The sequence below is a fragment of the Methylotuvimicrobium sp. KM2 genome, from assembly GCF_038051925.1.
GTDB lineage: Bacteria > Pseudomonadota > Gammaproteobacteria > Methylococcales > Methylomonadaceae > Methylotuvimicrobium.
In genome coordinates, this window is the sequence record NZ_CP150634.1 from 4267028 (window position 1) to 4324698 (window position 57671).

The following is a 57671-nucleotide window of genomic DNA, read 5'->3' on the forward strand; positions in this document are numbered from 1 at the left end:
CCAATTGCGAAACTTTGACTTTAGCGCGCTGCCCCAATTCCGCCATCCATTCGCGTAACGATGCAATAGTAATTTCGCGTCCGATAATAATCGCCGCGGGCAAGGCTAAATAAGGCGAACCGTCTTGTTGCACAATCAAAACCAGTACGATCGCCACCATCAATTTATCCGCAACCGGATCCAAAAAAGCACCGAACGGAGTTTCCAAGCTCATCTTACGAGCCAAATAACCATCCAACCAATCAGTGATACCGGCCAAAATAAAAATGATTGTCGAAGCTAAGTTTGCATATTCCCAAGGCAGATAAAACACCACTGCAAGCAACGGAATTAAAAAAATTCTCAGCAAAGTCAGATAGGTCGGAAGATTAAATTTAATGGCCATTTGGGTTATGAAATTGTTCGTAAATTCGTTGCGCCAAGTCCTTACTAATGCCTGCCACACTCGCCAAAGCATCCGCGCTAGCACCGGCAACGCCTTGCAAACCGCCGAATTGTTTTAATAATAATTGTCGGCGTTTCGGCCCCAACCCTGGAATATCCTCCAAAACGGATTGTTTTTTGGTCTTACCTCGCCGCTGCCGGTGCCCGGTAATCGCAAATCGGTGTGCTTCGTCGCGAATATGTTGAATCAACAACAACCCCGAAGCACCGGGAGTGACATCCAAAGGCTGTGACTGATCGGTCAACAGTAGTTTTTCCATACCGGCTTTCCTATCCGGACCTTTGGAAACGCCGACTATCATAACATTGTTTATCTCTAAATCCGCCAATGCCTTTTTCGCTTCGGCAACTTGCCCTTTTCCACCATCGATAAACAAAATATCGGGAGCCTCGTGTTCGCCTTGCTTGAGCCGTTTATAACGCCGGCTAACCGCCTGATGAATTGCCGCATAATCGTCACCGGGCGTCACACCCTCGATGTTGAAACGCCGATAAGCCGATTTTACCGGCCCTTCCCTGTCGAACACAACACATGAGGCTACAGTTTGATCGCCTTGGGTATGACTAATATCGAAGCATTCGAGACGCTTCGGCAATTCCCGGCAACCCAACTCTTCCTGAAGACTCAAAAAACGCGCATAAATACCTTGCCGGTCGGCCAATTTACTTTGCAGCGAATGCTCGGCATTGGCCAATGTCATTTGCAGCCACTTTTGGCGTTCACCGCGTACCTTGGACGTAATTGTAACGGCATGTTTGGCATAAGCTGCCAAAACTTCAGCCAGCAAGCCGACTTCTTCCGGCTCGTGACTGACGATCAATTCATAGGGCACCGTCTTGTCGAGATAATATTGTGCGATAAACGCCTGCAAAATTTTGCCGGGCTCATCTTGATCGGACAATTTCGGAAAAAACAATTTATTGCCGAGATTCTGCCCCTTGCGAATAAAAAACACCTGAACGCATGCGACACCGGCTCGCGTAGCACAGGCAACGATATCGACATCGCCCCGCTCGCCATGCACAAAATGTTTTTCCAGAATCAATCGCAAACGCGCAATTTGATCCCGAAAACCCGCCGCTTTTTCGAAATCCAAGGCCGCCGAAGCATTTTCCATTTTTTCGATCAAACGACCAATCAATAAATCGCCGTTGCCTTCCAAAAACAAAATACTATTTTCGACATCGACCGCATAATTGCTTGTATCGATCAAATCGACACACGGCGCGGTGCAGCGTTTGATTTGATGCTGTAAACAGGGGCGCGTTCGATTGCGATAATAAGAATCTTCGCATTGCCGAACCGGAAATATTTTTTGCAATAATTTCAGTGTTTCCTTGACCGCGCCTGCGCTCGGATAAGGACCGAAATATTGCCCCTTCTTCTTTTTCGCGCCTCGATGAAAAGTAATACGCGGAAAATCCTGCTCGGTGGAAATAAAGATATAAGGATAGGATTTATCGTCCCGCAAACAAATGTTGTAGCGGGGCATGAAACGCTTGACCAGTTGGCTTTCGAGCAACAAGGCTTCGCCTTCGGAATTCGTCACCATCACTTCGATCGACGCCAACTGCGCGATCATCGCCTGCTGTTTCGGCGATGCGGTTTGCGTCCGAAAGTAACTCGATACGCGGTTCTTGAGGTTTTTAGCCTTTCCGATATAAATGATTTCGCCTTTTTCATTCAGCATTTTATAAATCCCCGGCCGACCGGTCAGGGTTTTCAAAAAGGCGGCTACATCAAATTCGGCAACAGGCACAACAACACTCAATGATCGAACAGCCCGGCAATTCGGCGAAAAACATCGTGAAACATTTCCTCGGTCAAACGCTTGGTTTGCACGTTATAACGGCTGGAATGATAAGAATCAACCAGATATCGCGAATTAGGCAAACGATGCAAGCGATTATGGCCGAACGGTGCATCTTTTAATTTTAAACCACAGGCTTTCAAGACGGCCTGATGCGCGATACTGCCCAGCGCCAGAATGACCGTTCCTTCAGGCATTTGCGCTATTTCGGCGTTTAAATATCGATTGCAGGTATTGATTTCCAAACCGGTCGGTTTATTTTGCGGCGGCAGGCATTTAACGGCATTGGTGATGCGGCAAGCGGTTAAAACCAAGCCATCCTTTTGGCCTTCAGAAATGGGACGATTACTGTAACCGAATTGATATAACGCTTGGTACAACAAGATTCCGGCATAATCGCCGGTAAACGGGCGCCCCGTAGCATTCGCGCCATGCATGCCCGGCGCCAACCCGACCACCAACAATTTCGGTTGTTCGTCGCCGAAAGGGGCGACCGGTCGGGCATGATAATCGGGATACTTGCGTTTCACCTCGCACAAAAAATCGTCCAAGCGTCCGCAGTCCCTGCACTCTTGATTAAAAATTTCGTTAGCAGACATCGGTTTGATTTAATAAAAAGCGGGCATTTCACCGAACGCTCATGAGGGTTTGACAATCGCCTCGGCAAATGAAAGTTCTCTGGTGGCGGAGGGCGCGATGTAACTATTCAGTCCCCCGGAAATTAGCGTTCCCACGCTCTGCGCTCATCGTTATACATAAGTCAAAAATTACTGTTTTGTAATCTTAGCTAATGAGGCTTCGATACCATTTTTTGTCGCCCAACGTTCCCGACTTCGAAATCGCGATCTGGGGATCGCTCCCACAGAGCATCCGCCCCCTTGTGGGAGCGACGCCTTCGCCGCGATTTCGAAGCCACTGATGTTCAATATCCGCAGATTTATCAAACAGCACCGTTTCCAGGTATACGACGAACTCTGTTTAGCAAGTTTACCGATACTTGTGTATAACGGCGAGCTCTCTGCGTGGGAATGATAGGGGGGTGTGAAAATTACCCGGCGATAGGTCGAGCCGGAACCCAGACATTCTATTTTTCGATTGAAAAATTCATGGTACTACAGAGCGACGCACTATTTTAAACATCGCCGATTGTCTTATTCCCCGGCAACCGACATGCGCTCGATCAAGACCGAACCGGTGCGGACGTTGCCTCGATAATCGACATCATTACCGACCGCGACGAGATTTTTAAACATATCTTTCAAATTTCCGGCAATCGTAATTTCCTCGACCGGGTATTGAATTTCGCCGTTCTCTACCCAGAATCCGGCCGCGCCGCGTGAATAATCGCCAGTCACCATTTTAACGCCCTGCCCCATCAACTCGGTTACAAGCAATCCGGTCCCGAGTTTTTTCAGCATGCCGGCAAAATCATCGTTTCCGCTATCGACGATCAGATTATGAACGCCCCCTGCATTTCCCGTACTTGCAAGACCGAGTTTCTTCGCCGAATAAGTACTCAACACATAGTCCTTTAAAATTCCTTCCGCAACGACGTCCCGAGCCCTAGTTTTGACGCCTTCGGCATCGAAAGCAGTGCTGCCGAGAGCGCCAACCATATAAGGTTGCTCGTGAATATGCACGAATTCCGGAAATATCCGTGTATCCAATGCATTGAGTAAAAACGACGATTTACGGTATAAGTTACCGCCGCTAATTGCGCCGATTAGCGATCCGAACAAACTGGAAGCCACTTCAGCCGAATACAAAACCGGACATTGCCGCGTGCTCAAACTACGCCCTTGCAAACGTCTAACCGTTCTTTCGGCTGCTTTTCTGCCGATGGAGTCGACCGCCTCGAGCAAATCAGGGTTCCTGGCAACGCTATACCAATAATCGCGCTGCATACTGTTGCCTCGCTGTCCTAACACTGCGCAACTAATCGAGTGACGGCTCGATTCGGCCCCCTTCAAGAAACCTAAACTATTGCCCAGCACCCGAATGCCTTGATGACTAGTGACCGTTGCGCCTTCCGAATTCGTAATTTCGGTTGAATAAGAACGCGCTGCATCTTCGCAGGCTATCGCCAACTCGATCGCTCGATCGGCAGCGAGAGCCCAAGGATGAAATAGATCCAAATCGGGAAATTCGGTTGCAAGCCACTCTTGTTCGGGCAATCCTGCATAAGGATCTTCGCTGCCATAGCGCGCAAAACTACATGCGGCGGCAACCGTTTCCTTGATCGAAGCATCGGATAAATCGGTAGTGCTAGCCGAACCTTTGCGCTGCCCGAAATAAACGGTCACGCCCAAACCTTGATCGCGATGATGCTCAATTGTCTCGACATCACCCAAACGCGCCGTCACCGACAAGCCGCTATCGACACTCAAACCCGCTTCCGCGGCGGTTGCGCCCTGCAGCTTCGCTTCATCTAAAATGCTTTGGACCAAATTTTCCAATCGACTGATTTCTTCCCGGTTTTGCAAAATAATTCTCTACTTAAAATTAAATCGATATAGTCAACGGTAAGCGGGGAACCGAACAACGACCTACTATCTGCTCACAGCTCATTGTTTACTGTTTACCGTTCACTGCTTACCGCTCACTGTTCACCAATCACTAACCATCAGATACTCGTACCGCCGACCGTCAACGCGTCGACTTTCAAGGTCGGTTGGCCGACGCCGACCGGCACGCTTTGCCCGTCCTTGCCGCAGGTTCCGACGCCGCTGTCGAGTTCCAAATCGGTGCCGACCATCGACACTCGAGTCAGAACATCCGGCCCGTTGCCGATTAACGTGGCGCCTTTTACAGGTCGCGTCAACTGGCCGTCCTCGATAAGATAAGCCTCGCTGGCTGAAAACACGAATTTTCCCGAAGTAATATCGACCTGTCCGCCGCCGAAATTTTTCGCATACAAACCTTTTTTGACCGAGCGGATAATTTCTTCAGGGTCGTGCGGCCCCGGCAACATATAGGTATTGGTCATGCGAGGCATCGGCAAATGCGCGTAAGATTCGCGTCGACCGTTACCGGTCGGGGATACGCCCATCAGCCGGGCATTTAACTTATCCTGCATGTAGCCTTTCAATATGCCGTTTTCAATCAAAACGGTTTTTTCGGTAGGCGTGCCTTCATCGTCGATACTCAATGAGCCGCGACGTCCCTCGAGCGTACCGTCATCGACCACGGTACACAAATCAGATGCAACCCTTTCTCCGACCCGCCCGCTAAAGGCCGATGTGCCTTTACGGTTAAAATCCCCTTCCAGGCCATGCCCAATCGCTTCATGCAATAGGATTCCGGGCCAACCCGCCCCCAAGACTACAGTCATGCTGCCTGCCGGCGCATCGACGGCATCCAGATTAACCAGCGCCTGTCGAACCGCTTCTCGACCATATTCCAATGCTTTATCTTGGTCAACGAACATGCCGTAATCGCAACGCCCGCCGCCGCCCATGCTGCCCTGTTCGCGGCGTCCGTTCTCCTCGACGATGACACTCACGTTCATACGGACCAACGGACGGATGTCGGCAGCCAATGTACCGTCTTGATTAGCGACTAAAACATTTTCATGAAGACCGACCAAGCTGATAACCACTTCTTCAATACGGCTATCGAGCTTGCGCGTCTCTCGGTCGACTTTATGCAACAGTTCGACTTTTTGCTGATCCGCTAGAGATTTGAGCGGGTTGACAGAATGGTAATATCGAGGCCACGCGGCTTGCTTGGAAATGGCTGTACGCGCATTTTGTCCTTGTCGGACAATGGCTTTGACATTACCGGCCGCTTCGAGCAAGACCGGCAATTCAATTTTATCGCTATAGGCGAATCCGGTTTTCTCGCCGACGACGGCACGCACGCCGGCGCCTTGTTCGATATTATGACTGCCTTCTTTGATGATGCCGCTTTCCATAACCCAGGATTCGTAATGACTGGATTGAAAATAGATATCGGCGGCGTCGACCGGAACACTGAGCAAACTGCTCATGACTCGCTCGATATCCTGTTCCTGCAAACCTGCCGGCGCAAGAATCGTTTGTTTCGCTATATTTAAAATTTCCATACTGTCTATTATTGCCGTTGATGTTTCGGTATGCCGTCTCGCAATTTCTCATGGAGCATCTGCAGCAACCGGTCTGGCCCGTCTTTTTTAATGTCCTCGAGCGGTTCTGGCGCACCTGGTATGGACGGATTTTTTTCATCTTGTTCAGTCACAATATCCGCAGTAATTTCCGTCGTGGACTGTCCTTCGGATAACTGCAACGAATAAATTCGCTCGATATAATCGTCGTCTCTAAATAACCACCCCAAAAAGTCTTTCGCCTCGTTGTCGTCGGGATCGAAGCGGACATAGTAATAACCCGCATCCCGATCCCTATCGGTAATTTCGATGCGTTGCTGATTTAGGACTAACTCCATTATGAACCAAGCTTTTTCAAAAGGTTTTTTGATGATCAGCTTTTTTCGTAGCGCCGATTGTTCAAGTTCAACTTTATCGCCTAAGCCTTGTTGAATCGATAACGTTGTCAACACAGGATCGACCGATATTTGTAAACTCTGCTCACCCGATGCGCCCTCGAATTCCGGCGGCCGCTCCAAATGACCGGTATCCCGATAACGGACTTCAGTTTCGGAACAGTTCGCCAGAACCGCCGGCCACAACAACACGCCGCAAAATTTAAGGATGGTTCTATACCTTTCGCACTTCAAATTTCGGCAGCGCCAGAGGAGGCGCCTGAGTGTCCGATAAAGGCTTTGCCAGCATGGAGCTGGCATAGAGCCTACATGGACGTATTCACGGCGTCCTTTAGCGGACACCCAGGCGCCGAATTTTGATCTACGACGGGTATATTCGATAGTTTCATGACTTTTTAAGCAATGTAACCTTAAAATTTGATTTTTCAAGAATATTCTCGCAAAGGATTTAGCCGTACATATACCTTTCGCACTTCAAATTTCGGTTTTTAAACCCCTCACCCCGCCCGCTCCCAATGTGGACGAGGAAGTATAATGCCGCAATTTCATGTGCGATGGGTATATATCTTTTGAACTTCGACAGAGGGTGCGCATCGCACACTATTGGACCGGTACTAATGATTCGCGGTCCGTGGAAAGGTGCGCGATGCGCACCCTATGGCTTGAACCTTGAACCTAAATTTAAATTTTTCGATGCTGTAAAGCGGGGAAAGACACTCGAACTTTTTCCAAGCGTTCGTGTTCGATATCGGCGCAAACGAAGCCACCGCCATTCTTATGACACCCTAAAACCGCTCCCCACGGATCGACTATCATCGAATGCCCGAAGGTTTTACGACCGTTAATATGAAAGCCGCCCTGATTCGGCGCAATGACATAACATAAGTTTTCGATTGCTCGAGCTCTCAATAAGACTTCCCAATGCGCGGCACCGGTTTGCGCGGTAAATGCCGAAGGCACCAATAAAATTTCGGCGCCTTTCGCCACCAAATTACGGTAAAGTTCGGGAAAACGCAGATCATAGCAAACCGACAGCCCCAATTTTCCGAAAGGTGTATCGACAACAACGGGATCATGTCCGGGTTCAATCGAATTCGATTCGCGATATTCTTCCTCGGTATCGGGTACGCTGACATCAAATAGATGCATTTTGTCGTAACGCGCAATGCGCTCGCCACGGTCGTTATAAACCAAACAAGCAGCTCTAACTTTGTTATCGTTATCGCCGGCCAAGGGGATCGTTCCACCGACAACCCAAACTTTGTATTTGAGTGCGGTCGACGTTAAAAAGTCTTGTATCGGACCATTCCCGTCGACTTCCTTGATCGTTAACTTATCGGTCTCGCTTTCCCCCATCAAGGCAAAGTTTTCCGGCAATACAACCAATTCCGCTCCGGCATTTACCGCTTCACCTATCAATTTTTCGGCTTCTAAAAGATTCGCCCCCACATTGGGACTCGATGCCATTTGTATGGCGGCACATTTACTCATTTACAGACTCTTGTTTTAATTTTTATTCAGTTTAAGTTTAATTAGAATCGCTCATGCATAACAGCAATACCCAGTTTAAGAAATCTCGCCATGTTTAGGGTGCGGGTGCCTGTCGAGGAACGCCGTAAACCCAGCACCTAAATTATCCTAGGTAGTTAGACATAGCCAATGAACTATAAAATTTAGGTGCTGGGTAAACCCATTCATGGTGGCTTGACGGCGGCTCCCTGCCGCCGATATCCCCGCCTAGCACTCCCCGCACCCTTTCTTTATCCTCAAATTGAGATGCTGGCAATGCCTTGATGTTTTCGTCACTACTGAACCTTATGAACATTAACCTAACGGTCATGAAGGCCAGTCGATCGAGCAACCGCACCCTCTTCGGCACCAGCATTTTTACAGCAGCGTTTTGCATATCGAAAAATTAGATAAGGAATGCAAATCTACGAACTTTCTCAGTAAATTCGGAAATTTAAAGGATTTGGTCATAAACATACCTTTTGCACTTAAAGCCTGGGTGACGCTTAAAAAGGTAGTGGATTCACGACGTCCTTTGACGAACAACCCGGTGCCGAATTTTGATCTACGATGGGTATAACTACCCTGTTTTTATACTCCTCGTATATCGCGAAATCCTTAATCGTTAGTTTCCGTCCAAGGAAAATCGGTAAGTCCTTGCCAGGTTTTGTTAAACAAACCGTCACCTTCATGCAAAGGAATCACCTGCGGCTCTTCCCAAGAACCTATGATTCGATATTGAGACCCGAAAAAAAAGCCTTCCTGGTAATCTTTCGTCACCGCCTTGGCAATCAAGCCTGCTATACGGCCGACAATTGTACCAGCAATGGGAACCGCATCGGAACTTTTAGGCACGACTCGAACTTGTTGATCCAGCGTTTTATCCTTCAAATTGGCGTTCCCGGAAAGCGTTATTTTTGCCGGCACGGCGTCGACTTCTAAGTTTGTAGTGCTGGCAATGCCATCGGCCAAATGAATACGCCCTTTGATACTATTGAAGGTTAACCCTTCCTCGTAAATATCGCGAAAATCCAATTGCAATCGCTTAACCCACTGAGAAAACGCTATGATACCCAATACTCGCCCCAATCCGGGTTCTATGCTGAGCAATCTCCCGTCGTTTAACTCGATATCCACTATACCTCGTAAGCGCTCCAATGAAAATTGATAAGGAGCCGCGTTCCAATTTAGATCGAGTTTTGCGGCAATACGGGTTTCTTTCATACTTTCATAAAGCCCTAACTCATTAAGCAACCGACCGAACTGCCGACCGTCGAAAGTACCTTCCAACTTGGTTGTGGAGCCAAATCCTTGATTGATCCAACGCCCGGTCAGATTCATTGTTTCATTTCTATCGGAAATGGTAAGTCGCTGAAAATGTAAGCCTTGAGGTATGCGTACGGTTCGCAACACCAATCGCCCCATATCGCTTGAGCGCCAAATCACTTTTTCGCTGTCTATATCGAATAACGGTACTTTTTCCATGATATTATCAGTACCACCTTCCAATTTAATGCGGCTCATCGCTGTTAAATCGATAAACTCCATGGTCATCCGTATGCTATCCTCGCCCGATCGATCAACCGGTATACGCACATTCCCCTTGGCCGCCGAACTATCGATTTTACCCACCCAGAAATTGCCGCGGCGCGCTAACATTAAATCCAGCCTACCCAAATCCATAAATTGATTAATTAGCTGACTGGTTTTTATTTTGATTTCGTATAAAGGCATCGACTCGTCTTTTGCAACACCGTCCCTATCGATAAAACTTAGCCATTCTTCGAGATTCATTTTATCGCGATTCGCTTCGAGCTTAATAACCGGAGCATCGGGATAATCCGCTACACCGACCCCGAACAGAAAATGTCCCGAATGCAATGCCTGCCCAGCTATCTCAATCTTAAATGCGGCATTCAGCTGATTATCGTAATTTAATCTAACCGGCAACAAACGCTCGTCGCTCAAGTCAAAAACCAGCGATAAGGGTCGCGACTCGTCTTTATCTTTTCCAAGTCCGTCGGGTAAAATTAGCGACAAGCCTCTCAAACCCGAATTGATCGTCATTTGAGTTGTGCGATTGTCATCGACCGGTAATGCCAACTCTAGTCGGTAATCGGTACTGCCTTCAACAAGCCTCCACCATGGCAACTTAAATTGATTTTGCAGATCCTCAACGGCGCTTTCTCCTGCGACTTTAATCGTGGTTTGTTTCGGTTCGCTTTCGATATCCACTCGAATAGGACTTCCCAACGCTTCTGCTTGTATATTGTCGGCGAAAAAACCCTGTTCATTAAATCTTAAAACCCCTTTGATGTTGCCGACCGGCAAATCGAATGAGTGGACAACGAGCGAGGCGTCATCGAACGTAGCTTCGCCATCGACCTGAACCGGTTTCGATCCCACTAATGGGATATCGAGATCGAGTTTAACCGACGTATTCCCGGAAGGCGTTATTGCGGTTCGCAACGCCCCGACCGGCGAACCGATCGGAGTTCGCTGCAGAAAATCCAACGCGCCGATAATGCTGCCCTCGGCCATGCCTCGAACCAGAAGATTAGGCTCATCATTCAGCATAGGAATGCTTAACTCGGTTTGCCTAATCGAGCAACCTGCCGTTTCGGCTTTTTGGATGTCGACCTTGAGCGATGACCCGTAAAACAGCGCCCGCGCATCGACTTTGGTTAAATTCGGCCATTCCGGATCATAACTCAACGTCATATCGGAAACATCGAACAAGACTTCGAAAACACCTTGACTTTCGGCAAAGGGGTAACTCTCTAACTCGCCGGAAAACAACAATCCACCGCGCGGAATGCTGCCCGATATAAAAGCGCGATCCAACCAAAAGAACGTATCGGGATCGATATTCCCCACCGGAAGGTAATTTTTAACTTGCCCGAGATCGGCAACCGAAAAAGTACTTTGTAAATCCAGTACGGGCGAGGCTTCGCTTTTGGGCAGTGTTAAAAACAAGCGGCTAATCGTTGACGCGACCGGCACATCCAGCCGTATTTGTTTACTGGAAACGACCCACATTTCGGGCGTTTGCCGCCAGTCGATTCGCCCTTGCAGACGCGCGATCGATAGCGCTTGACGAAACACCCCATCCAGCGTTACTTGCGATTGGCCGGTCGTCAATTGCACCATGCCTCGCTCGTCATTGCCGCGGATGCGTCCGGTTAAACCGAAAAATCCCGGCAAGGAATCGAAACCGGAAAATCCTAAACCGGTAAATAGGCCATCGGCGGCAAAGCGTTGACTGTCAAAATCGACAAAAAGCGTAAAATCTTCCACATTTCCGACCAACTTGAGCGCCGTCAAGCGTTCCGCGTGCTCATTCGGCAATAGACCGGGCCAGGCCGCCAGCTCGGAAATATTCGTCATATCCAGACGATGCGCCGACAACGCCAAATTCTTGAATGCATTCTCTGCATTTCGCTCAACAGCCAAACTGAACTGCGTGTCTGTCCAAGGCCGGCGATTATCTTCTACAACTAATCGTGCAACATCCAGAGCCAAACGTCGGCCCTCATCGCGCCACCTAAAGAGCGTTTCGAGTCTGTCCAGCGTTAAAGCACTCCTTGCCTTGAACTGCAATGCCACACGCGACAGATTGATCTCGGCGATCGCTTCGGATAGTTGGCTTTTTTGCCAATGCGTCCAAAGCTTCAGATCGCCAATACCGGATTCAATACTAATATCCGATAATGATTCGCCCGCCATAATCTCGGCCAAGTCAACCCCGGTTCCTTCAAAATACAATTTGCCGTCGATATTACCGGGTTCGAAAAAATTGCCATTCAATTCCATCGACACGCGCAATGCATGACCTAAGTTTTCGGGTAAGCCCGTTAGCAGATGAATTTGATGTCGGTCACCATCGTTTTTGATCACCAAATCGACTCGTTCAAATTGAATCGGTTTGCCGCCACGCATTTCATCTTGCCAAGCGATGCGGCTATGCAACAGCTCAAACTTCCCTCCTTGCAGCAACCACAAAGGATAATCGGTCTCTCCACCGGCTTGCAAACCGCCCAGTGTAAAACTACCATCCGGTTTTCGCTGTATCGACACATCGGCACCGATAATCGATATCCATGATGCCCGCCAAAGTTCTCGCGTCCAAAGAACACGCCATATACTGATATTTAAGCGAATCTCTTCAAAATTAACCGGGGACGAAGAGTGCGGGACATCCTCAGTCAACACTTTAATATCTTTTAGCATTAACGTCGGCGTGATGCCTCTCATACCGGTCTTTATTCGACCGATTTGAACCGGGGTATCGATCAGCACCCCAATTTCTCGCTCTAATTCGACCTTATAACTTTCCAACCCGCTCAGTAATAAACGAAGTGCCGTCAAGCCTAATGCCGTAGCAATCAGAGACCAAAAAAGCAGGATTCGCGTGGCCCGCGTAATGTGATGAATCACTTAGCTAAAAACTCGTTAATGCGATTTTATATCATTCGCACTTCAAATTTCGGCAACGCCTTAGAAGACGCCAGGGTGATCGGCCCTCACCTAACGCTAGGTGAGGGGCTGGGCTTTTGACGGGCACCCCGGTGCCGAATTTTGATCTACGATAGGTATAAAAACGGCTCAATTTAAAAAGATCGATGATTCGATTCATCAGGACAATCCTCCTATTCCCTATTCCCTATTCACTGCTAACTGCTCCAGCCTATCATAACAACACCACATCATACTGCTCCTGATTATATTCGCCCTCGGCCCTAAACTTAATCTGAATATTCAAAAACGCCTCGAGTTCCGCAAGCATATCGGCTTCCTCATCGAGCAACATTTCGACAACTTCATTCGATGCCAATACCATCAGTTTCCGAACTTTGTATTGCCTGACCTCGCGAATGATCTCGCGGAAAATTTCCAGACATACCGTTTCCGCGGTTTTCAACACACCACGCCCGCCGCAAGCCGAACAGGGTTCGCACAAAATATGCTCAAGACTTTCCCGTGTCCTTTTACGGGTCATTTCGACCAAGCCCAGCGTGGAAACCTCGGTAATCTTGGTCTTCGCATTATCCTTTTCCAAATGCCGCTCCAAGGCTTGCAAGACTTGTTTGCGATGCTCATGGCTCTGCATATCGATGAAGTCGATAATGATGATGCCGCCTAAGTTTCGCAATCGTAGTTGGCGAGATATCGTCTGAGCAGCCTCCAAATTAGTCTTAAAAATCGTCTCCTCAAGATTACGCCCTCCGACATAACTGCCGGTATTGACGTCGACCGTCGTCATAGCCTCGGTTTGATCGAACACCAAATGCCCCCCAGATTTCAGCATGACTTTACGATCCAACGCACGCTGAATTTCCTCTTCGACGCTATAAATATCGAAGACCGGGCACTCGCCGGTGTAATGTTCGATTACATGGACGATATCGGGCACGAATATTTTCGCGAATTCGACCAGCTTGAAATAAGTTTCCTTAGAATCGACGCGCACCCGCTCGATACCTTCTTTGTATAGATCCCTCAACGTTCTGACACTCAGCGGCAAGTCCTTATGAATGAACTGTTTGGGCTGGGCGCTATTAATGCTTTCCGAAATTGTCGTCCAAAGCTTGAGCAGGAAAGTCATATCGGAATACAAAACCGCTTCCTCGACGCATTCGGCTGCCGTACGGGCAATAAATCCGCCACATTGGTTTTTTTCGCGAAACGATTCTAGACAAGCACGGAGCCTAGCACGTTCGGCATCGCATTCGATCCGTTGTGACACACCGCAATTATTGGCATAGGGCATATAAACCTGAAAACGCGACGGAATCGAGATTTCGGTGGTTAATCGCGCGCCTTTAGTTCCGATTGGGTCCTTGGTCACTTGCACGACGATATGTTGCCCCTCGTGCAGATAGCTTTCGATATTCGCCGAACCTTTTTTTTCCAAGTCCTTGCTGCATAAATCGGATAGGTGCAAAAAGGCAGCCCTGGACAAGCCGATATCGACGAAGGCCGCTTGCATGCCGGGCAATACTCGGCATACTTCACCCTTATAGATATTACCGACCAAACCTCGCTGTCGGCTACGCTCGATGATCAGTTCCTGCAAGACTCCGTTTTCGATGACGGCAACGCGTGTTTCCGGCGGCGTGACATTAATTAAAATTTCTTCACTCATTTGAAAATCGTTATCCCTTGTTTCGCTAAAAGTTCAGCCGTCTCGAACAGCGGCAAGCCAACCACGCCGCTAAAACTGCCGGTAATCGATTTGACGAACACGCCGCCCAACCCCTGAATCGCATAAGCGCCTGCCTTGTCGGCCGGCTCGCCGCTATCCCAATAGCGGATGATTTCATCTTCTCTGATATCACGAAAATTGACCTCGGTAACATTGACGGCTTGCCAGTGCTCGAAACCTCTAAGCGATACGGAGCTAAAGACCTGATGCGTTCGTCCCGACAAAAAGCTGAGCATTGCCAGGCAATCGGCCTTATCCTTCGGCTTACCCATGATCCGTCCATCCAAGATCACCGCCGTATCAGCGGCCAGAATTGGCAGCTTCGCGTCGGCTCTTTCCAGCGCTACGGCCGATTTTTCGGCGGCAATACGTCGAACATAAGACAATGGCGCCTCACCTGAATAAGGCGCCTCGTCGATTTCGACCGGAAACACCTTAAAACTGACTCCGATTTGCGTTAACAGTTCCTGACGGCGAGGAGACGCCGAAGCCAATAGGATTTGCACACTCATTCGCGATGATAGGGATGGTTATTTAAAATACTCCAGGCGCGATAAATCTGTTCGGCAACAATCACACGCACCAATGGATGAGGAAAAGTCAGCTTGGACAAACTCCAGGATTCGCGCGCCAATTGTTTCGCATCATAGGACAATCCTTCAGGTCCGCCGACCAATAAGGCGACATTCCGCCCGCTTTCGAGCCATCTTTTCAAGGCAACCGACAATTCCGGCGTCGACCAAGGCTTCCCGGGGACGTCCAAGGTAACGACATGCGCGTCTTTAGCGATTGCCGCGACCATTTTATCGCCTTCGTCCTTGACGATACGGGCCGAATCGCTATTTTTACCCCGCTTGCCCGGCGGAATCTCCTTGAGTATCAATTCGCACTCTCTTGGCAGTCGCTTAGCGTATTCATCATAACCCGCTTGCACCCAAGCCGGCATTTTATTGCCTATAGTAATCAGTTGTATTTGCATGCGCGGAGCATACACAGAAGCCCTGTCCCGCGCAATAAACAAACGCCATCGTTTAATCGAAGAAAGCCTTTCTAGTGTTCGCACATCAAATTTCGGTTTTTTTATCCCCTCATCCTAGCCTTCTCCCGGAGGGAGAAGGTATTGAAGCGCCGAAATTTGATGTGCGATAGATATACAAGGCAATGTATGCGGTAATAGTTGCCCCCGCTACCGAAAGCACATTAAGCTATGGGTGACTCTCCACCGGTACGCACAGCGTACCCTACTGTCTTTTCGGCATTTGCATAGTATCAATTTCAACGATTAACGCGAACATAGACTTTTACAATAGGAACCGTTGCAGTAAATAATAGCCCTTCTAGATATCAGACATTTTAACGGTTGAACTATAATTTCAATTTTTACGACTGATCTGTACCATGGCTACCAGTTCCTTTTTCGAGCAGCTATTCAAATGGGTTTTCATTGTCAGCGCATTACTGACAGTCCTGCTTTATTTCAAAAAAGACCATTTACCGGAGCCGAATTTTTACAATCTCGGTTATCTCGACGAACCGGTTCAAGCCAAGTTAAAGGCCGAGCCGTTCAAGACCCAAGTCAACGATCAAGAATATACGATTACGCCTCTGTATGACTATGAGTTACACGGCGTCGTCGTCAGTTACAGTGACGCCGATGCCTTCACCAACATCTGGCACCACAAACGCTGGCATGATTTTATAAATCTTCGCGACTTATGCGTGATCTGGGGTAAAAATGTCGGTTCCGGCGTTTACCGGCAAATGAAGTTTCATAACGATAGCTGGACATGCTGGGCTTCCTGGCAAGACTACGAGACAGGGGCTTTATTCAAGATGAACGCACTGTCGAACAATCATTTACTGACCGACGACGACCGCATCAAAAAAGCGCTGATGTCCGCAGAACCGGGCGATCATATCCGTTTCAAGGGCGTATTGGCCGAATATGCCAACAAAAGCAATAATTTCTTTCGCGGCACCAGCATTACCCGAGACGACAACGGCAACGGCGCCTGCGAAACGGTTTACTTGGAGGAATTCGAAATCGTCAAAAAAGCCAATCGGGGCATTCGCAAACTTTACGGCATCACCAAATGGCTGGCCATCGTTTCTTTTTTCGGTTTTCTTATCTTCTTTGCGATTGCACCGGTTAGAATTCGGCATTGACAGGAGCAATTCATTGACAAACAGGCTTTGATGGCTTTATATCTTTCGCACTTCACATTTTGGCAATGCTCGAAGAGCCGCCGAATTTTGATCTCCAATGGGTATATTCACGGCGTCTTGCCGGGCGAGTGACCGCGCCCTCCGCCACCCAAGGATGGTCATTTGCCGGGGCGATGGCTAGACCTTCATGAACGTTACTGTGAAAGTTCGTGGATTTGAAATCTTAATCTAGTTTTTCGATATTAAGAAGCTCGACAGAGAAAATGTAGGCTCCGGAGAGGGAGCGGTTGCTCGACCGACAGGCGTCGGCGGCAAGGACAGCCGCCGTCGAGCCTTGTATGATTAATTTAAATGAATTTTAGCCAGGAAATACTTTAAGCTGTACCGAGTTCATTGGGAGGCCGCTTGAGCCTGAGGACTGGATTAAACCAGAGCCTGTCATGTAGATTGGCCCCCGCCCTATTCACCTATACCGCGGAGTATCTGAGGCTTAGAGCCTGCATTCACAAGGATGGTAGGTGCATACGCAGGGTCGGGAACCAATGACTAGTTTACTTTCCTTATCACAGAATAACAATTAAACATGGCAGATCAACAAATTAACAGCGCTTCACTTGACACACAAACCCGTATCTTCGCTGGCGTCGATGTAGGATCTAAAGAACTGGTTTTGGTGGTGCGCAAAAATGGCAAACCTTTCAATCCGCAGAAGTTCTCCAATACCCCAGCTGATCATGCCCGGATGGCCAAGAAATTGAACAAATTGTCCGGCATTATCGTGTGTATGGAAGCCACCGGCAGTTATCATTTCGATTTAGCCGTTGCGCTCCATGATGCCGGGGTCAAGGTAATGGTCATCAATCCCAAGGTCTCTCATAACTTTGCTAAAGTATTGATGAACAATAGTAAAACAGACGATGTGGACGCGAATACTCTGGCGGTGTATGCCGAACGGATGGATTTTGTGCCTTGGTCCCGTCCTTCGAATGAAAAGATCGCTTTACGTTGTTTCTCACGCCGTATTAATGCGCTAACCGATCAAAAAACAGCAGCAAAGAATCAGTTGCATGCCTTAAGCGCAACAGTTGAAACACCCAAAGCCGTGCTAAAAGATGCACAAGCAGCCATCGATCAATTAGATAAGCGTATCGATCAGTTAACGGCTGGCGCCTTGGCATTGATCGAAAAACATCCGGAACTCAGTCGAGCATTAGTTTTGTTCACGAGCATTAAGGGTATTGCCAATACCAGTGCGATTGCTCTCATGGGAGAACTACTGATTTTGCCTGCGGATATGTCGCACCGTGAGTGGGTCAAGTTTGCGGGGCTCGATCCAAGAGCTTTTGATTCCGGCACGAGTGTCCACAAAAAAACGCGTATATCCAAGGCCGGTAACAGCCAGATTCGCGCCGCCCTGTATATGCCTGTCTGGAGCGCTGTGCAGCATGATCGCCATATTAAGGCGTATTACCAACATCTCCTTGAGATGGGTAAATTACCGTTGCAAGCCTGTTGTGCGGTCATGCGTAAATTGTTACATGCGATTCACGGCATGCTCAAGCATGATAAACCATTCGATAACACGCGTTTTTATGCAATTCCGTCAATCGCTGAATAGCAGAAAAATGCCTATTTTTAACTTGATTTTAAACAGAGTATCTACATGGATATATTCACGGCGTCCTGTCGGGCGAGTGACCGCGCCCTCCGCCACCCAAGAACTATTTTTCCGGGGCGATGGCCGGGCTTTCATGAACGAGAGGTTAAAGATCTACCCAAATAACCCCAACCGGCAACCCTTTGCCGAATTAATGCTACCGATAACACTTAAACTAAACACCATAATGACCGACCGAAACCTAGCCGATTGGCATAACCGCGCCGCACTGTTCGAACAGGAAATCAACAAAGCCGTGATCGGACTCGAACGTCCGGTACGACTCGTCACGACCGCGATATTCGCGCGCGGCCATGCGATGCTCGAAGGCGATGTCGGGGTTGGTAAAACCACCTTGTTGAGAGCCGTTGCACGCGGCATCGGCGGCGCTTATGAGCGCATCGAAGGCACCATCGATCTGATGCCGAACGACCTGGTCTACCACACCTACATCAACGAAGCCGGCAAACCGCAGGTCGACCCCGGCCCGATATTGAAACATGGCGAGGAGCTGTCGACCTTCTTCTTCAACGAAGTCAACCGCGCCAGACCCCAGGTCCATTCATTACTGTTGCGCGTGATGGCCGAAAAATCGGTCACGGCTTTCAACCGCGAGCATTATTTCCCGCATTTGCAAGTCTTCGCCGACCGCAACAGAGTCGAAAAGGACGAAACCTTCGAAATACCCTCCGCGGCCCGCGACCGTTTCATGATGGAGCTAAAAATCGAAACGCCCGAAGAACCGGCCCTGCAGCGCGAATTGATGTTCAATCCGAGATTTTACGATGTCGACGCATTGATCGAGACGATTCAGCCGGGCATCCTACCCTACCGAGAATTGAACGAAATCAGCCGGCAGATTCAGCATCACATTCAAGCCAGCGAAACGTTGCAAAATTATGCCTTACAACTTTGGCAGGCGACCCGTTTCCCGAAAAACTTTTCGATTGCATTGGACAATGTCGACATGGACCGGCTAATCCTGGCGGGGGCCAGCGCCCGCGGTGCCGGAATGCTGATGCGCGCGGCGCGAGTGACGGCATGGCTAAACGGTCGTACGCACGTCTTGCCGGAAGATATCCGCGAAATTTTCCATGAAACGATCGCGCACCGTGTGTTTTTCAACCCGACTTACGAATTGAGACGTACACTGCTCGCCGAACAGCTCAGCCAAAAAATACTGCAGCAGGTAGCGGCGCCCTAAGAAAATTTGCTCCAGTCCATTTGTACGTGAAACTTAATCGGATGATGCTCTAAGAATTTTATTATTTATCTTTCCGCTCACTGCTCACTACTAACCGCTTACTACCACAAGCCAACGATGCTCGAAGAATTTCATTATCAACTGCCTTGGCGCACCGCGAGCGCGCACCCTGGTCGACATGCCGGCAAACACAGCGGCGGCGAACACGAGTTCCACGGGCATGCGCCCTTGATTGCCCGTCCCGAAGCGCACAATATCGATATTCACGCCAGCCTGCTCGACCCGTTCGGCCAATTCATGGTCAGGACTTTTCGCCAACGCGGCTTGATTTCGGTCAACATCATTGCGGACTTATCGGCCTCGATGGGCTTTCACGGAAAAATGAAAACCCTGGCACGGTTTACCGAATTGACGGCTTATTCGGCCTATCGTAGCGGCGATCATTTTGGCTTTTTCGGCTGCGGACTGGATTTATTGCCGGACTTTCATCTACCGCCGCGCTGGTACAAAGGCGGTGCCGCCGAACTCGTAGACCGGCTCGGGCAATTCGCCCCCGGCGACAGCCATTGCCGAAGCCTGCTCTCGATCGCCGAGCATTGCCCCCGGCACCGCTCGTTGATTTTTCTAGTCTCCGACTTTCATTTTCCGTTTCATGAAACCGCCGAAATTTTCGATTCGCTGTTGAAACACGACGTGATCCCGGTCGTATTATGGCATCCCCAAGAGTATCGCAATCTGCCGGAATGGGGCCTGGTGCGCCTGGAAGATCCGGAAACCGGTAAAGGCCGACAATTACTGATGCGTCCGGCCCTGAAACGCAAAATCATCGCGGCATTCGAGACCCGGCAAGAACAGCTCAAGCATTTGTTTACGCGCTACGGCCGCCAAGCGTTTTTTCTCGACGACACCTTTCAGGCCGATCAGCTCACCCATTATTTCTATGAACAATAAACACTTAGGAATATGCACAAAATAACTTCTACAATTAGCAGGCTTTGCGGAGGTTCGGTGACTCGCTTGACAGGACGCAGTGAATACGTCCGTGTAGGCTTGACGGCGGCTATCCCTGCCGCCGACACCTGCCAATCGAGCCACCGAACCCCCTTCCAACAGTTGTCTAAATTGTTTCATGCTCGTTCCTTAGCTCATTTTTACTTATGGCTATTGCTGTATTTATCGGGCGCCATGACCGCAAACGCGGCCAACATTGAAATCGAACTCGATTCGCCGCGCAATTACGGCTACAGCCTTGGCGACAAAATCACCCTGACGGCCCATATCGGGGTACCGTTATTCTATACACTGGAATCTGGCTTTCTGCCGGCCCCTGGCCCGGTCAACGAATGGCTTAGGCTTGATAGTATCGAATCAATACCAAACAAATCAGGAAAAGACTACTCGCTTGCGATCACCTATCAGGTTTTCAAGAGCGTACGCGCCACCGAGGAACTGACGATCCCGCCATTGCCGATTCGCTTCATGCACCGAGGCAATCCTGAAATTGAAACGCTTCCGCCTTGGACTTTCAGTTATCATCCGCTGATTCCAATAAACAAAGCGGACCGCGACATCGAGCCTAAACCGGAAGTGCCGCCGCGCCTGATCGATGCGACTTCGCACCACCGCGCCTTGACTTATTTGCTCGGGGTATCTTCGATTATATTGCTCTATATCGTGTGGTTTTACGGCAAAATCCCGTTTCTCGAACGTTACAGCGGCTCATTCGGCAAAGCCTGCCGGGAACTCAAAAAACTCAAAAAGTTGCCGCAATCGAAGGCCGTGACCTTACAGGCCCTGCAATGCTTTCATCATGCCTTGAACGAACTGGCAGGCGAAACACTCTTTGCCGGACAATTGCCGGACTTTTTTCAAAGTCATCCGAAGTTTTTAACGCTTCGAGAAAAGACCGAAGCTTTATTCGCCATTTCGCAGCAACTCTTCTTTGCCGAAGCCGCTAGCGAATTACCGGCAATAAGTCCGGCTCAAATCGAGAAACTGTGCTTGCTATACCGGAAGCTCGAAAGGAGCGGTCGATGGATTTAGCGCTAAGTCATCCCTGGGTACTGCTGTTTTCACCACTGGCCTTACTGCCGTTTTTCGGCAAGCATCTAACCGCGCTGCGTTACTCAAGCCTGTCGGTATTGCCGTTCGACCCTTTGTCATTTTTGTTGTTTACGCTATTGAAGTTGATCGGCGCCGGCGTCATTCTGTTGTTGCTGATCGCGCTGGCAGGCCCCTATCTCAAGGAGCAAACCGTACAACGACTCGGCCAGGGCGCCGAAATCGTCATCCTGCTCGACCGAAGCGCAAGCATGAACGAAAATTTCGCCGGCCGTTATTTCGGCGGCGCGGCAAAAGAAAGCAAGATCGCGATTGCCCGAGACTTACTCAGAGATTTCATTACACGCAGAAAAGACGATTTTTTCGGCATGATTTCGTTCAGTACCGCACCGATTCATGTCATGCCGTTGACCCAAAACAAAACCGCGATTCTAGCCGCGATCGACGCGACCCGATCGCGCGGACGGGGCGTCACCAATATCGCGCCGGGCCTCGCGATGGCACTGGATTATTTTCAGGAACGTCCATTGACCGGATCGCGCGTCATTTTACTGGTATCCGACGGTGCAGCGCGCATCGATCCCGAAACACAAAGCACGCTCGCTCAACTGTTTCATCAATACAAAGTGATGTTGTATTGGGTCTATCTGCGAGACGATAGAAGCCTCCCCCTCGATAGCAAGCCGGCTAATGCAAACGAAACAACCTCGCCGGAATATTTTCTGCATCAGTTTTTCCAAAGCATCGGCATTCCGTATAAAGCTTTCGAAGCCCAAAACCCGGAAGCGCTTCAGAATGTGATCGACGAAATCGGACGACTGGAAAACAAGCCGATTCAATACACCGAAAAGATAGCCCGGCAAAGCCTTGCAGAGTATTGTTATCTCATCGCGATTACCGGCATTTTATTGTTACTCATCGCCCGCTATTTCGAGCTGAAATCCGAACAGCATCTATCGGAATCGAAAGAATGGCTCGGTCGAAAATGATGGTAAGAAATAATGGTAAGCAACAGGTTCCGATATGCTTGATGATAAACCGCTAAAACGCACTCGCATCCATGAAGAAAGCCCTACCTCGGCTTGGCGGCAAACCTTGAACCGGATTATTTTCGGCGCTGAAACCAAAGCAGCTAAAGCTTTCGACGTTGTTTTGATCATCATGATCTTGCTCAGCATCGTCACGGTTATGCTCGACAGCGTCGAAGTAATCCGTAATCAGTATCGGCAACTGCTCTATTTATCGGAATGGTTTTTTACGCTGTTATTCACGCTCGAATATATTTTACGCCTACTTTCGGTACGCCGCCCCTTGCTGTATGCCCGTAGTTTTTTCGGCTTCGTCGATCTGCTCTCGATCCTACCGACTTATTTGGGCCTGTTGATTCCCGGCGTCGGATATATGCTGACATTGCGAATCTTACGATTGCTGCGCATATTCAGAGTATTGAAGTTATCCGAATACATGCGCGAAGCCAATGTTTTATTGATTGCACTAAACAACAGCTTCAAAAAAATCGCGGTATTTTTGTACACTGTATTGACGCTGGTTGTGGTATTCGGCGCACTAATGTATATCGTCGAAGGCAGCGAAGCCGGTTTCACGAGTATTCCCAAATCTGTCTACTGGACCATCGTCACGATCACCACAGTCGGTTATGGCGACATTTCGCCACAAACCGCATTAGGACAATTACTCGCCTCGACTATCATGATCATGGGCTACGGAATCATCGCCGTGCCGACCGGCATTTACAGCGCGGAACTGATGAAAAGCCAAAAGCAAAACCGAATAGACAACCGACCTTGCCCCGATTGCGGCGCGACCGGCCACGACTTCGACGCTGGTTATTGTAAATATTGCGGGCACCGGTTAGATGAAAATGAGTGAGATCCTAAGCTATTGTTCAATGTCTAACTAACCTTGGATAACAACGTTCGTCAATAGATGGATAAGGAGATTAAGGATATTTTCAATTTGAATTGTGAAGAAGGTGATCGATTAAGCGCTAACGACGCAGAAATGGGGGCATAATCGGCATTGAGCGCCAGGCGAAGCGTGCCCAGCAAGCAGAATCGCCCATTGATCCAGCCGGGCCGCCCTTTATCGAGTGACACGATGCGCGTAGCTTACCATCCGTTTGGGTTGATGCTGCCTCCTTGAGGAGGTTGAAAAATAGCATCGCGTAACGGGCGTATGCAGTACAGGTGCTGCAGGCCTAACAGTAGCAAGGGAATGTCGTCTCATGAAGTGACATCAATAACGATGTCGGCAATGTCGATTTTGACCAATGCACAACTGGGGTGATAAGACGTTTCTCATGGGCTTGTGTCCAACGAAGTTTTAACAAAATAGGGCGGCGATTGAGGTTAATGGCTGGCTAAACTTTAAAACGCGAAAAATAATAACATTAACTATCAACCGGTTAATTAAAACAGCATTTTTCACGCCAATTAGATCACCGCCGCTAATCTTTGCACGCTTATTTTAGTTTAACTTGTTGTTTTATATTAGCATTTAAATTACCGTTCGAGCACTAAATAGCGGCTAGCTTTCCCATGCGACGAAATACTTAAATATTTAATTGCACGGGTAGCTGCAACATAAAATAACGCTTTTTCGCTTTGATTCCTCAGAGTAGTTTCTGTTAAACCCTTTGTGACTGTTCCTAAATTTAGTGGAACGATGCCATCGTTGATAGCAACCATAAATACGGCTTTAAATTCCAAGCCTTTTACTCGGTGCATAGTAGCCAAACGAATTCCGGGTAGATTTCTGTTGTCTGGGGCTTGTCTGGATAATTTTCGGATTTCGATACCCATCGATTGAAGCTGCAATTGGAATTCATCTAGGAGGTGATTGGTTCTTGCAACCAGACAAATATCTTGTGACAGCATTCCGCTTGAAATCAACGACTCGATTTTTTCGCCAATCCATTTGGATTCATCGCTTATCGAACTGAAGTGATGTACATCAGGATAATCTCCGTGCATCAGGGAACGATAATCCATCAACGAATCCAGAGAGTCATCCATGTCATCAATCGGAATCCCTTCTAATATCCGCGTCGCAAAGCGCCGAATTTCCTCGGTAGTCCGGTAATTGATTCTCAGTTTTTTACCTCTTCCACGGATATTGATACCGCATTGACTTAAAGCAGCCTTTTTATGGTAAATCCGCTGGTGGCCATCGCCGACAATAAACAGATCGTCTTCATTTTCGGGTACTAAACGACGCAATAACACCAGCATTTCAGGCCCGAAGTCTTGTCCTTCGTCCACCACAATTGAACGATAACGTTTGATATGGCTACCCGAGTCAAGCATGGAGATGATGTCAAAAGCGGCATCTTCGATAGTCGTCAACTTTCGTTGCGTCAATTGGATGCGCATTTCCTCAAACACAGGCCAACTATCAGCACGCTGCTTTCTGGTTAGCGGCACACCACGCCCAATGCGACTGGCGGTTAAATACGCATGCCTAGTGCGAATCGATTGCGGAAGAATCACGCGTTCCCATTCCTCCCGAAAAAAACTAGCAGTTAATCCTAAACTTGGGTTAATAAGTCCTTCAGCCAAAGACCAACATTGTTCATATTCGCTATCCTTGCCATTGGGATAAACAACACGTAAGTTGTATTCCAAACGCTTTAGACAATTTACAACCCAGGCATCGATATGTTGCACATCAATTCGTTGAAATTCTTGAGTTGAGCAAATTTTCCGTAAATTCTCTTGAATATCGACAGCTAGATTACTGGTAAACGTTGTAAATAGGATGCGTTCACTCGGACCAGTCTGTTGGCTAGCCAGCCATTTTGCACGGTGCATGGCGACGACCGTTTTACCCGTACCGGCACCGCCGAGAACACGAACAGGACCTGACCAATGTCGCGCGATCAATCGACGCTGTGAAGGATGCAAAAACACCCGCCATCTCTCCAATGGCGCTTCCAGCATCTCTAATAACTCCATTTCATCGCCAACCACGTAAAAACGACGGCGAGATGCATCTTGATTGAGGGCTTCGGCAAAATCTTCGGTATTCACGTCTTTGGTCGCCGTCTTTGAGGCGTAATCGAGTAATACGTCGTCTAGCGGTGTGCCAGCTGCGAGTAAATAAAGCGCCTCAAACGCTTCAATCGGCAGCGTTTTTTCTATCGATTCCAAGTCTTCTACACAAGTCAGATCCTTGATTCGCGGTAAATCTTCAGCGGGGACGCCTAGACTCAACAACGTGTCGTCCGACAAATTAAATAACCGAGGTGTTGTGTTTTCGGCAGCTGGAACTTGACTGCGTTCAATTTCCGGTTGATCGCTTTGTACAATTTCGACCAACTGCAAAGTCCCCGTCTGCGGATGAATATGACAGCGATGGGAACGAGCCCAGTCATAAGCATCATCATGTTTGTCGACCCACAGCAAAATATAAACATTGCCTTGGGCAGGTTTCAGGATAATGCCTCGATAATCTTGGTCGATGCGAACTGAACGGAAATTTTGATCGCGCGCATCGTTAATTTTTTCGTAATTGATGCCGCTGGACATGGGGTTGTAGCGAAACTTCGCGACAAACTCCATCACCTTTTTTTGTTTTGCTTTTGGGATCTGGGCAAACGATTCCAGAAATCCGTCACCAATAGCTATTTTCAAATTTTCCATTCATTACTCCTGCTTTGGCAGCAATTGCATCAATTCATCCAGCCAATCAGCTTGATGGACACTGATCAATTTCCAATTGGGTATTTCGGCAAATGTATCAGGCGTCTCCAGCATGATGGCTAGCATGGCATCCGGCCAAGCCAATTCTGCCGTTGCGACTACCTGACCGTTTGCGACAAGATCAAATCCAACTTCCGGACAGCTAATACCTGCATTTATCAGGGATTCCAACGCAAATCGATCAATTTCGCACAGCTCGAATATCTCGGTCCAAGGATTGTCGGATGCTGCCGAGGATACCGATTGAATCTCGTGCGGTTTCGATGGCCATCCTTGCAACAAATTTTCATACACTTGTTCTAATACACCCCCTCGCGTTGCAACGGTAAAGCGCGGAGCAAATTGCAACACATTGACCGCATGCCAAAAGCCTCGCCAGATTTTTTCAAACACCTTGATTTGCTCGGCACCGGTTTCATCCAGAACAACAGCGACAGACATTTCGGTTAAAAGTCGCTCTCGGGAGGTTAAACCCGCAACTGGCAAGAATACGGCTATATCGACCGGTGCCGCACTGGTTTCAAGTCCTTCTAACAATCCACCAAACGCGAGGGGCTCGTCGAGATTTTGCATCCAATGCCAAATGGTGGTCGGTATTAGTGCCTTCAGAGCGAACTGTGGCTCTTGCCAAATCGGGGCCTTTAATGAAGGCAAGCTTAGCCAGCTGATGGCGTTGCACAAAGAAGCTTGCTTTAGTCGTTCACGGTTTGACACAGGATCTTTTAAATAATCCAGTAACAGCTTGAAAGGGCCTGATACCAAGCTACTTTCAAGATTGGCGTTCGATTGCCAACCAAAACGCTCTGCTAATTTGTCATATTGAGTAAGCATGGCCGGTTGGCGGTTCTTCAATAAATAGTCCGACATGACCGAGTTGGGTTGCTGGCCTATCTCAGGAATATCTTGCCATCCTAAACTCCAAACCCTTCGGCCAGATCGCATGACTGCCAAACGTTTACGAGTGTCATCGGTTTGAATGCCAAAATGGGGGCCAAAGCCATCCAGATACAGAGCCCATTCCCCTAACTCTTTAAGGTCGCCTTCCCGAACTGGTCGTAACATAAAATCCGGAATGGTTTGTAGAGTCACGTTTTGGGTGGGGCCCAATTTGACTTGTGGCTCCAGTTCCCAAACGCGCGTATTTCCAGATGAGTCGCTGACGTTGATCCAGTAGCCGGGTTTGCCGTTCACGGTTTTTTTGGTCATATCCGTAAAACGAGCCAAGGCTGACACGAATAAGGCCTCCAAGGGACTACCCAGAGCGCTGTTTATGTCGATGTCACTCAATTTGGCAACCGATTGCAATTGACCCTGCAAATCCAAAATTTGTTTGAGTAACGTTAAGGCAACTTTTCGCGAAATGGCCGACCTATTGCGGCTATCCCGATAAGCCAGAATACAGCGATAGCATCCGTCTTGATCAGAGTGTTCAGCACAGGAACAGCTTTCCAGTAAATCGTAAGCCTGTTGCAACAGCCCCATCAAATTCTCGGGTGTGCGCATCAATTCTTTCAGATATCCCGTTCCCCCAGGTACGCGGTCATAAATCACCAAATACTGCCGAGTGGCGTGACCATCCGAAGCGGACTCAGACATTTCTGTAATTTCCAGATGCTGAACATTACCCTTGAAATACTGGCGCAAACCCATATTCAGCGCAGCAACAAAAGACATTTTCCGCGTTTCCGACTGCGCGACATCCGCCAACGGCAGCAAGATACGAATCGCTTCGGAATTCAGTTCGCGGTAAAGATATAAACTGGTTAACCAATCCTCATCAGTCGATTCAACCCCTGGTTTGGACAATGGGCAATCTAATGTATGCGCGTATTGACCCTTGCGGAGCCGATGACGGCGAACCATGCCACAATGCCGACAAATCTCGAAGCCTTTACGCGCATCGCTTCTGCCGGCAACATGAAAAGTCTCTGCCGTATCGCCTGGCTCACCAAAGTTGATTTCTCTGAAACGGGCATTGCGCAAATACTCAAAACCAAACGGTAATTCCTCGCTGGCCAAGCGATAGCCACCTTGCTGGGATTCAGGTGGCACATCAACCAATAATTGCCTTTGGTAAAACTTGGGCTCGCGTTGATCACTGTCATCGCCAATTCGATCGTTGCGAGAGTCTGCTCTGGCGTAAACCTGGCGTAATTTCAACAGCGTGCGTTTTTGTCCGGTGTCTGCCCATTGCCCATTACCGCAACGAGGGCAGACACTATGCGGATCACCGCTTTCATCAATGTTTTCGTTGTAATGACAAGCAGGACATAGGCGCCAATTTTGCGGTTTGGATAGCCTTAAATCCACTTGCTCGATATTGAGTTGATGTTCGGCGGCATAAAACCTGGCCTCCGGCACCAATTCCCCCAATGCGGCTTGCGCGGATCGTTGGAAGGAAAAGCTCAACGCTTCGTAGCGTTTGCCCTCATTGCCTTCATCGCGAACTTCTTTGCGGCGCAGAATCACGGAATTAAGCGTCACGCCTTCTTCAGGGAAGGCATAATTCGGCAACAAGCCCTCGTCGGTAAAAAAATTTAAGGTTAATCGCCGATTGATGCTGCCAATCAAAGCCAGCAATGCCTGTCGCTCGCTCTTGGAATCGGCCAATAATTGATCGCGGGCTTCATCGGTCGGTTGGGCTTCTAATTGAGTGATACGCTTTTTGAGTTCATCGGCTCGGCTTCTAACCGACTGGCGAGTTTGCGACAACTCATTGAGTCTATTTAAAATTCGCCAACCCAATGTTCCTTCGGTTTTACTGCCCAGTAAAAATTGTTCGATGTGGTGAATACCATCGGCGTCCAAATCCGGAAACAGTGCCAAAAAACGTTCGATGATTGCCAAGCCGTGATCATCGACGTAGTGCAGCAAATTATGCGGAAAGCCTTCCAACCTGCCTGATTCGACCGTATCCAGCACGGCTTGCAAAGTGCCGGGAATCGCGGCAGCATCGATACCGGTTGCCACCCAGCGGTCAAAGTAAAATGCAATGAGCTGTCTTTCCAAAACCGCCATCGCCTTCAGAAAAACACCGGGTGGCGTGATTTGACCCGCCATCATCTCTTTTGGACTACTGTAAAAATACAGGTCGTGCTGATGTCCGGTCGCGATGGTTACCGCCAATGCGTTACCATCACGGCGACCGGCCCGGCCAATTCGTTGCAAATAATTCGCTTGAGCAGGAGGCACCGAGCAAAGCAGGACCGTCGACAAATCACCGATGTTGATCCCCATCTCCAGTGTTGGTGTGGCTGACAGCAGGTTGATATCCCAAGTATCGGCACCCTCGATAAATGAGGTTTCAATGGCATGGCGTTTCTGACCATCCAACAGCCCGGTATGCTCACTCGGCACCAAACGCCGCGGCCATGCACGATAATGTCCGGAGCGGGATGACATGGGCGCAGCCTGATAATGACCGAAGCAACCTTGGCGCAGGCATTTCATACCAATCAGCCAATGCAATTGTTGATTCGGCGCCGATAACCGATGCTGGCAATCCTTACAGGCCACTTCCAGCACTTGTGTGGTAACTTGCCAATACGTTGGGATCAATCCCCACACGGTTTGTTGTCGTACAGACAGGGCTTGCACCCAACCCTCTTTTTCCAGAGCGTCTAACGTGATCGTAAACGCTTGTTGGTATTCAGCAGATACCAAAGGCTGATCGGCCGCCAAACATTTGTTAAACCAATCGCGATACCAGGCGCTTGGCTGCATCAAGTTGTCGAAGTTATTGGAAACCTGATCCATGCTGAGCATGGCGGGCGGGCGATTACTAAAACCATAGCCCGGCATAAAGGGAAGACGTGTGAGTAGAAACTCTTTCCCTCCCTCTCTGACGTAAGTTTCGAGCTCCTTGGTGTAGAAGGCGCCTTTTTGGCGGAGTCTCGTCAAAAATCCCAATAAAAAATACTGCACATCAGAAACGCTGACTTCCGTTAGCATACCGAGTTCTTCACGAAGCCGGCGGGTTAAGCGTTCACCGCTGGCAACCAGCCGTTCTCCGTCGGGCAGCACGGTAGCCACCACCGAACGTTCAAGCGTTCTTCCGACTCGGCTACGCAAGCCAAATTCCGTCATGACTTCCCAGGACAATCGTTTTGCTACCAAATTGACCACATCGCTACCCGGCGGGATTTTGCCTTGCGCTTTCAAGGCCTGGTAGCCTTGCAACCATTCCATATTCGGCGCAATGAAGGTGCCGACAAAAGCGGCTTCGCTGCCCGATTGTTGCAACCAGAAATTGGGAAACTCTTGCGCTAAACGCGGTAAGGATAAACCTTCACCTTGTCGCCGAATGAAGTGGGCTAAGGCATTGCGTAACGTCTGCGAATAGGTACGAGCGCCAAAAAAGCCCGCTCTATGCGCGGCATCTTGCACCGAGTCGGAAAAAGCAATCAGCTTGTAATCGTCGTTGAATGACGAACCCAACAATTCGCCAATCAATACACTGGAAAGACTAGCGGCCCTCGAGCCGATGATCGACAGCGATTCATGCCCGCTGCAACAAGGACAATCGGCCGAAACGATGGTTCTATTGATGCCACCACGCTGAACCTGCTTACGAATCTCAGGCATCCAGACTGCGATCCGATGTCCCTGGCAACCGCTACAAGTATCGCTGCCTTTCAAAGGGGATAACTGATGACAGCTCGTACACAGCCAGCGTTTTTCACCCTCTGGAGCCTTTCGTTCGGGTTCAAGCGGAAACAACAACGAGGCATCCGGTTTTTGTCCAAACCAAGACTGATAAAAAGCTTGTAAGTCAGGCCTAATGCGCTGTTCGCCTTCCGCTACCACCGCCCCCCAAGTGACAGCATGACATTCGCGGCAATGCAGTAACGGCAGGTGCAAGGGATCAGCCAAATCGCGCAGATCGTCGGCATGGGTTAATTTAGATGGATAGGCGACACTCGCTACCATGCGTCGCAATTCCCGTAACCAAAGTTGCACACGCACTTGTAAAAATGGGTCAACATCCTCTCGGGTTACAGAAGCCTGCAAGGACGATGTTTCTGGGTTTTTCCAACGCCTGGCCGCTGAAATCAAGGCGATCAAACTATCGATCAGAATTTCAGCCGCTGTGATGTCTGGCAAGCGTAAACGTTGCCGCCATAATTCAGCGAGTTCGCCAGCGTCACATAACACATGGGTTTGTCGCAGCAGTTCGTGAAAGGCGGTTAAGCGCAGCAATTGTTCACCCAACTGCACCGAAGCCTTGAGCCGATTGGCTTCATCCGGTGAATCTAACGCTAAAGTTTGACCTAACCAAAATTCCGCCGCCCGACGCAGATAAACCCCAGATTCCGATTCGCCAGGACGCAATTCCATCAGGGCTTCGACCGGCCAACGGGAAATCGGCTCAACACTGTCAGCGTAGCGGCCCAAATATTCATCCACCGATAAGCGATCTTCCAATACGATGCCATCGTCATCGAAAGCTGTGTCGAAAACCGCTTCTGCGTATTCGCGTAACGCAGTCACTGCAGAGGCATCACCAATAGTCGCCGATGTGCCGACACAGGCCATTTCCTCGCCGATGCTTAACTTGTCGCGCAAGCGCCGAATCAAACACGCCAAATCCGTGCCTTGAGCGCCGTCGAAGGTATGCAACTCGTCAACCACCAGATAACGCAATACGCCCGACGTGTTGAACTGCCAGAGCTTTTGATCCTGCGGACGCATCAACAAGAAATCCAGCATCTTGTAGTTGGTCAGCAAGATATCCGGCGGATTCTCGCGCAAGGTGTCGCGGTGTGAAATGACCTGTTCAGGTGTCATCGCACGATTATTCGAGCCATCGTCGCCGGTGAACAAACCCACGCTCAGTTTCGGATTGAGCTTGCTGCATTCCTTGGCAAACCGCCGCGCCTGATCGGTAGCCAGCGCATTCATCGGATAAATGATGATGGCCTTGATGCCCGAGTGTCGATGAGTCAGGCAATAATCCAGAATGGGATACATGAAACACTCGGTTTTACCAGAGCCGGTACCGGTAGCCACGATGGTCGAGCGTGCGGCATTTCCCGACAGGCGTTGAAAAGCCTTCAGTTGATGTTGATAGGGCTGGAAGCCAATCACATAGCGACTAAACGGCAATGTTGTATCCGCACCTGCCGTACGGAAAGGCAATTTGACTTCCAACCAAGGGCCTTTGGACAAATTGCCATTTTCGTCCAGAAAATCGTCAATCAACGTGCGATTGGCATCTCGTCTAAATCCAGGGGTCGTGACTGGAAAAGTGGTGCGCAGGAACGTTTGTAAGCCCTCTGTGATCTGGCGGGCGACGAGGATAGGCAACATGCCGCTTAACGGATGGTTTGGGTATTTAAATTCAAAGAGGCAGTTTCACGGCGGCGATCGGCAATCAATTCATCAGCAAGGCTAATTCCGGCTGGAATATTGGCAAAACGCACCTTTAGCCGCTGACGGACACTTTCGCGTTTCTCAAGAATCAGACGGCCGTTTTCCACCTTGCCGATCAATGAAGTATCCTTGTCTACGGTAAAAGCTTGAATGAGCTCAGCTGGAATAACCAAATGGCCTTGCTGGTCAAATTGGACTTCGGCTTGCAGTATAGTTGACATTTGAGACTCCTTGAAATGTAAGAAAAAGTGGAATTGTGTATGCCGATAACAGTAGAACGGCAATCATTGTTAAGCGAAACATCCTGGCAAGAAGGCGAAATTTCGTCATTCGTAAGAAATATTCCATGTTTCCACGGCTTGTTTAGCAAGCCAGGATTGGTAGTCATTCAAGTTTTGCAAATTCCATTGCGGGTAAGAAGCAACTTTTTCCGCCAGAGGATAGCGAGAATTGATATAGGCTAATTTTTTATTAGCAAAACTCGATCGGCCCAGTTGATCTTTATCTAATAAAATGACATTACCCAAGCGGTCCTGAATATCATTAACCCCTTCGCCAAAATAGCTATCCCAATGTTCATCGGCGTTATAGGGACAAATGTGTTCCAATGTGGTTTTACTGTAGTTGGTGTTATGCCCGAGATAAGTTTCTATTTCTGCCAACAGGAAGCGTATTTTCTTTTCACTTCGCCGGCTTGGCATTTTGTGAAATTCAAACGCATTAAAAAATGCCTCATCGCTGGGATACAGTTTCTTAAATAGTTCACTGTTCTTGATATGACTGGCGCGGGTGAATTCTTGCTTATCAATCTTTATCGCCAATTGGTTGTAAGCACTTTCCTGTTCATTCGGCGAGAAATGACAAACAACATTATAACGAATGGATAATACATATAAGTATTTGACAAGTTTGATAAATTCATCGGCGGTAAATTTAAAAAAAGCGCTCATTAAAATGGTAAAGGGTTGCTTGATATTGAATAAAGCAAAGCCTTCCAGGTATTTTTTAGCGGAACGGTAATCTTGGTCTTGACTAGCCCACCATTCATCTTCCGGATTCAATAACGAAGCATATACCGGCGCATAGTCGCCTAACGAGCGTAAATAGGCATAGGCTTTCTCTGGCGTATTGGCCAATTTTCTAACCGAAGAAAATAGCTCTTTTTTTTGCGATAAACTGGCCTGAAAATTGTGATGATAACGAATGAAGTCGGTAAAATTACTTTCCCCTAACTGAGAAACAATTTCCGACCAAGTTTCGTCGAGCTCATTGAGTTCCTCATCCGGCACATTATTATTCTTGGTGACGATGGAAAAAATATAGTTTTTCAATAGATCCGGTGTAGACAGTTGTACTCCGCGTGCATTCAGTGTTTCGAACACTTTATAAGCATTTAAATCATCTTGAACCACAATTTTGGTAAAGATCATCCCTGAAGCAACGCGCTCGATAAATTCAGCAATTTCCTGGCCGCTACCACCAAATTTCTTTTCTTGAAAAAACTTAAAGCATCTATTGATTAATTTATTGGTATGCGTTTGTCCACGTCGATTAGGTGCATCGAGGTTTGCGCAGATAGATTTGAAATTAGCGCTATTATTTCGATTCAGTGAGAGTTTGCTATCGACTTTCAAGGATATGGGATTGGTTGAGCCAATGTAGCGCTGCTTCAAAACGCTTAATCGCTGGGTATTGTCATCAACTTCTTGGTTTTTATCGATCAAATTTTGAATATTTTTCATCGCGGCAAGAATCAACAAAGATAAGGTAATGAGTCGTTGTTGGCCATCAATCACTTCAAAATCGTATTGTCCTTTGCGTTGCAGCACGATATAGCCCATGTAATGGAATTGTTCTTCAGCGATGGTTTCGATATCTGCCCATAAATCCTCCCATTGCTGCCTGTCCCAAGCATAGTCACGCTGAAACCGTGGCACCTGGTATTTGATGCCGTTGCCGATGAGCTCTTGGAAACTTTGATTGGTGGGTTCCATTAACATGAAAGAAGCCATGGGGTTGCCTATCCGTTTTTAAGGTTTAACTAATAAATGACCACGTTCTAAAATCTGATCAATATGAAAATCGAATCGATCGTTCCAATAAATACGACGATTTTTGAATTTCACAGATTTGAATAAATTCAAGTCATAAAGTGGTTTATAGCAAGGGATTCTTTCCAATTCCGCTTTGACATCGAAATCGAATCATCGTCCAAATAAACGCGCACAATATAATTATCTCCTGCTTCAGCGTTTATTAATTTCATAATCCCATGGCGCATTAGTTACTTTCAGGGGCGGCATCATACTCACTAAACAACTGAGCCACCATTCGCTCCCCGCCACCTTTTCGCATAGTGTCAGCTAGTGCAGCCCGGAATTTCTCATCATTAATAGACTCGTAGGTTACATCTTTGAAAACCACGCTGATGTCAGGCGAAAAAATTTGTTCGATAGAGCCAAATGCATCAAACAAATCTTGTTCGATGATCGCCAAATAATCTTCGTCGCTTGGCTCAGTTGTGAAAATAAATTTTCTGTAGCATTCCGGTGGATTGTCTTTGACTTTTGGTAACAGTGATTTGGCTAAATCTTTAACGGAATTTATTATTTCTGCTTTGAGCTGTTTTTTAACCTTTTCTGCAAAGGCTTTGATATCCGCTTTAAAACAGGCAATCCTTTTATCGAAATCGTCCCTACGTGAGCGCATGATTACCCAGCCATATCGATTAACGCACAGCAAAAAATCATCATAGATTTTTTTACGTTCATTCTCTAAGGTCGCCTCGTCATAGTCGCGTTCGATATTGTGTTTATTTTCATCAAAGATAGGCATTGCCGATTTAGGTTCCAACTTGGGTATTTTTACTTTAATAGCTGTAGAACCTTGCAGAAGCGAAAAGCTGTTTTTAATCCGCTTTCCAAGCTCTTGATCATCACCAACCAATAAGTAATTGGGAATGGTGACTTTTTTACTTGATAACCGATAGCCCTTTACTTCCAATTCCACATATTGAATTTTAGTGTTGAATACTCTTTCAACCCTGGCGATGTCGAACCGTTTAGGGGGTATTTCTTTTAGATTGGTAAGTGTTTGTTCTATTTCAGCAGGTGTTGCTGCTTGACGACCAATCTCGGCTTCCATCGGCAATGCATTTGAACTTTCACACGCTGGGGCATTTGCGGCGCAGGCATGGGTGATTTCCGCTAAAGGATTACTGCCGATTACAATAGCGTTAGGTTTTGAAGGCGCATCAGATCCCGCTTCAATCAACTGTGGGGTCGGCGCATAAACATTCACTGCGTCATCCACAATTAATAAACCGACGCGTAATCCAGGTTGATAACGCAACTCGAGTGAATAGGACTGTGCTATTTCTTGTAATTTTTTTAATCCCTCTTCTGTCCCATAACCCAAGCGACACACCTCTGGGTCAAGATCAACAATAACGGTAATCGCTGGTAAATCGCGTTTACTGCTTTGATCACCGATTGCCAGAGCGACAGGCTCAGAAATTCCTGGCGCAACATACACCAATCGCTTCGTGCAATTTTGAATCGCGGCAACCAATGTTTCATCATTTATTACGGTGAAGGTCGTCATTAGCTTTTATCCTTTTCAAAAAACTCCCAGGCAATCCGATAGTCTTCTTCGCGGTTGGGTTTGAAGAATGGCGCGGTGTAGGTGATGGTGCGTTCGGTGGGGCCGCCGGGGAGGGTGTCGTCCAAGAAGGTTTTGGTGACTTGGCCGGATTGCATGTCGGCTATGTCTTCCCAGCCGAGGGCGATGTTTTGTTCGTGGCGGTCGTCGCTTTGGTTGCCGTAGCGGATGCCTTCGTTGAGATCGGACTTACGGGCTTTGCGCGGCAGGCCGACGCCGACCAGGCCTTTGCTGGGGGTAAAGACGATGCGGCCGTTTTGGTCGTACCAGGTATCGACTTCGTATTGGCGCATCACCGGGAATTGCACGCGGTAGATGGTGAGCAGTTCGTCCAGGGTCATGCCCAAGGCTTGCGCGACCAATACGTCGATTTCCAGTAAGGCTTGGCGGCGGGCGTAGTCGGTACGCAGGGCGCATTGGCGTTGCCACTCGGGGGTGAGATTAGCGAAGAAATCTTGCGGTAGAATTTGAGATCCGGGGTAAGAGCTATTGATCTTGATGGACCAACGTTGTTCTCGGAAAGCTGGATCCCATGTGGTTTCCCAAAGCTCAGCATAGTGCGTTGTGAGAGAGGATAATACTAGTACTCGTGATTGGAACGAGTGTGATCCAAATAAGTTTCCTGGGATCGCGTATTCTTCAAGACTCCGATGAAGATTTGTCCTTCCTGATAATTTCGTAATGAAATCATAAACAATCGAGAAACAGCATCCGACGACTGTCAATAATTTTAAGATATCCCTAAATACATATGAACGAATTCCATTAGTATGCGCGATATACTTTGGTGCTAGTGCAACAACTAAAGCTTTTTCTGCACCAATACTAATCATTGATCGGGCTACCAGTCGGTAGTAGTCCATAACTGTTTTTAACTCTGACGCATCTTCTTTAAGCCAAGAAACTTTTGGTGTCCGCGAACGATAATCACTAGCTGAACAAGCAGGAACATAATTAGTCCGGGGCAAATAGTCGTCAGGCAATGTAATTAGGTCAAGCGTGTCATAAGCTCGATGGGTATTGCACTCTTCTCGAGGTGTCTGAAAAAAAGGATTCCCAACGGAGAAGTGGGGGCCAGAAAGTATCAAGCCCCTAGCTTCATTTGGAAATGACGTATCTCGTCGGATTGTGCCATCAGTTTGAGCATTAACCTCATTCCAACAAGTTGATGGTGTAGGGAAAAACTCACCATGAAAGTCTGCTAATCGCATTGATTGAGCAGCAAACTTTTCAAGAACGCTCATCAACTGATGAGCGTGTATAGTTGGCAGCCTTCCCTCAAGAGCAGGCGTACCCACTTCATCATAAAGTTGTGAAAACAGTAATAATTCTTTCTCGGTTACATTAATGATGCGGTCAGGGTGGCCTTCGATATTCCAATCATCTTCACCATTTTTAATGCCTTGAACTGATTTATCGTGTAATGGTTCATAGCATCCGTCTATTGTATTTGGGATAAAAAGATTTGAAATGCTTTTAAAGTAAATTTGATTAGTCGCTGAGCCAAAAATATTTATACTGAACTTATTTCGATTCCCAATTGGAAATAGTGCTTTCTCATTTTGAAATTGAAAGTGTAAGCGAAGACGCCTATATAATTTATCCCTGAAAGCACCACCATTAGGGTCATCATAAACTCCTTCCGGATGCAAAAAACCGCTGATACCTTTCCCTGACCCATTCGCCCAAGCTTTTGGTAAAAAGCATTTATATAAATTTGCTTTTTGTCCAGCCAGTTCTTGATAATTACCTACTGCATTCAAAAAGTTCTGTGCCCCCTCTGATTCCTCATATTCAGATCGCCAACTTTCTTCTAATTCGGGTAATTTATGAAAAGTTTCTGCTCGTAAATCCGCCATCCGCTTAGCACTATAGCTTTTCAACACAAAACTCGGCTCGAAATCACCCAACACCGAGCCGCTGTTCCATTCCACTCTTAACCAAGGCGGATTTCCCAAAAACAAATCAAAGCCGCCATTGCCGGCAAACACATCGGCAAACGCCAAATTCCAATGAAAGAAGCGGCGTTGCAGGGCAATGTCGTCGGCGCGTTTCAGGCGTGGCGAGGCTTTGAACAGTTTGCTCAAGTTGACCACACCGAAGCGATTGACGAATTGCACAGCCTCTTGCTGCGGTTGGGTTTCGGCAAATAAATCGCTTTGCAGTTTGGCGGAACCAACGGTTTCGGTTTGTTGGCTGGTGGCGATGGTGTCGCCGAGCAGCAGTGTTTCAAGATCAAACAGCCATTCTTCGCGGCTGGGCAGATCGCCCTCGGCATGAATCGGCCAGAACCATAAGGCGCACCAGTAATCCATCACCAGTTTCAGGCGGCGGTAGGCGCTGGTGTTTTGCTGTTCTTTGGTTTCCAGTTTTTCCGTTATCACCTGATCTTTTTCATCCAGCGTTGTAGCTTTGCCGGATTGTTGGAAACCATAAATCTGATACGGATCGGTGGTTTGTTTGCGGAAATTAGCCTGGGTTCGCGCGTGTTCCTGCCACAGTTCCTCCAGCTTGACGCTGAGTTTTTCCAGGCGTTCTAATTCGGTTTTATTGAACGGCTGGATAAACGTTTTACGCCAGGTGTTGATGGCCTTGATCTGATCCGGATAAAGGGCTTTGACTTCCTTATCGCTGTAGTTGGCCATGCCGCTGTCTGGCAACAGAAAATGCCAGATTTGTCCGGGTTGGCGCAGCGTGGCCATGGGCACGGCTTTGGGCGCTTGGTTGAGCCAGCAGGCGTCATCGCTGGGTTTGCGGTTGAGCTGGTCGCTGCTGAACACTTCGCGGCGGGCGCCGATCAAGGAATTGCCGCAATACAGTTGCAAACCAAACCAGGGCACGAAGCGGTCTTTGGATAAGGCGTTGAGCCACAGCGAGACTTCGGCCAGTTCCACGGCGACCGGGTTCAAGTCGATACCGAACACGCAGTTGTCGGCCAGATACATCTTTACTTGTTGCAGTTCATCTTTGTATTGATGCTGCGGAATGCGCTCATTCAGCGCTGATTGCATCAACTCCAGGTATTTTTCCGCAAGTTGGTTGATGGCTTCGTTCAAGAACGCCGCCGAGCCCATGGCGGGCTCGCAGATTTTTAAGGTCAGCAGTTTTTCGGCGCGGGCGCGATCATCCGGCAGCGGATCGAGTTGTTCTTTGAAGAGTTCTTTCAGGGCGTATTTGACCAGGCTGCGGGTCAATACCTCCGGCGTGTAGTACGACGCGGATTTTTGCCGGTCGCGGCCAGCTAGGCGGTAGATGAAGCTGCCTTTTTTATGTAAGCGCAGCATTTTCTCGCCGCGCTCGTTACGGTCATACACCCGTTCGTTGTCGTCGTATTCGTCCAGGGCTTCGCGGGTAACGAAGTAGCCGGTGTCGAGTGCGTTCGGTTCGGTATCGGCTTTTTTGACTTCGTATAAATCGTCCTGCGCAAAGAAGCCGCGATAGGACAATAAGGCCTCGTACACCGCGCCCAATTGGTTGATGCCGAGCTGGGCATAGGAAATGCGCCCACGGCGGCGTTTGCCTTTGGCCGGGCGGCTGAGCGACATCAGTTGGATGATGCGTTGCAGAATGTGGTTGGGGAATTGGACTTTATCCAATAACGCAGTGCGGCTGGCATCGAACAAATGCGACTTCAAGGCCGCCATTTGGAAGGCATCGCGGCCGGATTGTTGATTAATGAGATGGAGATCATCTTGGCGAGTATCAGCTGTTCCATCCGATACAAGTCGGAACAACATTTGTATCGAGTGATGCAGATAATGGCCGTTGCGTTCGGCTTCGCTGGTCAGCGGCATCAGCTCCAAGTCTCGCAAGGCTTCCAGGGAATAGCCTTTGAGATAGACATCGGAATCGACCGGTGCATAGCCCAAGTCCGGACGGGCTTCGATGTAAAACAAAAACAGCAGACGGTACATATAGCGCAGGCATTGCAAGGACAGTTCGCCGGGATCGAGCGCGTCCTTGCCGGTGAATATGCCTTTTTTGTCGGCGCGGGCTTGTTCGATCAGCTGTTGCGCGGCTTCGTTGCCGAGTGATTCGATACATTCGCGCAGGGCGTATTTCAGATCTTCCGAGACGCCATAGGCATGTTTATGGGCGTTTTCGTCCAGGGTATCGAGTAGGCTTTGGCCTTGGGCGTCGAGCAGGGATTGTTTATGCAGCAATACAGAGACAGCCTTGAGGGTGTCGGTTTCGCGGCGGCTGAACAGTTCTTTCCAGTCGAATCTCAGCAAGCGATGTTGGGCAAATTTGGCGCGATCCAATAACAGCCATTGATACGGGCTGACCAGCAGCACCCAGCGCGGCGGACGCGGTTGGGTAAACACGGTGCTGGACAACAGCTTTTGCCAATCCGGGGCATCGGCGGCTGTGATTGCTTTAGCGACGGGGATATTGCTGAGACTGGTGAGTTGACCAGCATGCAGACGCAGGCTTAATGGGTCGGCGTCAAGTTCATCGCCTTCATCTAAGGCTTGAGCTTCCAATACCCATAACAAGGGTTCGTCTTGTGGGGTCCGTAATTCACCGAGTAAAGGTAATTCCCAGTCGTCATTGCCGCTGATAGGTTGACGGGTAGGTTGATAGGGCAAGTCGAAAATTTGCAGAAGTTGGCGAATGACTGCGCGGCCTTTGGAAACTCGTTCACTGGGTGGCTGTGGGCGTTGCAGGGTGTCGAGTTGGTTGAGTGCTTCCCGCCAAATGCTGTTTAGCCGGGTATGGGGCGCGCGATACTCCGGTTCTTTTTGATTATGGGCGCGGGCGGTTTCACGGGCTTGGCTTTCTTGCTCCGCCCAGGCTTCCAATACGCCGCGCACGTCGCCGGAAAAGATTTCCGACAGATAATGCTGGCTGTAAAACTCGTTTTCGTTGCTGATGCCGATCCAGTTCACGGTATTGCTTGTCCTTGAATGGGTTTATCGGGGTAGGGTCCAATCTTCCAGCCGAAGACCGGGAACTCGTTCAAATTCGCGGGTATTGTTGGTGACCAGAATTGCGTTTAATGCCAAGGCATGGGCCGCGATCAAAAAGTCCATGGGGCCAATCGGGGTGCCTTGTGATTGCAATTTCGATCGGAGAGGGCCGTATGCGGTGGCCGATGCGCGGTTAAAGTCGATCACTTCGAAATCGAGTAAAAACCGCTCCAGCCGCTTGGCGTTGTCACTTTGCTTTTTGCTAGCCGCAATGCCATAGTCCAGTTCAGCTACGGTAATGGCCGAAATACCAATGTCTTCACGGCTCATGCCGTCCATGCGCTGGATGATGTTTTCAAAGCCGCCACGCTGGTTGAGCAGGAAGATGCAGATATTGGTATCCAGCAAATAAAAACTCATTCAAAGTCCCGTTCTTGAAGTTCGGCTGGCTGTTGACGCTCAATATCCATTGGGCCGATTTCCTGCAACATGGCCATTAGACTTTCGGCCCGGTAACGCTTGGGCAAAAGCACCACGATGTCGCCCAGCTTTTTGATGACGACTTCGTCTTCTTCGAAGCGAAATTCTTTGGGCAATCTAACAGCCTGGCTATTGCCATTAGTGAAAATTCTTGCAGTTTGCATAGCACTCTCCTCTGTCAACTCAAATGTACATCCTTAATATATACGTCAACATCCAGGATGACTAGTCATTTCAGGCAATCGTGCCGGTAAAGACCGCAGCAACCTGTATAAACGGCTCTTCTTCGGTAGTTTGAGTATTTTGTAACCAGTCCAGATGATCTTGAAAAACCCGCTCGATATGAGAACGCCTATCGTCGATGCGGTGCTTTTTGATGGCTTCGGGTTGAGCACTGTCACCGAAGTCGATTTCCAACTGTTCAACGTGGCGACGTTTTAAGGCGTTCATTTGATCCAATTGTGTAAGCAGGCGTTCGCTGAGTTTGGATTGTTTATTAAGTCGGAGTTTTTGTAATGCCTTTTTTGCGGGTGGTATGGCCAAGGGCAGAAGCGCCTGTAATGATGCGGTGTCACCCACTGCGCCGCGATTGGCCAGTTTACCGGGTTGAAGTTGCAACTGTTCCAGGAATGCTTCGAGCGATTTGATGCCGAGGACGGTTTGATTGTTAAATTCAACCGCCAGCCAATCATGCACCAGAATATGGCCGCGCTTATTGGGAAACCCGCCGTAGATCAAAACGAACTGTTGTTGTGCCGATAAGGTGTTGAGACGCAAAACCGGGGCTGTGTGCCGGCCAAATGCATTTAAGGCTCTGTCGGCCAACCATTCCATGACCGGATGTTGCTCCCAAAGATATTGAATGTCCGGCCAGGGGCTATCTTCTTCACGGCAGCGTTTCAGTTCGTCGTAAATGCGCTGTTTGTTGTTGGACAGAATAAAACGATCGTTATCGGGGCGGACTTCACTGGGCAGGTAGCGTAAGCGTTGCACCAGGTCGTTTGGTGCTGTGAGTCGCATTAAATCGCCTTCGATATCGGCTTGCAGATCGACACCGCTTTCACGCAGCCAGCGTAAGGCTTGTTCCGCATAGTGCAGATCCTGCTCGAACAAACGCGGGCTTTGTTTTAACACTTGCTCAAAGCTGTGACTGGGCGGTGTGTCGGGTGTGAAATGCGCCAATAGATCAGAGGATGTATCGGTGCCATTCAGCAAATCGGCGAAGATGTCTGAAATGTCGTCATCGTCTTTCTTGTCGCGTTCGATGGCTGCAGCGACGATGGCTTCTTCTTCCTCGGGGTTAAACTTGCCCATGAATTCGGAAGGGTCACCAATGTTCTTGCCGGCTTGTGCGTCTTTTTCGATCAGAATATCCAGGACGCGGGAGTCGCCTCGAACCTTTGTATTGTCTGACTCGGTTAATAGGTAGCGAATTTGCGGCTGCCTTTGTTGACCGTAACGATCGATACGACCGTTGCGTTGCTGGAACACCATCAACGACCAGGGAATATCAAAATGGATCATCCGATGCGAAAGGTGATGCAGGTTGATACCTTCCGATGCCACATCAGAGCACAGCAGCATGCGTACGGGGCTATCCAGTTTGTTGAATTGCTCGACGGCATCCATCAAGTCTTTGTCGCGCATGTCCCCGCGCAGGACGGCGACTTGTTGAGATTTTAGGCCTAATTCATCGGGTAAGTGCTTGTGCAGAAACTCCAGGGTAATCAGACTTTCGGTGAAAATGACCAGTCTATCCTCGGCTTGTTTGGGACTCCAGCCCAAGCTGCTTGAACCTTCTGGTTTTAGTAAGGTTACCAGGCGTTGGTATTTACTGAATTGAACTGGCTTGATGGCTTTAATGGCCAAGCGCAATCCCTCTAGCATACTGATGTCGGCCACAATTTCGTCACTCGATGTTCGGCTTTGCAAACGTTTCAGGCGATTTTCGATCGTGGACAAACAGGCTGCCGGGCTGGAGAACAAGGCTTTTTCGAGCACAGTACGAAATAACTGGCCGGCGCTTTTGCCATCCAGCGTATAAAATTTGGCGGCACAGAGTTGGTCATAAGCCGCCTCTTCGACAGGGCTTGCGGGTGTGCGAACGGTGTCGATTTCGCGTTCCGGAAAATTTTGCTTCAGTTGTTCGCGCACATCTTTTTTGAAGCGTCGGATCACCAAGCCTTTGTCGCGAAAATCCTCTTGCGAATAGTCTTTAGGGTTGGCAATGGCTGTGGGGTCGAGCATGTTCATCAAGCTGGCAAAGCTGGTTGCCTTACCATCGTGCGGCGTCGCAGACAGCATAATCAGAGTGTCTGAGCGGGTAGCCAGCAGTTTGGCTAATTTGGCGCGTTGAGAATTGGCGTTACGTTCCGCGACATTATGAGCTTCGTCGATAATGATGATGTCCCAATAGGCTTTTTCCAGGTGATGTCGGTATTCGATGTCCTGTTTAAGTGTATCGATCGAAATGATGGAGCGGTCGAAATAATGAAATGGGTTGTGATTGGCGGGGATGCGATTCCGCACCCGTTGCAAGCCGACAGAATCCAGCCTGACCAAGGGAATGGAGAAGCGATTCCAAAATTCTTGTTGGAACTGGGCCAGCATGGATTTGACGGCCAATACCAGTATGCGTTTGCCACGCCCTCTAGCAATCAGTTCACTGACCAAGATACCTGCTTCTAATGTCTTACCCAAACCGACCGAATCAGCGATCAAAATACGTTGTCGAGGCTGATTTAAAGCTTGGAGGGCGGGATCGAGCTGGAAAGACAGTTGGTCCATCGCCGCGCGTTGTGCGATGTGAATAAACTCGTCAGTCGGCGGTGTTTTGCGCAGTAAGGTATCTAGGTACAGCAAGCTGGCCCGAAAATTCGGTGTTAAATCGTCAACCAATTGAGTGGTTTCCGGATCGAGAATGCGAATTCCGGCACCGTGAGATTCTTGTTCAGTAAGAAACAGCGCTTCCTTGCCGCGAACGATTTCCGATAAGCCCTCGCAAGCCAGCAAGTAGCCGCCATCCGATGAATGATCGACGCGCTTGATGCGCCATTCGGCATCGCGGGCTTCGATGCGAAGGCCTGAAGCAAATTGTTGGTGAGTGGTCACTGCGGAGCCGTCCCTGTTTGTTGTTATATTTATCTGTTAGAGGAAAGGGATTATAGAACAAGGTGCTTGTTAGAACTAATCATAGCTACTAGGTAATCCTGTGAATTTGACTTTGCTGTACGGCTATTGTTGTTATGGGGTAATCAGTAAAGACTATGCTGATCCAGTTCAGTAATTTGCAATTAATTAATGAGCCCGTCACCCTTATTTAAGCTCTGACAACGTTAGGTTAATGGTATTAGCTAACTTCTAATATAAAGTTTTTCCTCTTTTGTCGGATATCAATCTATATCTCCTAATGCATCGATGACATAAGCTTGGCCCAAATGTAACGGTGACGGAAGAGATGTTTTTTGTTTGTCAATCCAGGTTAAATTTTGGAAGCAAAGCTTGGAAATGGTCGTGACGAGTTCTTTTTCCTCAAAAGACCCTTTGTTTAATACAACGATTTCGGTCAATGTCTGAGCCTGGCGATCATTTTGTAAATTGCGCGGTTGATCAGCAAATCGAGTCCTTCCCCTAGAATAATCTTTATCTAACACTGCGGAAGTTTGCGTACAGTAGTAGGCGCCATGGTAGTCTGAATCAATATGACTAAATATTCCTTTTGAACCTCCCGGATTCAGCTCTCCCTTTTCATTTAGTGGACTATTGAAATCAATTGTGCCAGCTGGCCGAGGAAGAATGCTGGAGTCGTTTCGAATACGAACAATGGATACTCGTTCGTCGCGCGAAATATCGGGCAAGCTACCAGTTCCTTCTGGCTGCGTATCATTCAGTTCGGGCCACAGCGTACCCGACGCACCAACGTCCATCAATAGAATGAATCTAGCCTCGGGGAAGCGGTTTACAAAAAGTTTCAAACCATGATTGATGAATTTACAAGCATCGGCTTTTTGTTTTGGACGATCTTGTGCGGATATATAACTTGCTATGCCTCTAGGTATGATTTCCCAGCTTCCCGTCGGGCTCAGCATCAACGATTGATGAGACCCCGCTTTACAAGCCGTTATGGCGATATGGAAATGATTGTTATCCTTACTTGACTTGCGAATGAAGTGACCGATGAACCAGCAGTCTTTGGAAGAATCTGGGCTTTCCTCGAAAGGAAGCAAATAACAGCCGGTCATCCTAAGTAAATCGTGGATTGCGCGTTTGGCACCATGGCAAACGCCTTTGCCATCCTGCTGGCGTAAAGTGCTTGCTCTGACAAACTGGCTGACATGACCATGCGTAGCTAATAACCGCCTAATCAACGGTTTGGGGTCGGCATAGTTTTTCGGAGTGTTTTCTAGTACGTCGTTTTCACACGTTTCGACAATAAATCCGGATAATTCATTTTGAGATAGTTTGATGCCCTCTATTACTTGTTGCATCCATGAAATGATGTCTTCTTCCGGATTAGTGGATAACAAAAATTGTTGATTGGATTCTGGCGAAATGAACAAGATTTTCACAGGACCAGCCTGAAACCAATGACCATCTTCAACGTCGATTGGGACTTCCATTACGCCCATCAACAATTGTTGTAATTCATGTTGCAATCGTTTTCGAACGATATGAGATGAATATAAGCAAATGATTTGCAGATGATTACCACCGGCATCCTGAATGAACGAGTGCCATTGGGTTGTATCCGGCTTTTGGGTGGATAATTCTTTTACGGGTAATTGCTTTGGCGCTTCTTTTTGTAAACCGATTGGTTTGGCTTCATTCAAAGTTGAATGGGCGTGCGCTGCTACATAATGATGGAATGGTAAGCCGACACCTTTGCCGATGGGAAAATTAACCGGTGTTTTCTCATAACGTGCTCTTACCGGTTGTAAGTAGGCAAGATCATAACCTTCCGGCTCAGAAATATCGGTATATCCGATGCGGTTGAGCAAGCGGACCGATAAATCGCTCCAAACCTTGAACCATTTTTCTTCTTTTTTGATTGAAGCAATTGAAATGTTTAATAAAGGTTTATCTTGGGAGACTTGAAACCAGGCATGTTTAAGCGAATATTTTTTTGAATCTTTCCACTGCGTAGCCAAGCGACTGATACTGCTATTGAGATGAATGGCCGGTAATTCAAACCCCGGTACCGTTATCAAACGTGGTGTTATCACATGCATGCCGTAACCTTGGACTTTCCCAGTCTGATTGCCCAGCGGCCTATCCCAACAAACTAAACTGGCCTGGCTGTCTAAAATGAACTTAAGCGGCGTATCGGTATCGATCCTTAGATCTTGCTGAACGAGACGTTCTGCTACACGCCACTTACTGGCCTCCCATACCCATCCCGGTGCTGTGGGGCATGCATTTTTTCTCGTTTGAATATTCGCGCCGATGTCCAAAGTACATTCTGTCAGTGCACCCTCTCTGACTAATGAACCTAAAACCGGAGTGTCACATTGCCGGTCAATTTCGTCTTCCCAGAAATCCAAGCAAGTTGCCAATATGTCCCTGGGCACTTGCTTGCTGGCGACTAAAAATAGCTGCTTCCCAGATTTAAACATATCCTGATAAGGGTCTAAACGAATGAAACATCCCAAATGCCAACGTAAGGCAGTCGCTAAAGATCCAAACGGTAGATACGATTTGTTTTTTCGAAATATTTCATTGAGTTCTTGCCAACGCCTTACAAAATCATTAGAAACTTGGTAGCCATAGACAGCACCGTAACTTTCCAAAGGCAAAATAAATGATGTCGTTTTTAGGTCAAAACGCATGATCCGTCCTCATAGTAATTCCGTTAAAAATTGTCAATCAGCGTTGAAAACTTTCCAATGCATGTATCAATGCACCATGTATCCGTGTCATTTCTTCCATTTTTCCTTGTGTCTGCCAGGTCGATAAAGTCGTTTGGGCCAATTCCTGCCATCCAGCATTGGAATCAGCAAAAGCACTGTCTACAAGGAATACATCGATAGGAGTTTCGCCACGGCGGCCTCGTCCGGCGAGCTGCAACATTTCAACCAATACGTTACAGAAACATTCCATACGCAAATCTTCCGGTAGCGACTTAAATGGACCTATACGTTCATAAAAGCCATTAAGCCGAGCATAAGCATGACGCTGCTCCCATTCCAATGTTTCCAGTGGCTGCATTTCAGGTGTACAAACATTCAACAGTGAATAATTAACATGTGCCAAAGCTATTCCCGGTGAATCCAATGTTGGCACAGGTCTGACTAGAACATAAATTGATGCGATTGCTGATTTGTCTGAACCTGGTTGAAGAATATTATGACCCCGACAAATACTTAAAAAAGGGGCAATCAATATATCGGCTTCACCATAGGCAAAATTGCTCAAATCTTCCCGGCTAATAGCCATACCGTTGTTGTTTTCCGACTTATCATCGGCATTCTGCAGGTAACGTACGCGCCTTAGTGCATGCTTTTCGCCCATGACTTGCGATAAAGCCTCTGCCGACCAACGAGCCTCTCGTCCACTGTTGGTCACTAAAAGCACCCGAGCTCTATTAGGTTGTTTTTGTTTAAGCTGCTCAATATCAAAAGATAAATATTGTTCCCATAAGCCTTTTGTCAGTAATCTTGTTTGTAGCTCTCTTTTGTTATGCTCGCCCATTCCCGATATCCGGATCATTTCGTCCGAATCAGAAGATTTAATCAACCTTAATGCCAATTTCAAATCGGTGGTATCGTCTGGCTGATAGTAACGAACCGATCCTTTAACATCGCTCGCTGAAGCTCCAGGAAAGTAGGCAGTTGCCGAAAGTCCTAAAACGATACGTGATTCACCGCCATAACCTCGACTTATTAAATTTCCTATTTCCGAGATGAACAAATGCGGGTCACCGCATAATGACTGTACATTTAATTGCCTATGTTGTTCTTTGCCCCCAAGATGAAATCCGTAATGCCTCCGTCCAAACGGCCCCATATAGGAAGTGCACCAAGGACGGTAACCAATGAGCTGGGCATAAAACTGAGCGGCCTCTTGTGATTCTTTTAAATCGGTTTTGCCAAAGCTATAGGTAACATCTTGTAACAAATCTTGTAAATGAAATAAAACTCGATGAAGAATCAGCAAGCTGGCGAGTTTATTACGTTTTTCGAGAGCAATTTTCGGGGCGAGTTTTTCTAATGATTGTATAACGCTAAATTTTCGCTCTGCTTCACTTGTTTCGGTTAGTCGGTTAGGCGTTAGCCATTGATTTAAAGATAGGTTTAGTTCACCCCACAACGGTTCACTACTTTTACGATCAATGAGTTTGTCGATGTTTGAGTGTTCAGATTCAGGTAGGTATTTTTTAAATTTATGACTGATTTTTTGTTCCAAAGTAGCCGGTAAAACAGTTCCAATACCATAATTGGTCGGCCATTTAACTCGATGATTATTCAAGGCATCGCGTAATAACAAAGGTAACCGCTCTAATTCCATTAGAGGGTCAATCACATCATAATTATTAACACTAGTGCCATTATCCGTCAGGTCGCGATGAACCTTATTGGCTATGGTCGGGCCTTTGTCTTTAGTCAAAGGAATCTGACCAACCTGCTGATCGATAAGTACCTGTTGCAGCTGATCGATTTCATCCACAATCACGAAATGAGAACGTTTGACCACTAGGTCAAAAAAAGTATTGATTCGAGTAGACTCTTCGTCTTGAGCAGGCAGATACAAGCGACCCGATAAAAAAGCGTGATGATTAATGATCAACAACTTGGCGCCTAAGGCTGCTTTTTGATGACGAAACTTGGGGCATTCCGTCAAGAAAGGGCAATCGAATCGGCTATGGCGACAAGGTTCTTCGCCGAATTGTATTTCGTCTCCTTCTTCGGCATAAGCCTGTAATGCGCAGTGATAGCCCACTGTTTCTAAAATGCTTGTAGCATCATTCGAATTGGGATCGCTTAAACTATTCCGCAACAAGTCAATAACAATGCGGCCTGATGAACGTGAAGAAAACAGCATACTAACGACGTTAGCCGGCATTTGTTTTTGTAGAATTTCCGAACACTGCCGATATTCTTGGATAACATCTTTAATGACCGGCAAAACAAGCGTTACGGTAAAGCCTTTTTTCACCAACAATGTCGCTAAGACTCTACTTAATACCGACTTTCCTCGACCGGTTGGCGCCACCAGCATCTGCAGCTCACCCGCTGTGAAAGCCAAGTCTTTGATTTTTTGGTTGGTCTTCCGACAGCGAAGTTCGTCCAAAAATATTTGCATCCGTTTTTTGTAAAAATCCTGGCCGGTCAGTCGGCTAATATTCTCGGCTTGGGCCCTTAACTCAACATAGCTGATCGATAGATTTTTTAGGCTGGAAGCTTTTTGGATTTTAACTGGGTCGATAGTATCCGGAACCAGTTTGACGGGAACTTTGAATGATTTACCGGAAAAACTCTTTTTAACCCAGAATTGGTTTCCAGGTCGCTTTTTAAAAATAATGGGGTTGGCTATTTGAAGATTTTTTAGAACACTGATAATTTCATCGACACGTTGCTCAATATCTTTGCCGGGTAATACCCGATAGCATCGCTTTGAGTCTGATTCATTATGGCTAATAAATTCAAAAGGCGAATCCTCTGCTTTGATTCTTTCAGTCAGTAATTTGACTAGTCTTGTTTTATTTATTTCATTCAAATGCGAATATCGCAATAACCAAAGATATCGATTTTGCTCCAATTCGGATAAATGATCCCATTGTCGCCAGCGATGCAAACGACCATGAGCTATTAAAACAAGATCACCAACTCTAACTTCCGGCTGGTGTTTGTTCCCCAATAACAGCAGTGCATCTAAGGCTAAGTGAAGTGGCTGTTCGTTCAAAACGGCGCCTCCTGTTTAGCAATGATTTGTTTCACCGTTTTTAGTAATTGACTCACGGACATAAACTGTAAATGTTTGAGGCTCGAACAGTTTTCTTGCAGAACTTTTACTTGATTTCGGCGATCATCCGGCACGACATAAATCAAGTTTTCGGTATTCAGGTCGTTATTGATCGCCTTTGCAAGAGCCAATACATTGACCCAATCCTTAACGTCTATTTTTAGTTGCCTCTCACCGATCTGAACTAGCAAATCATATTGATCCAAATTGGGCCATAAAAGTACTCTTACGCCATCAAGCTGTTCCAGACGCGATTTCAAATCTAATTCAATTAAGCCAGGTAATAACGTGTATCGCCAAAAACCGTGTTTTAACCTCAGCATCGCATCAGCGGATTCGGGTGTAGGAGCCTTCAATTCTCCGAGTGGAGACAATCGGTCTTCGACCAAACTAAATTGGGCACCTCGTGAAAAGCATCTGCTTCCAGAGCATTGAACTCTATTTTCATGTCGTTTCATCGGCCAATAGCAAACGGGACAGGGGAAATAATGAGTTAAATTCTTATCAAGACAGGTACTTGGGATGTCTTCAAAAACCTGAGTCAGAGTTAAACCCGTTCGTAACAATATTTCCCTGGCTTTTTCTATAGATACAACGGGGGATGAAATAAGTTTTTCACGAAAACGGCTATAAAGTTGATCACCATTCTTATGTGGACGTAGCCTGGACATGACTTGCAGCATTTGGTCTTGAACGAGTGTTGCTTCGGATTCGTTACCATGTTCCGCCATCCAATCCTGAGCAAAAGCTGTCACACCAAATCCGTCAACTAATCTTTCTTCTAAATCGAGAGGCAGCCATTCGCAAATCGGCTTTTTCATCAGCGCCAAAAACTCAGCTGGATTCTGAATCTGACTTTGTCCGTTATTAACACGCTGAATCCATGAAATGGCCAAACTCAATTGGTGCATGACCAACTCAATGTCTACAATCTCAGGATCATTGGATATCGTGCACCATTTCAACACTGCATTGGCTGCATGGTTTAATGCAAGTTGACTTTCTATGTTAAGGCTATCCAAAGGCACACCTCATATCGTTAAAAAGCATCCCTTAAAAAATGTTAAAGACTAACGAATACCAATGTTTGGAACTATATAGCCATACCCTAACAATTTGCGTAAGGGTTAAACCCTTCATTGTTTTTGTCATTGATTCAATAACACGCTTTTTACATCGGGAAGCAAGGGAATGAGCCAACAAAAATCGCAGGCAACACTGCAACGACGAAATCTGGTTTTGGAGAGTATTCGCAGACTCAGCGGCAAAAATTTGCGATGGGTGACTGGCAGAGAAATCGTTCAGGATTTGAAAGCCCAGGGTTACGCGGTAGAAATCCACAATATCCGTCGCGATTTAAAAGCCTTGCTACCGCTACACCCACAATTGGAAGTCAACGATAACAGCAAAGGCGACGGAAAGCCCATCAATGGCTTACCCCATGGATACCGCTGGGTCGGAACGAATGTTGAACCGGCAACAGGTTTAACCCTGCCAGAAGCCTTGTCACTGGTGATGGTCGAGCGCTATTTGAGCCAGTCCTTACCGGTGTTACTGACTCAATCCTTGCATGATTTATTTCAGAAAGCACAACAAACTCTGGATTTACACAAGAAAAGCCAAGTGACTCATTGGCCCGAAAAAATCACTGTGATTCAACCCGCGCAAACACTGCTATCACCCTCGATCGATTCCACTGTGTTAACCATAGTACATGAATCGCTGCTCATGGAAAGACAAATTCAGGTTTGCTATCAATCGATTTATCAAAAAATCGGCAAAGAAAAAAACTACCGATTACATCCCTTGGGTCTGATTCAACGCGGCCCCATCACGTATCTCGTGGCAATGGCTAACGATTATGAAGATGCGTACATCTATGCATTGCATCGAATCATTTCAGCCCAATTGCTAGATGAGGCCAGTCGTCAGAATGACGATTTCGACCTCAATGTCTACGCACAAAAACAAGGACATTTTGGTTCCGGAGAAACGATTTTCTTTAAGGCCAGAATCGTTGATCATCTTGCGGCCACCTTATCCGAAACACCGCTGCATAAATCCCAGGTAATCATGGAAGACGATAAGCCCGGCTATAAAATTCTGCAGGCGGAATTAGCAAATACCTGGCAATTACGTTGGTGGATATTGGGTGAAGGCGAACGTATTGAGGTGATTGAGCCAAAATCGCTACGTGATGATGTTGTCAATACAATATCCTTAACATTACAACAATACGAGCAACCACTGATTAACCAGTAACTCAGCTATCGTGCTAGTAGAATGCATAACTCCCGGAATGGTTGAGCGAAAACTTGTCTCAATAGACAAGAAGTTTAATCGAGCTGTTGGTTTCTGACGTTGAGCCATCGTTTGATGATTCGTAGGGTCTCGGTATTCAGGTATGCTATGCGTTGCTTGTTGCCTTTGCCGACTTGAATTGCCGCCGCATTTGGAAGCGATGGCGCCTTTTAGTTAGCTGACTGGATTGCGTGAATGCAACGTGACGCTGCTGGAGTGGAATCAAATCGATTTGCAAAGACGAGTCGCTTGCGTTCATCCCGATCAGGCCAAAGCGGGCAAGTCGATCGGCGTGCCGCTGAATGACGAAGCGGTTTCTATACTGAGATCGCAAATAGGACGGCATCATATCCGCGTGTTTACCTATTAGGGCACACCGATTGACAAAGCTGGCACAGCGGCATGGCGAAAAGCATTAAAACGGGCAGGAATAGAAAATTTCAGATGGCAAGACTTGCGGCACACCTGGGCAAAGTTGGCATGTACAAAACGGCACGTCAATGCATCTGCGGCTGGTCTAGTCTCGAAATGGCGCAACGCTATGCGCACTTAGCACCGGAACATTTGGCGGAGTATGCAAACAACGCGAAAGTTGCAAAATCGTTGCAAGCAAAGAATGAAGTTAAACTGAAATTAGTTAAGTGATTGATTTGGATGGGGTGAACGACGGGGCTCGAACCCGCGACAACCGGAATCACAATCCGGGGCTCTACCAACTGAGCTACGATCACCACAGAAAAAAATTTCAACAGGAGATGGCACGCTTGGCAGGACTCGAACCTGCGACCCTCGGCTTAGAAGGCCGATGCTCTATCCAGCTGAGCTACAAGCGCAGAGTGGTCGGGGTAGAGGGATTCGAACCCCCGACATCCTGCTCCCAAAGCAGGCGCGCTACCAAACTGCGCTATACCCCGATTGACCTTCGTGAATGAGTTCGAATCTTGTCTAACTATCCACCCGTGAAGAGCTGTGTATGATAAAGACTCTTATGATTTCCGTCAATAGATTTTTTAATCTTTTGCAAAAAACCTGAATCATTATACTGCGCTTTCAGTAAAGTGTTCGGTTTGCTTCTATAGCCTTTCTTTTACAATGCGATAAACATCATCGACTGCTTGTTCGATGCCTTCCAAAATCGATTCGAGGTCCTGAGTCTTACGTTCGGCAAATTCCTTGTCTTTCAAGCTGCCGACATTGATATAGACATTCAATGCCGCGCTTTTCAATCCGGCGTAGGCCGACATGACTGCGACGCCGGCATCGCTTATGACACCGGTGTTGCCTTTTTCGGCCGCGATTCGGCTCAGCTCGATCGCTTCGAAGCAAGCTCGGGCGCATTCAAGCGGCACTTCGGTCGCTTCTTCCAATACGGCCTGTATCGCTTCGGAACGGACCGCCTTTTGTGCTTCGGTTTCTTTCGGCATGCCGTAACAGGCCATCAATCGGTCGAAGACGTCGACGTCGGCCTTGATCATGCCGGTTAGGCGTTCGCGTAACGTTTCGGACTTGTCTAATAACACGCGCATTTCCGCTTCGACTTCGGCGTATTTCGGTTTGCCTATCGTCAAGTTGCACACCATGCCAACCAGCGCGGTTGCTTGCGCGCCCATCAAGGCAGCGGCGCAGCCGCCGCCGGGGGTTGGCGCCTTGCTGGCTAATTCATCGAGATAGGTTTTTAGTGATTTATCTTTGATATCGGTCATGGATCGATTTGTTTATTTTATCATTACAAGCAATGCCGTTTTGGCTGTGCTCACTCCCGGCGCCAGTTAGTGCCGCCGCCCGGAACGTCTTCGAGTATCACGCCTTGTTGCTTCAATTGATCGCGTATTTTATCGGCTTCCGCCCAATTCTTGTTCTTTTTGGCGTCGATTCGCGCCTGTATCAACGTTTCGATTTGCTCGGTCGTCAAGCCTTCGATTTGGTTATCGCCTTCTTTCAAAAAGCGCTCGGCATCGTCTTGCAATATACCCAGAACGCCGCCCAGCGCCCGTATAGTGGCGGCCGATTGACTCGCCCTTTGCTTATCGGAATCTTTGACTTTATTGAGTTCCCTAGCCAGATCGAACAGCACCGACAACGCGACCGGCGTATTGAAGTCATCATCCATCGCTTCCTTAAAGCGCGCCTCGTAATCGGCGTCGACTTCAAACTCGCCGGCATCGATACCACGTAAAGAGGTATACAGACGGGTCAACGCGACTGCCGCCTCGTCCAGATGTTCGTTGGAATAATTTAGCGGACTGCGGTAGTGGCTAGTCAGGATGAAAAAGCGCACGACTTCCGGCCGGTAACGTTTTAATACTTCGCGAACGGTAAAGAAGTTGCCCAGCGACTTGGACATTTTTTCTTCGTTGATACGCACGAAGCCGTTGTGCATCCAGTAATTGACGAACTTTTCGCCGGTCGCGCCTTCCGATTGCGCAATTTCGTTTTCGTGATGCGGAAACTGCAGATCCATACCGCCGCCGTGTATGTCGAAATGATTACCCAGGCAACCGGTCGACATCGCCGAGCACTCGATATGCCAGCCGGGACGCCCCGAACCCCACGGCGATTCCCAAGCAGGCTCGCCGGGCTTGGCCGCTTTCCATAATACGAAATCCAGCGGGTCTTGTTTGGCTTGTTCAATCTCGACACGTTCGCCGGCTTGTAACTCGGCAAGGTTTTTGCCGGACAAGCGGCCATAGTTGCTAAATTTCGAGACCGAATAAAATACATCGCCGTTAGAGCCGACATAGGCTATGCCGTTCGCAATCAACTTTTCGATCATTGCCAGGATTTCAGGAATCGATTGCGTCGCTTTAGGCTCGATATCGGGAGGCAATACTGAAAGCGCGCGTTCGTCCTCGTGCATCGCCTCGATGAAGCGTTCGGTTAGGGCTTGAAAATCTTCGCCGTTGTCGCGTGCGCGTTGAATGATTTTATCGTCAATATCGGTTACATTGCGCACATAGGTCAGGTTATAGCCCGAGTAACGCAAATAACGCGAAACGACATCGAATACGACCATCACACGCGCATGCCCGACATGACAATAATCGTAGACCGTCATGCCGCAGACATAAAGACCGGCCTTACCTTCGACACGGGGTTTAAAAAGTTCTTTTTGGCGCGTCAGAGTGTTATATATTTTCAACATGACAGACAAGGCGGATTAACAACAAAACAGGGCAATGTACCAAGCGAGCGCTTCTCTTTCAAGACAAAAACACATAGAATTCTTGCTTAATTCGTTACTCACGGGAACAACCATGCGTACTTTTTTAACTGCTTCCCTGCTGTTAATGACAGCAGCCCATTCTTTTGCAAAGGAAAACATGATGTCAGAACAAGTAAATAAGGTCAAACTCACCACGACACTGGGCGAAATCACCATTCAATTGAATCACGAAAAAGCACCGATCTCATCAGAAAATTTTCTGACCTATGTTAAAGATGGTTTTTATGACGGCACGATCTTCCACCGTATTATTCCAGGATTCATGGCCCAAGGCGGCGGTTTCGACGCCGACTTCAATCAAAAAGCCACGCACGAGCCGATCAAAAACGAAGCCGACAATGGTTTAAAAAACGACCGCGGCACGTTGGCAATGGCCCGCACACCCGACCCAAACTCGGCGACCGCACAATTCTTCATCAACTACAAAGATAACGCCTTTCTGAATTACACGAGCCCGACTCCAAACGGCTGGGGCTATGCCGTTTTCGGCGAAGTGATCGAGGGGATGGACGTGGTCGATGCGATGGCCAAGCAACCGACCGGCAACCGCGGCATGCATCAGGATGTTCCGAAAACCGACATCGTGATCGAAAAAGCCGAAATCGTCGAATAAGACTCTTTTGCCAATGGAACACGGATGCTGCCGGCCAACACCCCACGCAAGCTCATCGTTCCCATGCTCTGCGTGGGAACGCTGCTTTAGACGCTCAGCGTCGACTGCGACAGTTAGGTTGCTTGATAGACTTTAGGAAGTGTATGGGTTGGCTTTTGCTTGTTTTATCGGCCATCGGGGACTCAGAGCGTCCCGGGATGCATTCCCACGCAGAGCACTCGCCGTTATACACAAGTATCGGTAAACTTGCTAAACAGAGGTCATCGTATACCTGGAAACGGTGCTGATTGATAAATCAGCGGATATTGAACATCAGTGGCTTTCCCTCACCTAGCGTTAGGTGAGGGACGACGAAGGCGTCGCTCCCACAAGGGGCCGGATGCTCTGTGGGAGCGATCCCCAGATCGCGATTTCGAAGTCGGGAACGTTGGGCGACAAAAAATGGTATCGAGGCCTCATTAGCTAAGCTTGCAAAACGGTAATTTTTGACTTATGTATAACGATGAGCGCAGAGCACGGGAACGATAATTTAATGGGCAGTTTTTTGTTACAAAGTCCTTAGCCGCATCCCTGCTCCATTCCCTACCCCCCCCAATTCATTGAGCCAGTCTTTTGCCCATGCCCTGCGAAATCCAATTTATTTCGGACCTGCATATCTCGCTTGAAAAAACCGAAATCACCAAGCGCTTCCTATCTTATTTGGAACGCCAGGCGCCGCGCGCCGAAGCCGTGTACATTCTAGGCGACCTATTCGATGCCTGGATAGGCGATGACGATCCGACGCCGCCGAACGGTAAAATCAGAAAGCAACTCAAACAACTAACCTCATCCGGCACGCAAGTCTATTTGCAGCAAGGCAATCGAGATTTCCTGCTCGGGCAACGATTTTGCGACGAAACA

At 48.0% G+C, this 57671-nt stretch carries 37 protein-coding genes and 3 tRNA genes (2 of these 40 running past the window's edge); 12 read left to right on the top strand and 28 right to left on the bottom strand.

Annotated elements, in window-relative coordinates; genetic code table 11:
* From pgsA to rlmH, 11 genes are all read right to left on the bottom strand, one after another.
* On the bottom strand, positions 1 to 385 hold the 5' portion of the coding sequence (pgsA, locus tag WJM45_RS18035; protein WP_341326419.1) for a CDP-diacylglycerol--glycerol-3-phosphate 3-phosphatidyltransferase. The gene continues 179 nt to the left of window position 1, outside the view; only the first 385 of its 564 coding nucleotides appear in the window; it begins with the start codon at positions 383 to 385; its stop codon lies beyond the left edge, outside the window.
* Positions 375 to 2204 (bottom strand): excinuclease ABC subunit UvrC, encoded by a 1830-nt coding sequence (uvrC, locus tag WJM45_RS18040; RefSeq protein WP_341326420.1) that lies wholly within the window; start codon positions 2202 to 2204, stop codon positions 375 to 377. The genes pgsA and uvrC overlap by 11 nt, the downstream gene beginning before the upstream one ends.
* An 8-nt stretch (positions 2205 to 2212) precedes the next feature.
* Entirely contained in the window at positions 2213 to 2854 is a 642-nt protein-coding gene (locus WJM45_RS18045; protein ID WP_341326421.1) for a uracil-DNA glycosylase, read from the bottom strand.
* Positions 2855 to 3406: 552 nt separating this feature from the next.
* Positions 3407 to 4738: a metalloprotease PmbA gene (pmbA, locus tag WJM45_RS18050; protein ID WP_341326422.1), complete on the bottom strand. Its 1332-nt coding sequence runs from the start codon at positions 4736 to 4738 to the stop codon at positions 3407 to 3409.
* Positions 4739 to 4878: 140 nt separating this feature from the next.
* Positions 4879 to 6318, bottom strand: coding sequence for a metalloprotease TldD (gene tldD / locus WJM45_RS18055; protein ID WP_341326423.1), 1440 nt, complete (start codon positions 6316 to 6318; stop codon positions 4879 to 4881).
* Between the two features lie 8 nt (positions 6319 to 6326).
* Positions 6327 to 6923: an outer membrane protein assembly factor BamC gene (gene bamC / locus WJM45_RS18060; protein ID WP_341326424.1), complete on the bottom strand. Its 597-nt coding sequence runs from the start codon at positions 6921 to 6923 to the stop codon at positions 6327 to 6329.
* 489 nt (positions 6924 to 7412) lie between these two features.
* Positions 7413 to 8222 (bottom strand): carbon-nitrogen hydrolase family protein, encoded by an 810-nt coding sequence (locus tag WJM45_RS18065; protein WP_341326425.1) that lies wholly within the window; start codon positions 8220 to 8222, stop codon positions 7413 to 7415.
* 636 nt (positions 8223 to 8858) lie between these two features.
* Positions 8859 to 12677, bottom strand: a complete 3819-nt coding sequence (locus WJM45_RS18070) for a YhdP family protein (RefSeq protein ID WP_341326426.1) — start codon at positions 12675 to 12677, stop codon at positions 8859 to 8861.
* Between the two features lie 253 nt (positions 12678 to 12930).
* Positions 12931 to 14385: a ribonuclease G gene (gene rng / locus WJM45_RS18075; RefSeq protein WP_341326427.1), complete on the bottom strand. Its 1455-nt coding sequence runs from the start codon at positions 14383 to 14385 to the stop codon at positions 12931 to 12933.
* On the bottom strand, positions 14382 to 14957 hold the full coding sequence (locus tag WJM45_RS18080; protein WP_341326428.1) for a Maf family protein: 576 nt from the start codon (positions 14955 to 14957) through the stop codon (positions 14382 to 14384). Before WJM45_RS18080 ends, rng begins: the two co-directional genes overlap by 4 nt.
* Complete coding sequence (gene rlmH, locus WJM45_RS18085; RefSeq protein WP_341326429.1) at positions 14954 to 15424, bottom strand: 23S rRNA (pseudouridine(1915)-N(3))-methyltransferase RlmH; 471 nt, start codon at positions 15422 to 15424, stop codon at positions 14954 to 14956. The genes WJM45_RS18080 and rlmH overlap by 4 nt, the downstream gene beginning before the upstream one ends.
* 419 nt (positions 15425 to 15843) lie before the next feature.
* Between rlmH and WJM45_RS18090 the strand changes: the two genes are divergently transcribed.
* The 7 genes from WJM45_RS18090 (at position 15844) to WJM45_RS18120 (ending at position 23423) form a co-directional block, all read left to right on the top strand.
* Positions 15844 to 16611, top strand: a complete 768-nt coding sequence (locus tag WJM45_RS18090) for a hypothetical protein (protein ID WP_341326430.1) — start codon at positions 15844 to 15846, stop codon at positions 16609 to 16611.
* A gap of 583 nt (positions 16612 to 17194) precedes the next feature.
* Positions 17195 to 18229 (top strand): IS110 family transposase, encoded by a 1035-nt coding sequence (locus WJM45_RS18095; RefSeq protein WP_341326431.1) that lies wholly within the window; start codon positions 17195 to 17197, stop codon positions 18227 to 18229.
* A gap of 226 nt (positions 18230 to 18455) precedes the next feature.
* The gene (locus tag WJM45_RS18100; RefSeq protein WP_341326432.1) at positions 18456 to 19472 is read left to right on the top strand and encodes a MoxR family ATPase; all 1017 of its coding nucleotides are present in this window, start codon (positions 18456 to 18458) and stop codon (positions 19470 to 19472) included.
* A 117-nt stretch (positions 19473 to 19589) separates the two neighbouring features.
* Complete coding sequence (locus WJM45_RS18105; protein ID WP_341326433.1) at positions 19590 to 20423, top strand: hypothetical protein; 834 nt, start codon at positions 19590 to 19592, stop codon at positions 20421 to 20423.
* A 57-nt stretch (positions 20424 to 20480) separates the two neighbouring features.
* Entirely contained in the window at positions 20481 to 21515 is a 1035-nt protein-coding gene (locus WJM45_RS18110; protein WP_341326434.1) for a hypothetical protein, read from the top strand.
* Positions 21506 to 22522 (top strand): vWA domain-containing protein, encoded by a 1017-nt coding sequence (locus tag WJM45_RS18115; RefSeq protein ID WP_341326435.1) that lies wholly within the window; start codon positions 21506 to 21508, stop codon positions 22520 to 22522. Before WJM45_RS18110 ends, WJM45_RS18115 begins: the two co-directional genes overlap by 10 nt.
* A gap of 34 nt (positions 22523 to 22556) precedes the next feature.
* Entirely contained in the window at positions 22557 to 23423 is an 867-nt protein-coding gene (locus WJM45_RS18120; protein WP_341326436.1) for an ion transporter, read from the top strand.
* A 632-nt stretch (positions 23424 to 24055) separates the two neighbouring features.
* Here the strand turns inward: WJM45_RS18120 and WJM45_RS18125 are convergent.
* The 12 genes from WJM45_RS18125 to WJM45_RS18180 all read right to left on the bottom strand — a co-directional run bounded on the left by WJM45_RS18125 (position 24056) and on the right by WJM45_RS18180 (position 51656).
* A complete protein-coding gene (locus WJM45_RS18125) occupies positions 24056 to 26194 on the bottom strand; it encodes a 3'-5' exonuclease (protein WP_341326437.1) in 2139 nt (712 codons plus the stop codon).
* 3 nt (positions 26195 to 26197) lie between these two features.
* On the bottom strand, positions 26198 to 32563 hold the full coding sequence (locus WJM45_RS18130) for a DEAD/DEAH box helicase (RefSeq protein WP_341326438.1): 6366 nt from the start codon (positions 32561 to 32563) through the stop codon (positions 26198 to 26200).
* Between the two features lie 5 nt (positions 32564 to 32568).
* A complete protein-coding gene (locus WJM45_RS18135; RefSeq protein WP_341326439.1) occupies positions 32569 to 32847 on the bottom strand; it encodes an AbrB family transcriptional regulator in 279 nt (92 codons plus the stop codon).
* A 105-nt stretch (positions 32848 to 32952) separates the two neighbouring features.
* Positions 32953 to 34638, bottom strand: a complete 1686-nt coding sequence (locus tag WJM45_RS18140) for a DUF262 domain-containing HNH endonuclease family protein (RefSeq protein WP_341326440.1) — start codon at positions 34636 to 34638, stop codon at positions 32953 to 32955.
* 268 nt (positions 34639 to 34906) lie between these two features.
* On the bottom strand, positions 34907 to 36229 hold the full coding sequence (locus tag WJM45_RS18145; protein WP_341326441.1) for a hypothetical protein: 1323 nt from the start codon (positions 36227 to 36229) through the stop codon (positions 34907 to 34909).
* On the bottom strand, positions 36229 to 41175 hold the full coding sequence (locus WJM45_RS18150; protein WP_341326442.1) for a hypothetical protein: 4947 nt from the start codon (positions 41173 to 41175) through the stop codon (positions 36229 to 36231). The genes WJM45_RS18145 and WJM45_RS18150 overlap by 1 nt, the downstream gene beginning before the upstream one ends.
* A gap of 24 nt (positions 41176 to 41199) precedes the next feature.
* Positions 41200 to 41616 carry a type II toxin-antitoxin system VapC family toxin gene (locus tag WJM45_RS18155; RefSeq protein WP_341326443.1) on the bottom strand — a complete coding sequence of 139 codons (417 nt, stop codon included), beginning with the start codon at positions 41614 to 41616 and terminating at the stop codon, positions 41200 to 41202.
* Positions 41613 to 41840, bottom strand: a complete 228-nt coding sequence (gene vapB, locus WJM45_RS18160) for a type II toxin-antitoxin system VapB family antitoxin (RefSeq protein WP_341326444.1) — start codon at positions 41838 to 41840, stop codon at positions 41613 to 41615. The genes WJM45_RS18155 and vapB overlap by 4 nt, the downstream gene beginning before the upstream one ends.
* Before the next feature lie 70 nt (positions 41841 to 41910).
* Complete coding sequence (locus WJM45_RS18165) at positions 41911 to 44787, bottom strand: DEAD/DEAH box helicase (protein ID WP_341326445.1); 2877 nt, start codon at positions 44785 to 44787, stop codon at positions 41911 to 41913.
* A gap of 281 nt (positions 44788 to 45068) precedes the next feature.
* Positions 45069 to 47501 (bottom strand): DUF3962 domain-containing protein, encoded by a 2433-nt coding sequence (locus WJM45_RS18170; protein WP_341326446.1) that lies wholly within the window; start codon positions 47499 to 47501, stop codon positions 45069 to 45071.
* A gap of 37 nt (positions 47502 to 47538) precedes the next feature.
* Positions 47539 to 50574 carry a hypothetical protein gene (locus WJM45_RS18175; RefSeq protein WP_341326447.1) on the bottom strand — a complete coding sequence of 1012 codons (3036 nt, stop codon included), beginning with the start codon at positions 50572 to 50574 and terminating at the stop codon, positions 47539 to 47541.
* Positions 50571 to 51656, bottom strand: a complete 1086-nt coding sequence (locus tag WJM45_RS18180) for a hypothetical protein (RefSeq protein ID WP_341326448.1) — start codon at positions 51654 to 51656, stop codon at positions 50571 to 50573. The genes WJM45_RS18175 and WJM45_RS18180 overlap by 4 nt, the downstream gene beginning before the upstream one ends.
* Before the next feature lie 169 nt (positions 51657 to 51825).
* On the opposite strand from WJM45_RS18180, the gene WJM45_RS18185 reads away from it, so the two are divergent.
* The 3 genes from WJM45_RS18185 to WJM45_RS18195 all read left to right on the top strand — a co-directional run bounded on the left by WJM45_RS18185 (position 51826) and on the right by WJM45_RS18195 (position 53580).
* The gene (locus WJM45_RS18185) at positions 51826 to 52896 is read left to right on the top strand and encodes a WYL domain-containing protein (protein WP_341326449.1); all 1071 of its coding nucleotides are present in this window, start codon (positions 51826 to 51828) and stop codon (positions 52894 to 52896) included.
* Between the two features lie 226 nt (positions 52897 to 53122).
* Entirely contained in the window at positions 53123 to 53305 is a 183-nt protein-coding gene (locus tag WJM45_RS18190) for a tyrosine-type recombinase/integrase (RefSeq protein WP_341326450.1), read from the top strand.
* 74 nt (positions 53306 to 53379) lie between these two features.
* Complete coding sequence (locus tag WJM45_RS18195) at positions 53380 to 53580, top strand: hypothetical protein (RefSeq protein WP_341326451.1); 201 nt, start codon at positions 53380 to 53382, stop codon at positions 53578 to 53580.
* A 10-nt stretch (positions 53581 to 53590) separates the two neighbouring features.
* On the opposite strand, the gene WJM45_RS18200 is transcribed toward WJM45_RS18195, so the two are convergent.
* The 5 genes from WJM45_RS18200 to cysS form a co-directional block, all read right to left on the bottom strand.
* Positions 53591 to 53666, bottom strand: a tRNA-His gene (locus WJM45_RS18200).
* A gap of 25 nt (positions 53667 to 53691) precedes the next feature.
* Positions 53692 to 53768: transfer RNA gene (locus tag WJM45_RS18205), tRNA-Arg, on the bottom strand.
* A 4-nt stretch (positions 53769 to 53772) separates the two neighbouring features.
* Positions 53773 to 53849: transfer RNA gene (locus WJM45_RS18210), tRNA-Pro, on the bottom strand.
* 159 nt (positions 53850 to 54008) lie between these two features.
* Positions 54009 to 54638 carry a methenyltetrahydrofolate cyclohydrolase gene (fchA, locus tag WJM45_RS18215; RefSeq protein WP_341326452.1) on the bottom strand — a complete coding sequence of 210 codons (630 nt, stop codon included), beginning with the start codon at positions 54636 to 54638 and terminating at the stop codon, positions 54009 to 54011.
* Positions 54639 to 54688: 50 nt separating this feature from the next.
* On the bottom strand, positions 54689 to 56077 hold the full coding sequence (gene cysS, locus WJM45_RS18220; RefSeq protein ID WP_341326453.1) for a cysteine--tRNA ligase: 1389 nt from the start codon (positions 56075 to 56077) through the stop codon (positions 54689 to 54691).
* A 181-nt stretch (positions 56078 to 56258) separates the two neighbouring features.
* Between cysS and WJM45_RS18225 the strand changes: the two genes are divergently transcribed.
* Both WJM45_RS18225 and lpxH read left to right on the top strand, forming a co-directional pair.
* Positions 56259 to 56771 carry a peptidylprolyl isomerase gene (locus tag WJM45_RS18225; RefSeq protein ID WP_341328973.1) on the top strand — a complete coding sequence of 171 codons (513 nt, stop codon included), beginning with the start codon at positions 56259 to 56261 and terminating at the stop codon, positions 56769 to 56771.
* Positions 56772 to 57389: 618 nt separating this feature from the next.
* On the top strand, positions 57390 to 57671 hold the start of the coding sequence (gene lpxH, locus WJM45_RS18230; RefSeq protein WP_341326454.1) for a UDP-2,3-diacylglucosamine diphosphatase. Its footprint extends 444 nt past the window's final position; 282 of the gene's 726 nt are visible here — the first part of the coding sequence; its start codon is at positions 57390 to 57392; the stop codon falls past the right edge of the window.

What these genes read in the sequence shown, in the direction of transcription:
- WJM45_RS18155 (WP_341326443.1), bottom strand. Translation starts at nt 41,616, where the DNA reads ATGAGTTTTTATTTGCTGGATACCAATATCTGCATCTTCCTGCTCAAC.
- rlmH (WP_341326429.1), bottom strand. Translation starts at nt 15,424, where the DNA reads ATGCAAATACAACTGATTACTATAGGCAATAAAATGCCGGCTTGGGTG.
- rng (WP_341326427.1), bottom strand. Translation starts at nt 14,385, where the DNA reads ATGAGTGAAGAAATTTTAATTAATGTCACGCCGCCGGAAACACGCGTT.
- WJM45_RS18095 (WP_341326431.1), top strand. Translation starts at nt 17,195, where the DNA reads ATGGCAGATCAACAAATTAACAGCGCTTCACTTGACACACAAACCCGT.
- fchA (WP_341326452.1), bottom strand. Translation starts at nt 54,638, where the DNA reads ATGACCGATATCAAAGATAAATCACTAAAAACCTATCTCGATGAATTA.
- WJM45_RS18065 (WP_341326425.1), bottom strand. Translation starts at nt 8,222, where the DNA reads ATGAGTAAATGTGCCGCCATACAAATGGCATCGAGTCCCAATGTGGGG.
- vapB (WP_341326444.1), bottom strand. Translation starts at nt 41,840, where the DNA reads ATGCAAACTGCAAGAATTTTCACTAATGGCAATAGCCAGGCTGTTAGA.
- WJM45_RS18225 (WP_341328973.1), top strand. Translation starts at nt 56,259, where the DNA reads ATGTCAGAACAAGTAAATAAGGTCAAACTCACCACGACACTGGGCGAA.
- WJM45_RS18120 (WP_341326436.1), top strand. Translation starts at nt 22,557, where the DNA reads ATGCTTGATGATAAACCGCTAAAACGCACTCGCATCCATGAAGAAAGC.
- WJM45_RS18100 (WP_341326432.1), top strand. Translation starts at nt 18,456, where the DNA reads ATGACCGACCGAAACCTAGCCGATTGGCATAACCGCGCCGCACTGTTC.
- WJM45_RS18195 (WP_341326451.1), top strand. Translation starts at nt 53,380, where the DNA reads ATGGCAAGACTTGCGGCACACCTGGGCAAAGTTGGCATGTACAAAACG.
- WJM45_RS18090 (WP_341326430.1), top strand. Translation starts at nt 15,844, where the DNA reads ATGGCTACCAGTTCCTTTTTCGAGCAGCTATTCAAATGGGTTTTCATT.
- WJM45_RS18105 (WP_341326433.1), top strand. Translation starts at nt 19,590, where the DNA reads ATGCTCGAAGAATTTCATTATCAACTGCCTTGGCGCACCGCGAGCGCG.
- WJM45_RS18145 (WP_341326441.1), bottom strand. Translation starts at nt 36,229, where the DNA reads ATGACGACCTTCACCGTAATAAATGATGAAACATTGGTTGCCGCGATT.
- WJM45_RS18185 (WP_341326449.1), top strand. Translation starts at nt 51,826, where the DNA reads ATGAGCCAACAAAAATCGCAGGCAACACTGCAACGACGAAATCTGGTT.
- WJM45_RS18125 (WP_341326437.1), bottom strand. Translation starts at nt 26,194, where the DNA reads ATGGAAAATTTGAAAATAGCTATTGGTGACGGATTTCTGGAATCGTTT.
- WJM45_RS18045 (WP_341326421.1), bottom strand. Translation starts at nt 2,854, where the DNA reads ATGTCTGCTAACGAAATTTTTAATCAAGAGTGCAGGGACTGCGGACGC.
- WJM45_RS18135 (WP_341326439.1), bottom strand. Translation starts at nt 32,847, where the DNA reads ATGTCAACTATACTGCAAGCCGAAGTCCAATTTGACCAGCAAGGCCAT.
- WJM45_RS18080 (WP_341326428.1), bottom strand. Translation starts at nt 14,957, where the DNA reads ATGAGTGTGCAAATCCTATTGGCTTCGGCGTCTCCTCGCCGTCAGGAA.
- WJM45_RS18140 (WP_341326440.1), bottom strand. Translation starts at nt 34,638, where the DNA reads ATGGCTTCTTTCATGTTAATGGAACCCACCAATCAAAGTTTCCAAGAG.
- WJM45_RS18115 (WP_341326435.1), top strand. Translation starts at nt 21,506, where the DNA reads ATGGATTTAGCGCTAAGTCATCCCTGGGTACTGCTGTTTTCACCACTG.
- cysS (WP_341326453.1), bottom strand. Translation starts at nt 56,077, where the DNA reads ATGTTGAAAATATATAACACTCTGACGCGCCAAAAAGAACTTTTTAAA.
- tldD (WP_341326423.1), bottom strand. Translation starts at nt 6,318, where the DNA reads ATGGAAATTTTAAATATAGCGAAACAAACGATTCTTGCGCCGGCAGGT.
- WJM45_RS18170 (WP_341326446.1), bottom strand. Translation starts at nt 47,501, where the DNA reads ATGCGTTTTGACCTAAAAACGACATCATTTATTTTGCCTTTGGAAAGT.
- WJM45_RS18130 (WP_341326438.1), bottom strand. Translation starts at nt 32,563, where the DNA reads ATGTTGCCTATCCTCGTCGCCCGCCAGATCACAGAGGGCTTACAAACG.